Raw genomic sequence first — 56,363 nt, 5'->3', positions numbered from 1 at the left:
CCGACAACGCGCCGGCCCATGCCGGGCTGGTTCGGGCGCTGGTGCAGATGGACCAGATCGACGAAGCAGGTCGTGTGATGCAGGCAATCGAAACCGATCCGCGTCTTGCCGCCGATCCTGCCATCGCTGCCGCCCGCAGCGCGATCGAATTGGCGGGCACGCGCGTCGATGATGGCGAGCTTGCCGCTCTGCGCGCTGCAGCCGAGGCCGATCCAGCCGATATGGACGCGCAGTTCGCCTATGCCGAAGGCGCCTTCGCTGCCGGTCAGCGCGATGTGGCGGCCGATGCCCTGCTCGCCATGGTCGCCGCCGACCGCGAATGGAATGACGGCGCGGCGCGGGCCAAGCTGCTCAAGATTTTCGAAGCGATCGGGCTGGAGGATGAGTGGGTGGTCGCCGTCCGCCGCCGCCTGTCCAAGATCCTGTTCGGCTGAGGACGCAATGACCAAACGCCTGTCGATCTTTCCGCTGACCGGAGCCGTGCTGTTCCCCGGACTGCAATTGCCGCTGCACATGTTCGAGCCGCGTTACCGTGCGCTGGTGGGTGATGCGCTGATCCGCGACCGGCAAATCGCGATGATCCAACCGCAGCGTTCGGTGGAAGGCGCGCCGCTCTACAGTGTCGGCTGTGTCGGGCGCATCGGCGAATTTCAGGCGATGGAGGACGGGCGCTACAATCTGGTTCTCGAAGGCATTGCCCGCTTCCGGCTGGTGCGCGAACTCGATGTCACCACCGCGTTCCGCCAGATCGAGGCGGATATCTATGACGAGGACGAGGACGAAACCCTGTCCCATGCCCAGCGCGGCGGGTTTGAGCGTGAGGCGCGGCTGTTTGCCGAAAATCAGGGCTACAGCGTCGACTGGGATTCGGTCGAGCGGCTCGACGATCGCACGCTGATCAACGGCGTTTCGCAGATCGCGCCGTTCGATCCGGCCAGCAAACAGGCGCTGCTCGAGGCCGAAACGCTGACCGACCGCTGCGAATTGCTGGTGCAGCTGATGCAGTTCTATGGCCGTCACGACGGCGGCGAGGAAATCGTTACGCTGCAATAGAGCGTTTCGAGCGCATCAGTTTTCGATCAGCACGAATGGTGCCCAGATCGCAGGATGGCTTGCGCCTTCCATCCCGCTATCGCCGATCAGCGCCAGCTGCGCCTGCCGCAGCGCCCCCGCCCGGCTCTCGCCCCCATTCACCGCCTCCAGCGTCCGCACGCTGAGCCACGCTGCCGCATCGTCGCGCACCCGCCAGTGCGACAGCAGCAATGCGCGCGCGCCGCTCTGCGCGAAGGCGGTCGCCAGCCCAGAATAGGACGGCGCCCCGTCGCTGGCCCCGCTGGCGGTGTTGCAGGCCGATAGAATCACCCAGTCGGCATCGATCGTCAGCCGCGCGATCTCGCTTGCGCCCAGCAGCCCGTCCTCGCCCGCCGACGGATCGCTGGTGCCGAGCAGCAGCGCAGGCTCCCAAAGGCCCGTCATTTCGCCCGCAACCATCCCGTGCGTGGCGAAGGCCAGCACGTCGAGCCGGGTCAGATCGGCGCCCTTGAAGCGTTCTTCGGCAGCATCCGGCCCGATCAGCAGCATACGCCCTTCGGTCGGAAACGCCTCCGCCAGCCCGCGCAGCTCCTGCGCCGCAGCGGGCAGCGCGGGCAAATTAACGATCACGCCGCGATCCGGGCGTCCGCTGCGGAACAGTCCGGCAAGGCGCGGTGCGTTGTCGGCAGAGGCGGCGGGCAGTTCGACCCCGCCGACACCGACGAAGCGGCGGCTGCGCTGCGGCGCGCGCACCGGCTGCTCCGGTTTGAACAGCGCAAGATTGCTCAGCACCTGCACGCTCGCTGTACGGACCAGCCAGGGCGCATCGGCCAGCGGCCCATCATGCGCGCGCGTGGTCAGCAGGGCGACAGGCAGGCTGGCGAGCCGCTCCCCGCCGTGCACCAGCACACGGCGCGCATTGCCTAGCCCGTGCGGAAGGAGATCGCGGAACAGGGCGTGCGCGGTGCCGAGCGGGAAGCTGGCCAGCGCAGGATCGGGCAGATCGACCGCTTCGCGCAAGGCCGCCACCTGCTTGCCCAGCTGCGCGGTGTCGAGTGTCGTCCAGCGCAAGCTGTCCTTGTCGATCGCCAGCACCCATGTGCGTGCCTCGCCTTCGATCGGGGCGAGCAGCAGGTCACCGTCCTGCATCCGGGCGCGTAACCGGGCGAGGGTCAGCGGTTGAGGGCGGCAGCGGGCGACGAACTCCGGATGCTCGCGCAGAAGCCTGGCTTCGATGGCATCGGCGGCGCTGTCGGCGGCGGTCAGCTGCCGCGCCAGCGCGTCACGATCGGCGCTTTCATCCAGCTGCGCCGCCTCCAGCCGCGCGCGCAGTTCCGCGGTGGTGCGGGCGAGATCGAGCAGCCGAGCCCTGAGTGCCAGCGCCCCATCCTCGCCGCCGCCATCCGCAGGCTGAGCGAATTGCTGCCCGCGCGCCAGTTCGGAGATGTTGGCCAGCTGCATCGAGCGGACCATCCGCTCCTCATCGGCCAGATCGGCGGCCAGCGCGAGGTAGAGGATCGCCGCCTCGCGGTGGCGCTGTGCCTCGCGTACCAGCGCCCCGTCCGACACCGCGAGATCGGCGAGCTTGCTTTCCAGCTTGTCCATGGCCGCGTCGGCGAGCGTGGTAACGCTGGCTGCGTCCTCACCTGTCAACTGGCGCAGGCGGGCGAGCAGCATTTCCGCCCAGATGCGGTCTTCGTGGGCCGCGATCAGATCCGATTGCATCACCGGTACCCACCGTTCCGCTTCGGCGCGGGCAGCCGCAAGATCGCCTTTGCGCAGCAGCCATTCGGCGCGGTACAGGTGGATATGCGCCTGCTCCGCGCTGTCCTGTTCGAGCGCGGCATCGGCGCTTTCGAGCGATTTGTCCGACAGCGCGAAATACCGATCCCACTCGCCCCGTCGTGCGGCGAAATCGGCCAGTTCGGCATAGAGATAGGCGAGCGCGAACGGGGTTTCGACCTCGCCGGTCCCCTCGTAGATTTCAAGCGCACGGCGGTTTAGTTCTTCGGCGTCGGCCTGCTGTCCGCTCGCCTTCAGTGCGGTGGCGAGATTGCGCATGGTAATGGCGGTGCCGCTCGCCCGTTCGCCGACGGTGGCGATCCGCACCGCCATCGATTCGCGTAGCACCGGGATCGCCTCGCGGAAAATGCGGTTCTCGATCAGAGCATTGCCGAGGTTGTTGAGCGCGATGCCGAAGGTGGGGTGATCGGGCCCAAGGTATTCGCGCGCCAGCGCCTCGGCCTTGCGCGCAGCGGCAAGACCTTCGGCGGTGCGCCCGGATCGGCCCAGCACGCTCGCGAGCGAGGTCATGCGCACGATCGGTAGCGGATTGCCGGTCCGCACGAAATCAAGCTGCTGCTCCGCCGCCTCGCGCAGGAAGGGCAGCGATTCCTCGATCCGCCCCTGCCGGTAATAGACATAGCCCAGCCCGAACAGCGATGATGACACGGCCTCGCCGCGCTCCCCTTCGATGCCGCGGCGGATCGCGAGCGCGCGGCGGTGATCGGCCTCGGCCTCGGCATAGCGCCCGATCGCGGCGAGGATCGAAGCGCGGTTGTTATAGAACCCCGCCAGTTCATCGGGCGGTGCGCCGCCTGCTTCCAACAGCGGTCCGGCGCGGCCATAGGCTGCTGCGGCAGCGTCGAAATCGCGCAAGTAGAAATGCGCGGCGCCCTCAGCGGATTCGAGCAGTCCCAATTCGGTGGCAGGCAGTCCGCCATGCGCGGCGATACGGCGGCGCAGATCGGCGATCTTGACCAGATCAGCGGCCGGATCGGCTGACGCATCGCCTGTACCGAAGGCCTCGATCTCGGCGATAATAGCGGCCTGTTCGGTGCCGGTGGCGGCGGCAGGGATATCTTGTGCAAGCGCGGCAGGCGCAGCCAGAATCCCCAACCATAGCGCTGACGGCAAAGCCGCAGCCCAAAACGGAAACGGCATGGCGATTGTCCCCCCATTCACCTGCGAAGGGGACGATGCCAGAAATCTGCGGTAAGGCAACTGCGGTTGCACCCGCGTCGGCGATATCAGATGCCGAAGCTGCCTTTAAGTCCGTCTATCACATATTGCGCCGCCAGCGCGGCCAGCAGCACGCCCAGTAGCCGTGTGATGACCGCTTCGACCTTGTCGCCCAGCAGCCGGATCAGCGGACCCGCCGCCACCAGCGCCGCCGCAGTGATCACCAGCACCGCTGCCAGCGCCGCCAGCACTTCAACCATTCCGGGCAAGCCTTCGGCCTCGTTCATCAGCAGCATGATTGCCGCGATCGCCCCTGGTCCGGCCAGCATCGGCATTGCCATCGGGAACACCGAGACATCCTCGACTTCGGGCGTGGCTGCGATCTTCTCGGCGCGTTCCTCGCGGCGCTGGGTGCGCTTTTCGAACACCATTTCAAACGCGATGAAGAACAGCATCAGCCCGCCTGCGATGCGGAAGCTGTCGAGTTCGATATGCAGCGCGCCGAGCAATTGCTGGCCGAACAGCGCGAAGATCAGCAGGATGATCGCCGCGATGAATGTTGCGCGAAGCGCCATGTTGCGCGCCTGCGTCGGGCTCGCGCCCTTGGTCAGCCCGGCATAGATCGGCGCGCAGCCGGGCGGATCGATCACCACGAACAGCGTGATGAAGGCGGAGACGAAAAGTTCGGTGACAATCATCGGCGGCGCGTCACTGCCCGCCTGCCGGCGTCAGGCTTTGTTTGAAGGCGGTCAGCCAGCGGCCTTCGTAGTAATATTCGACTTCGGCATAGCGGGTGCCGTCGTCGCGGTGCTCCCAGCGCCAACGCAAAGTGCCGTCGCGGCTGAGGCGGGCATCGGCCTTGCCGTCCTCGCCGATCGGCATGGCGGGCGGCGGTGGCACTGCGCCGCCGCGCGGGCAGGAGGCGACCAGCCCCAGCACCGCGTCGATCGAGGTGACGACGATATCCCCGTCCTCGAACTGTTTCCTCGGCGGCGGTTGCGGCACGTCCGGTCCGCCCGCATCGAAGACATAACGATATTCGCCGTCCGATTGGCGTTCCCACACGGTCACGAAATTGCCGACCATGCCTTGCGGATCGCGGTAGCGCCCCTGACTGACTGCCATTGCCCCGTCGCAGCTGATTGCTACGGCGCGCGGTTCCCACTGCACGGCTTCGGCGGGGTCGGACTGGCCGGCGAGAAACGTGTCGAGCGGCACCGGCCCCGAGGGCGCGTGAATCAACGCTCCGGGCGCGGCGAATTGGCGGAAGGCGGTCCACTGGCCCTGTTCGCGCGCAGCGCGGGCAAAGGCGATCTCAGCGGCAACCACATTGCTCGGTTGCGCGGCGCCCGGTGCGCTTGCCAGTGCGCGGTTGATGACGGCGGTGGGCGGCCCCTGGCGCGGCGCGGCGCAGGCGGCGAGCGTTGCGGCGAGCGCGCCTGCCACAATCAGCGCGGCGGCGCGCTTCACAGACCCTCCGGCGCAGGAAGGCCCGCGTGGCGGTGCGCGGCGATCAGGGTGTTGCGCAGCAGCACAGCGATGGTCATCGGCCCGACCCCGCCCGGCACCGGGGTGATCGCACCCGCGACTTGCCGTGCCTCGTCGAAGGCAACATCGCCCACCAACCGGCCCTTTTCCTTGCCCGGCTCTGGCGGCAGGCGGTTGATGCCGACATCGATCACGGTCGCGCCCGGCTTGATCCAGTCGGCTTGCACCATTTCCGCCCGGCCCACTGCGGCAACCACGATATCGGCGCGGCGCACCAGTGCGGGCAGATCGCGGGTGCGGCTATGGGCGATGGTGACGGTGGCGTTGGCATCCACCAGCAGCTGCGCCATCGGCTTGCCGACGATGTTCGACCGCCCGATCACCACCGCATCGAGGCCCGACAGGTCATCGCCCAGCCGGTCCTTCAGCAGCATGATACAGCCCAGCGGGGTGCAGGGCACGAAGCCCGGCTGACCCACCGCCAGCCGCCCGGCGCTGATGACATGGAACCCGTCCACGTCCTTGTCCGGGTTGATCGCGGCGATGATCGCCTGTTCGTCGAGATGCGCGGGCAAGGGCAACTGTACCAGTATGCCGTCGACCGCCTCGTCCTGATTGAGCCGCTCGACCAGCGACAGCAGCGCCGCCTCGCTGGTTTCGGCGGGCAGGCGGTGTTCGATGCTCGCCATCCCTGCGGCGGCGCACGCCTTGCCCTTGGCACCGACATAGACCTGGCTGGCGGCATCCTCGCCCACCAGCACCACCGCCAGGCCGGGCCGCCGCCCGGTGTTCTGCGCAAACGCCGTGGCCGCCGTGCCGACGCGCGTGCGCAAGGCTTCGGCAAACGCCTTGCCGTCGATCAGGGCGGCTGTCGGCATCAGTAACCCGCCACAATGCGACCTAGTACGAGTATTATCGCCTGCAGACCAAAGATCAGCACCAGCGGCGAGAAGTCGATCGCGCCGGTATCGGGCATGATGTTGCGGATCGGGCGCAGCACCGGTTCCAGCAGGCGGTTGATCGAATCATACACCTGCCGCAGGAATTCGTTGCTGGGGCTCACGACGTTGAAGGCAAACAGCAATCCGATCACGAATTGCACGATGATGAGCATCACCAGCACTTGGGTTAGCATTCCGAGTAGATCGACGAGTACAGCCAGTCCTTGCATTACAATCCGTTCCGTTACCGGGGCGCCGCTCTCGCCGCGCCCTGTGAAGTCCCTTGAAGGCGTATTAGCCTCTTAATACGCCTCGCGCCATAGTGTTCCCGTGTTTCAGGACGCGCGTACCAGCGTACCTGCCCCGCGTGCGGTGAAGAATTCGAGCAGCATCGCGTGGCCCACCCGCCCGTCGAGCACCACCGCCGCTTCGCACCCGGCCTCGACCGCGGCGATGCAGGTTTCCAGCTTGGGCACCATGCCGCCGCGGATCACGCCGTCTTCGCGCAGTTTGGCGATGTCGGCGGGGGTCAGGTCGGTCAGCAGCTTGCCGTTACCATCGAGCACGCCGGGCACGTCGGTCAGCAGGAACAGCCGCGCCGCGCCCAGCGCCGCCGCGATTGCGCCCGCCATGGTATCGGCGTTGATATTGTAGGTCGCGCCGTCCGCACCCGGAGCGATCGGCGCGATCACCGGGATCATGCCTGCTGCCACCGCCGTGTCGATCACGCTGGTATCGACGTGGTCCGGTTCGCCGACGAAGCCGAGATCGACCACGCTTTCGATCAGGCTTTCGGGATCGCGAGTGGTGCGGGTGACCTTGCGCGCGGTCACCAGCCCGCCATCCTTGCCCGAGATGCCGATCGCCTTGCCCCCGGCCGCCGCGATCCAGCTCACCAGCTCCTTGTTGATCGCGCCCGACAGCACCATTTCGGCGATCTTGGCGGTCGCCTCGTCCGTTACCCTGAGCCCGTCGACGAAGGTGCTTTCCACCCCCAACCGCGCCAGCATCTGGCCGATCTGCGGCCCGCCGCCGTGGACCACCACCGGATTGATGCCGACCGCTTTCAGCAGCACGATGTCCTCGGCAAAGTCGCGCGCGGCCTCGGGGTCGCCCATCGCGTGGCCGCCGTATTTCACCACGAAGGTGCGCCCGGCATAGCGCTGGAAGTAGGGCAGCGCCTCGATCAGCACTTCGGCTTTCGAAAGGTCGAGCATCTGCGCTGCGGGTGCGCTGGGCTTGGTTTCGGTCACAGGCGTCACTTTCCCTCGCCCGTTGCGGGCACATCCAATGCCGCGCCCCTAGCGGCTTGGGCGCGCAGTGCAAGGCGGCTTGGTACGGGTGTGACCGCGATCTTTGGATTTCAGGGGTTTGGTGCTATGACAATCCTCTCGGAGGTGCTTTATGAGTGACGAACCGATTGCCCAGCCTGACGATACCCCCGCTGATGACGCTCGCCGCAAGGGTGACCGGCGCAAAGGCCAGCAGCCATTCGACGGCCCCGATCGCCGCAAGGACGACCGCCGCTCGGGCGATGACCGCCGGACGACCGAGCGCAGCTAGACCCGGCCTCAGGTAACCCTCCCCCCGCGCCGCCGCGTTCAGGCGCGGCGCGTGTAGGAGACACATGAGACACTGTCCAGGAACGGAAAAACCCGCTCGCCGGAAGCGGTGTCGTGCGCCCGTACAAGCAGTGCGCGATGGCCGGTTCGGCAGGCGAGGTGAGGGCGGAGCGGCGGCATGGCGGCGCGCAGGCTACCCCGGCACGGCGGCAGTAGGAAAGCGCGCTCCCACGGCCTCTGCGCTTTCAGGGCTGGCCGGGAACGCCCCAACTATCGTCGCCGGTGTCGTTGAAGGCGTTGGGATCGCCGCCCCATTCGCTGCCATCGACCACGTCCCCGTTCATGCCGTTTGTCACTTCGCGAAAACTGTCACCCTCGCGCGTGTTGAACGGATCGAGCGCACCGGGCGCCGCGTCGATATCGCACCCGGCCTTCTTCAACTCACGCTCGGCAGTGTTGAGCTTGGCGATGGCGCTCAGCGCATTGGTTTCGATTCCGGTCGGCATCCCGTTCGCATCGAAGCCGAGCAGCTTGTCGCGGAGGCCCGGGCAGTGCGGCCCCCAGGCGGCGTTCTTGTTATCCGCGATTTCGGCCTGCCGCACGGTTTCCACTGCATTGCGCACGCCCTGCTCGCCATCGAAAAAGCCGGTGAGATACAGCCCCCCGCACACCACCACCATGCACCCGCCGAGTGCCTTTGCGAAGAACATGACCTGCAACCTCCCGTAATCGTCCGGGGGCAATTGTCGGCTGAGAGCGGTGAAGAAACGGTTACGCGGGGTGCGGAAAAATCCCTGTTTTTGTGACGCTTGCATGACGAGAAGGGGCAGGCGTGCCTGCCACAAGAACACGATCAGGAACGCCGCCGCGTCCCTTGCGGATCGCCCTTAATGCGATTTTGACCACCGGCGTTACAGACTGGCGCGATGGGCAGGATCATACCATTTCGCAAGGCACCCGTATCGCGCCGCACGCCTCCGCCGACGTTTCGCCGGGGGCGCAGCGCGGCGGCGGACAAAGGCGTGCGCTGGTTTCCGATTGCCTTGGTGGCGCTGCCGCTGGCCGCGTTCAGCGCGGTGCTGCTGCTGCCCTATGGCGGCGGCGGGCCAGTGGCCGAGGGCGCGGTTGCGGGCGCGGTACCGGCGGCATCTGCGACCGACCGCGAACAGGCGCGCTTCGGCTTGTGTTCCGGCCCGGTGCGGGTGACCTGCGTGGTCGATGGCGACACCATCTGGTATCGCGGCACCAAGATCCGGATCGCCGATCTCGACACGCCCGAGGTATCGAAGCCGGGCTGCGCCAACGAGGCCGCGCTTGGCCGCAAGGCGACGCGGCGGCTGCAAGCGCTGCTCAACGCCGGGCCGTTCACGCTGGAGCCGAACACCTTCGGCCCGAGCGAGGACCGCTATGGCCGCAGCCTGCAACGGGTCACGCGCGGCGGGACAAGCCTCGGCGCGGTGCTGGTGGACGAAGGGCTGGCGGAGGAATGGGGTGGGCCGCGCAAGGCGTGGTGTTAGGGGCGGGGGAGCGGAGCTTAGTGTGATTCTGGTTTCAGGATCCGGCGCATGCAGACAATCTCAATCGGCTTAGATCCATCAATAAACATTTGATAGTGGACTACCGGAAATCGCGTCTCTGCCTCAACTATCCCATCACTTTTGACTTCTTGTAGCGAAAGGCCGCGCTTCGCCGCTTCCTTCCAGTCGCTCTCCATTAAGTCCCACAAGACAACGACGTCGATTTCACTGAACAACTTTCTCTCGTCAGTGAAGTCTCTAAACAGGCCCCGTAGCCCAAATTTAAACTCTACTGAGAAGGACTTCTTTCCGATGCGGCCAAACAGATCGTATTTGGCACGATAGCCGCTTATGTACGGCTCGAAGCCACCGAATTTGCCCTGCCCTAGTTGCTCGAAAAACATGGCAGCAACCGTCGCCTCTTGATCGTTCGGGCGTTTTACAAACGCGCTTGCCGGCGAGTCCAAATCCGGAAGCCCCTTGATTTCCTCAATTAATTCTTCGCGATCGTATGGAGAAGGGCCGTCGGCAGCGGAGCCTCCAATGTATTTGGATGCAATAGAGATGAATTCCCGGAATCGCTCATATGCAATGTCCCGGAGCATTCCTTGCTGTCGTCCATGGATCGACTTACGGCCGATGTCGAATCCTAGGGACGGGTCTTCTATTAGCACAAAGAAGTTTGGTACGTAGCCAGCAGAGCCCCTCGGCTTTAATTCAAGAGAAATGCCAGTTGGCATACCTTTTGTTGAGGTAACCAAGCCGCCGCCGAACGAGTAAGCCTCATCTCCTTCGACGCCATCGTCGTCAACTGCATCAATCAGACCGGCGCGATCTGATATACTTCTCCAGAACGCTCTGTTTGGGACGAAGCAAGCCCAATAGTTTATTGTTCGTCCAGCTTGATTTTTCTTACCAGATGTAAAAAGAATCTTATCTTTTAGCTTCCGGCGCTTCTCAGTGTCTCCTCGATCACCTTCATCGAGCCATGTCTCGAATTCCTCAAGTGAGATTCGACCATGGTCAGGCACACATTCGGTGGGCAGCATATATTCACATTCGCGTTCGGCTGACCAGTTATCTCCTGACTTGTCAGTATGAGAAAGCTTAAAATCGCAGTTTAGCGAACCCTCCCAAACACTGGCAGTGTTTCCTAGGGCGGTGCGTGTTCTGAGGACGAACTCAATCTGCTTATGCGTCAGATCCCACAGCGGATGTTCTTGATCGGCTAACTTGAGCCTAATACGAAGGCCATTCTCCGCCGGTTCGATCTCCTCTAGATCAATGAGCAGCGGCTGATCATTCTCTTGGTCAATCCAACTCCGCGCTCCATTTACCGTTGCGCGACAAGACCCATCGAGGTGATGAGATTCAATCTCCACCCAGCTAGTGCTAAATATCGCAAAAGTTAAACCAACGCCTTTTTGCCCGATCTGCGTCGGATCTCGCATTTTGTCGGAGCCAAATGGGCGCAATAGACGGGGGAGATTGTCAGGATCTATTCCCCCGCCGTTGTCCAAAAACGATATCGTGCGGTTAGGTGCATCAACATCTATAGTTATATGCCCTTTGACTGGCTTCTGTCTCGCAATCGCGTCAACAGCATTCTGGGCAAGTTCAGCTAGCAGATCCCAATCGTGGCTATAGCTATCCAGCACACCCCTAACTTGGTGGCGTATTTGCTCTGGATCCGGTTGGAGAAACGGTAGCTGTTTGCCCATGCCACTCACTCCGCAGCCTCAGCCCCGAACAGCCCGACCTCGGGCAGCTCGACGCTGTCCTCGTTCACGGCCCTGGCCTTCTGGCGCTTGTCGAAGCTGGACCACACGGTGTTCCAGTCGCCGGTGGTCGCGCCCTTCGAATATTCGGTCGCGCGGGTTTCGAAGAAGTTGGCGTGCTCGACGCCGTTCAGCAGCGGGGCAAGCCACGGCAGGGGGTGGTCTTCGATCATGTAGATTTCCTGCAGGCCCAGCTGCTTCAGCCGCCAATCGGCGATGTAGCGGATGTAGCGCTTGATCTCCTTGGCGCTCATGCCGTTGACCGGGCCCATTTCGAAGGCGAGGTCGATGAAGTTGTCCTCCAGCCGCACCGTCTTCTGGCAGATGTCGATCAGGTCTTCCTTCACCGCCTTGGTGAGGCACTGGCGTTCCTCGCAGAAGGTGTGGAACAGCTTGATGATGCCTTCGCAGTGCAGGCTTTCATCGCGCACCGACCAGCTGACGATCTGGCCCATGCCCTTCATCTTGTTGAAGCGCGGGAAGTTCATCAGCATGGCGAAGCTGGCGAACAGCTGCAGCCCTTCGGTAAACCCGCCGAACGCGGCGAGCGTGCGGGCGATATCCTCGTCGGTGTCGACGCCGAACTGGTTGAGGAAATCGTGCTTGTCCTTCATTTCCTCATATTCGAGGAAGGCGGAATATTCGCTTTCGGGCATCCCGATGGTGTCGAGCAGGTGCGAATAGGCCGCGATGTGCACCGTCTCCATGTTGGAGAACGCGGCGAGCATCATCTTGACCTCGGTCGGCTTGAACACCCGGCCGTAGTTTTCGTGATAGCAGTTCTGCACCTCGACATCGGCCTGGGTGAAGAAACGGAAGATCTGGGTGAGAAGGTTGCGCTCGTGCTCGGTGATCTTCTGCGCCCAGTCGCGGCAATCCTCGCCTAGGGGCACCTCTTCGGGCATCCAGTGGATCTGCTGCTGGCGCTTCCAGAAATCATAGGCCCAGGGGTACTGGAACGGCTTGTAGGTGGAGCGGGCTTCGAGCAGCGACATGAGGCGGATTCCTTCGATTAATGTCTTACAGGGCCAAGATAGGCGTTTTCAAATACGGTGCGAGCGGCGGCCCGGATTCACGCGCCCCCGCCCGCTAACTTGTCAGGGTGCCCAGGCGATCAGGACATAGAGGCAGAACGGCGCGAGCATCGATACCATCGCAATGTGGATCATCGCCGCGTTGCGCGCATGGCCGGGCTTGTCGCGCCGCAATTCGCGGACCGAATTGAACGCGAACACGGCGCACACCAAGAGGCCGAAAATCGCCATCCCGAACGGCAAATTCATCACTTCGTCTCCTCGTCGTCCCTGTGGCCGTGCGGGCCATGATCATATGAACCGCCGCACCGGAAGGCTGCTGTTGTCTTCTTCAAACGCGGCCTGCGCACCGTGCCAGTCGGCAGCGGCGAGCAGGGTGAACACCCGGCGCGGAAGCGGACGGGCGAATTCGATCCCGACCCGCGAACCCTGCCGCCATGCGACCTCGGCCATGTGCGGACCGGTGCCCGCAATGTAGAGGCGCACGAACTCGCCGAGCCGCAGCCGCCCGCGGGAATCCTCGATCCGGCACCCGCCCTCGGACAGGTCGGCCAGTTCGAGATCCCACTGCATCCCGCGCGACGTCCGGCACGAACCGGTGGCCGCAGTGGGAATGCGAACGGAGTTGCGGGCGCGCATCTCTATGGCCTCACTGGCAGCTCAGGCATTCCTCGTAATCGGTCTCGCCCGCCGACAGCTCGATCTTGGCGAGCGCGGAGGTGTTGTCCGCTTCCACCCCGCCGACGAAACCGGCGCGCTGCACCGACTTGGAACGGAGGTAATAGAGCGACTTGATACCCTTCTCCCACGCCTGGAAGTGCAGCATCATCAGGTCCCACTTGTCGACATCGGCCGGGATGAACAGGTTCAGCGACTGCGCCTGATCGATATAGGGCGTGCGGTCGGCCGCGAATTCGAGCAGCCAGCGCTGGTCGATCTCGAAGCTGGTCTTGAAGGTCGCCTTTTCCTCCACCGTGAGGAAATCGAGGTGCTGCACCGACCCGCCGCGTTCGAGGATCGAGTTCCAGACGTTGTTCGAATTCTTGGACTTCTTGTCGAGCACCTTTTCGAGATAGGGGTTCTTGACGATGAAGCTGCCCGACAGCGTCTTGTGGGTGTAGATATTGGCCGGGATCGGCTCGATACAGGCCGAGGTGCCGCCGCAGATGATGCTGATCGACGCGGTCGGCGCGATCGCCATCTTGCAGCTGAACCGCTCCATCGCGCCCATGTCGGCCGCGTCGGGGCAGGGGCCGCGTTCCTGCGCCAGCAGCATCGATGCTTCGCAAGCCTTGGCGTGGATCTGCTTGAACATCTTGAGGTTCAGCGCCTTGGCCATAGCGCTTTCGAAGCCCACGCCCTTCATCTGCAGATAGGAGTGGAAACCCATCACGCCGAGGCCGACCGAACGTTCACGGCTGGCCGAATACTTGGCCCGCGCCATTTCGTCCGGCGCGCGGTCGATATAGTCCTGCAGCACGTTGTCGAGGAAGCGCATCACGTCCTCTATGAACTGCTTGTCCCCGTTCCACTCGTCCCACTTTTCGAGGTTGAGCGAGGACAGGCAGCATACTGCGGTGCGATCATTGCCGAGGTGGTCGATCCCGGTCGGCAAGGTGATTTCGCTGCACAGGTTCGAGGTCGAAACCTTGAGGCCCAGATCGCGGTGATGCTTGGGCATCATGCGGTTCACCGTATCGGAGAACACGATATAGGGCTCGCCCGTCGCCAGCCGGGTTTCGACCAGCTTCTGGAACAGCGAGCGCGCATCCACCGTGGCGCGCACTTCACCGGTCTTGGGCGATTTGAGGTCGAACTTGTCGCCCGCACGCACCGCTTCCATGAATTCGTCGGTCAGCAGCACGCCGTGGTGCAGGTTCAACGCCTTGCGGTTGAAATCGCCGCTGGGCTTGCGGATTTCGAGGAATTCCTCGATTTCCGGGTGGCTGACATCGAGATAGCACGCCGCCGAACCGCGCCGCAGCGAACCCTGGCTGATCGCCAGCGTCAGGCTGTCCATCACGCGGACGAAGGGAATGATCCCGCTAGTCTTGCCGTTCAGGCCAACCGGTTCACCAATGCCGCGGACATTGCCCCAATAGGTCCCGATCCCGCCGCCCTTGCTGGCGAGCCAGACGTTTTCGTTCCAGGTGCCGACGATCCCTTCGAGGCTGTCGGACACCGAATTGAGATAGCAGCTGATCGGCAGGCCGCGGTGGGTGCCGCCATTCGACAGCACCGGGGTGGCGGGCATGAACCACAGCTTGGAGATGTAATCATAGAGGCGCTGGGCGTGGGCCTGATCATCGGCATAGGCATCCGCCACGCGGGCGAACAGATCCTGATAATTTTCGCCCGGCAACAGATAGCGATCGGTCAGGGTTTCCTTGCCGAATTCGGTCAGGTTGGCATCGCGTTCGGGCGTGGTGGTGACGACGAAGCGGCGATCATTGACCTTCTTGCTGTCGGTGCCCGCGGCTTCCTTGGCCGCTTCGACCATCGCGCCAGCCAGCGCTTCGCCCGCCTTGACGGCGATCAGTTCTTCCGATCCGCTATCGGCCTTGTTCATGGTCATGGCCTTTTCATCCTTCACCGGGGTCGCCGCCAGAGCGCCGCCCGCATCCATTTCGTTCAGCAAATCGGCCACCCCCGCATTGGCCCCAGAATTGGCCTCCGCATTGGCCTCCGCATTGGCCCCGCCGTCGTTCATCTTGAATTCCATCACTTGCCCCAATCGTGCCGCCGAATCATCCCACGGCGCAAGGCCTGTGTTCTAATTCTGTTCTATACATGACGATCCACAGATCCGCCAACAGGATGTCCCCGGAGGGCTCCACAGGCGGGCCTGACTTTCGCTTCCCGGCTTGCGGCGTCCCCCCGATTCTGCAGCGAATCCGCCCCCTGTCACCCTTACGGGCTATAACAGCGAGTCACCAATTCTTGGGGGTCCGTCTTCAGCCGAACCACTACATAGTGAATCAGGCGCGATTCCACGTCAACGGGCGATTAATGCTTAAGTTACCACGAACGGCCCGTTCGCGGCATCCGGAGACCCGCGACGCGTGGATCAAGCTTGAGTCGCGTACCCCGCAACCCCCAAATTGAATCTGTGAAGAAAAATTTGGTGATTGAATCATGTGAATCAATCGGTGAATCTTTTGCGCAGACGCACAATGCGAATGTTGCGTGGTAGGCCACGCAGTCGGCGGCGAATGATGGCTCGCTGATAGTCGAATGCTGGTAATGCATCGCGCGAAACTGCCATCCTGCGCGCGCCTGTCGTTGGCGCCGGGCGTTCGGCCCCACCGCACCTCCCCGTCGCACGGCCCCGCCACCGTAGTTCCCACAGGTTGCTGGCCGGCCTATGGTCCGTATCGGCTCGACGCTCCGGCGTGATTGCTATTCTTGCCGAGCGAGCAGCCGAGCAGCCGTACGCGAATCGGCAACCCTGTAGCGAGGCTGTGCCACAGCGAACCGGCCGACCCGAGCCGGTGCAACCGATCTTCATCCGAGCGCTCCACCCACCGAGACGGGTGCGTCGAAGATACCGAACCCCCGAAGGAAAGCGGACCTGCCAATGCCGATGATAGACAATCATACAGCGAATCCGGACGCGGCCACAGCCCAGACCGGCGCCAGCCGCAGAATATACGTGATCGACGACGACAGCGGCGTCCGTACCTCGCTGCATTTCATGCTGGCTGCATCGGGCATTCAGGCGTGGCCCTTCGCGTCGGCGGAGGATTTTCTCGACCAGCTTCCGTTTCTCACCCCCTCGCCCCTCCTGCTGGACGTCCGCATGGAGGGCATTGACGGCCTGCAACTGCTCGCGATCCTCAAGCAACAGGGCGTGTCGTGGCCGGTGGTTATCCTGACCGGGCATGGAGATGTCGCTCTTGCCGTGCGCGCAATGAAACTGGGTGCAATCGACTTTCTCGAAAAGCCGTTCACCCCCGAAGCGATCGATCAGGCGATTGCGCAAGCGTTCGAAATGCTCGACCAGATGCATCACCTGCTCTCCGCCCGTGAACAGGCGCGTTACAGCATCGAACGACTTACCGCGCGCGAGCGTGAGACGATGGCGATCCTGATGGAGGGCGTTCCCAACAAGGAAGTCGCGCACCGGCTGGGGTTGAGTGTGAGAACAGTGGAAATGCACCGCGGCAATGCGCTGGCCAAGTTGAATGTCAAAAGCGTGGCGGAAGTCGTGAAGCTGGCGAACAGGGCCGGTTTCACCGCCGAAATGCAGCTCGACAGCGAGAAGTTGCGGCAAGATTCGCCGGCCGGCAGCAAAAATTGATCCAGTATATCAACATCGAATCTGCCAGCCGGTAGTTATAATCCCCCGACGCTAAGGCCGGTTAAAGCGATCCGGACAATCGGACATTCGACGATGGCCAAACACGCCGCCCACAGTCAGCAGGACGATATCACGCACGCTCAAGCATGGTCGGGCGCACTGGCACAGGCCGCGAAGGGCTCTCCTTTAGCGACGGTCGGCACGAATAGTCTGGCCGAAGGTGATCCGATCGTGTTCGTCAATGATGCCTTTGCGGCGATGACGGGCGCGGCGTGCGACGCCGTGCTCAACCGTCCGGTGGTGGCGGTGCTTGCCGAGTACGCGGAGGCTGCGGGTTTGGCCGGGTTCCGGGATGCGCTGGCGGATGGACGCAGCGGATCGTGGCGGATGCGGATTGTGCGGGCCGACGGCGCGGCGACTCCGGGGATCGTCTTCCTGTCCCCCGTCCGCGACAAAGGCGATCGGGTCGTCGGCCATTGCATCAACATCGTCGATCCGGCGGCTGCGGACGCTTGGCCAGACGAGCGCGGCGGCATAAGTCCTGCGAACTACGACAAGGCTCCCGGCTTCATCGCGATTGCCAAGGGGGCGGATCATCGCTTCGAATACACCAACGCCGCATATCGGGCGTTCGTGAGGCGCGATCACCTGATCGGCAGGACAGTCGCTGAAGCGCTGCCCGAGATGGCGGAGCAGGGCGTTCTCGACCTGCTCGACGAGGTGTACCGCACCGGCGCCCCCTTTTGCGGGTCGGACTTGCCGATCAGCGTCCGCGATCCGGCGACGAATTGTCTTGAGCGGCGCTGGATCGACGTCCTGTACCAGCCGCTGCGTGACGGAAGCGGAGCAATCTGCGGCCTGTTCTGCGAAGGGCAGGACGTCACCGACCTGCACAAAGTTAACCGGACCCTTGCCGCGTTGGAAATGAAGATGATCCATGCCTCACGCGTGAATGCGATGGGGACGATGGCGGCGACACTGGCGCACGAACTCAACCAGCCGCTGACCGCGATCACCAACTACCTTGCGGGCGCCCGCACGGAAGGCGAGCGGGCGCCCGATGTCGAACGACTCAAGACGGCGCTCGACGGCATCGGCGAGGCGACCCGGCGGGCCTCCGGGATTCTCGATCACCTGCGCCAGCTGACCAGGCACCGCAAGCCTCTGCGCGAGCCCTTCAACCTGCGGGAAGCGGTTGCGGAATGTATGCGGCTGGTGGGGTCGTCGTGCCGCACCGCCATCGGGTTCGACAACCGGGTCCCGGGCGACACGATCATGATCGCCGACCGGATCAAGATCCAGCAGGTGCTGATCAACCTGCTCCAGAATGCCTGCGAGGCGATGGCGGAAGCCGATCCCGCGCTCGCCACCATCGCCGCGAGCGCGGATGATCGCGGCATCACCGTCTGCATCGCCGATACCGGCCCCGGCGTGACCCCGGAAGCGAAGGCGACGATGTTTTCATGGACCGAAAGCCTTAAGCGCGAAGGCATGGGGATCGGGCTGTCGATCTGCCGTACCATCGTGGAGCTCTATGGCGGCCGGATCTGGCTTGAACACAGCGGGCCGGAGGGATCGGAGTTCCGGTTCTGGCTGCCGTGGCCCGCCGCCGCGCCGCCGCGCTAGAGCGCGCCGCCGCCTCCTTCTCTGGCCCCGGCCAGTTCTACACCGCCTGCGCAACCGAAGCGCAGCCGAAGCGTGCGATCATGGCGGGAACGGACGCCCCCGGCTGCGCCTTGCCGAAGTGGAACCCCTGTCCGATGTCGCAGCCGTGCGCCGTTGCGAATTGGGCCTGCGCGGCTGTTTCGATCCCTTCGGCAACCGTGGTGATGCCGAGGCTTTTGCCCAGCCCGATCAGCGCCCGGACGATAGTGGTGTCGTCGAAATTGGTGCCGATCCCGCTGACGAAAGAACGGTCGATCTTCAGCACATCCACCCGAAACTGCTTGAGGTGGGTGAGCGATGCGTAGCCGGTCCCGAAATCGTCGAGCGCGATCCGCACCCCCGCCTTGCTCAGCACCGACAACGCCCGGCCGACATGCTGCGCACCGCGACCCAGAAACACGCCTTCGGTCACTTCGAGTTCGATCATGCCGGGCGAAAGCCCGCGCGCCGCAATTTCCATCAGCAGCATCTCGGCAAAGGCATTGCCGCGGAAATCGGCAGCGCCGGTGTTGATCGCAACATGGCCGAAGTCGAGCCCACGATCGACCCAGGCACGGATATCATCGAGCACGGACGAGATCATCTGGCGACTGATTGCGACGGCCAGTTCGCGGTCTTCGAACGCCTGTGCGAAACTGTCAGGCATAATCGTGCCGGCGTCGGTGGTCTGGCACCGCACCAGCGCCTCGAACCCGACCAGTACGCCGGTCCCGAGATCGATCTTCGGCTGGTAATGTGCCACCAGCCGCCCGGCTTCGAGGCCCTCGCGCGCGACTGACAGCATTGCGGCCCCGCGGTCGAATTCCTCCATCAGCCGCGGGCTGAAAGTCTCGGCCCGTCCGCGCGAAAGCTTCGCTTCTGCGAGCGCGAGATCGGCGCATTTCATCAGCGCGTCAGGATCGGCCGCATGGTCGGGATAGATCGCCACGCCGACGCTTGCCTTGCAACTGATCAGCCGCCCGCGATGCAGGATCGGTTCGTGCAGCCGGCGATTGAGCGAGGCGACGACATCGGCCACCTGTTCCTCGCGATCGATGCCGCCGAGGATCACGCCGAATTCGTCCCCGCCGAGCCGCGCCGCGATGTCTGTGTGACGCAGGAAGTTGCGCAGCCGTTGCGCAAACCCGCACAGCAGGGCGTCGCCTGCATCATGGCCAAGCGAATCGTTGATCTGCTTGAAGTGATCGACGTCCACGAACAGCAGTGCGGCCCGATGGCCGTCCCGGTGGGCGTCCTCCATTGTTCGGGACAGGAGCCGGTTGAACAGGTCGCGCCGGGGAAGCCCGGTCAGATCGTCATGCTCGGCAACATAACGCAGCCGCTCGCTGAGCCGCGATTGCGCCGCCGCCTGCGCTTCGCGTTCGAGCACCAGCCGCCGCAGTTCGAGCAGTGCCTCCACCTGTCCCGCCAGCGTGCGCAGGGTCAGGTCCTCCAGCGGGGTGAGCCCCTGCGGACGTGGCTCCGGATCGAACACGCACAAGGCGGCGATGGGCGTGCCGTCCGCCGCGAGTATCCGAACTCCGGCATAGAAGCGGATATGCGGCGAGCCGGTCACCAGCGGATTATCGGCGAACCGGACGTCCTCGGCCGCGTTTTTCACCACCAGCGGCGCTGCTATGTCGATCGTGTGAACGCAGAACGAGACCGAGAGCGGCGTCTCTCGCGGATCAAGGCCCCAGCGGGCCTTGAACCACTGCCGCGTGTCATCGATGAAGCTGATCGCCGCTGTCTGCGCGCCGGTTATCCGCGCGGCCAGCCTGACGATATCGTCGAAATGCGGCTCTGGCGCGCTGTCGAGAATGGCGTAGCGGGCAATCGCATCGCGCCGCCGCGATCGCCCGCTTTCGGGTTCGGACCGGCGGGCAGGCGCGCACGACGCCGAAAAGGTCTGGAGCGCCGCAGTCATTTCTGGGCCACTTGATCTGCCCCCTGCGGCTCCTGTCGTAAGCCCACCGGCGGCTCGGGCGTGCGCATCAGCCGCTGTATCGACCCCAGCGCCTCCAAGCTCAGCGGTTGCAGCAGCATCACGCCGGCTCGGTCGCCGCGCACCCACCGCACGCGGCCGAGGCGTTCGATCCCGGACGGCAGTGTCACCTTGAGATCAAGCCCCTCGGTCAGGCTCCCGTCATGCTCCAGCTTGAGCCCGCGCAACGATATGTCGATCACCTTGGCGCTGCGCAGGCCAATCTCGCTGCGGGTCAGCGCCGTGGCCATAAGCTGCAGTCTGACCGGGCGGTTGCTGCCCAATCGCGCGCCTTCCGCCAGAACCGCGAGCAGATGCGCGCAATCGATCGGCTGGTCGAACTGCAGGCCGAGATGTTCGTTCTCTTGCCAGACGACATGCCCGCGCACTTCCACGCCGTCTGCAAATTCGAGCGTGAGACTTTCCGACAGGTTCGCGGGCATCATCATGCGCAGGCCCGCGCCCCGATCGGACAGGTTGGTGATCCGGGCGAGGCCTTCGTCGGTGCCGGTGATGACGCGAGCGACGCGGAATACGGTCTGGACGCGGCCGTCGGTGCGACGATCGCCGTCCGGCAGGATAGCGCTTCCAGGCTGTGCAGTGATGGCGTGAGGCGATCCAATGGTCATACAGTGTCTCCCACTGCCTTCATGCATCGTTGCAAGGCACGGGAAAATCTGTTGAACTTACCGCAACGGCATTAACCGGTGCGCAACAACCTGGTTTAGGCTGCCGCTGCGGAAAGCGGCATTCGCCGGAATCCTGCGGATTTCCTCAGTTGCTACGCACGTGCCCGACGATTTCGTCGGCGATTCGCGCAATCAGTGGTTCGGGAATATCGTGGCCCCAGCCGGGAAAGGTCACCAACCGCGCCCCGGGGATCGCCCGGGCGGTGTCCTCTCCCGCCTCGAGCTTGACCAGCGGATCGTCCTCGCCGTGCAGGACCAGCGTCGGCACGCGCACATCGGCGAGCCGCGACCGCCGGCAGCCATCGTCGATAATCGCGGCCAGCTGGCGCGGCATGCCCGGCGGATAGACAGACCGGCGGACGCTGCGCAGCACCACCTCGCGCTGCCGCACGGGATCGGGGCGGTAGCCGGGGCTGCCGATATTCTTCGCGACATCAAGGCCGCGTTCGACCAGCGTTTCCTCCTCCATGTCCTTGAGCGGCGCGATCAGCGCGTCCATCGCGTGCTTTTCCGCCTGTGGCAGCTTGCCGTTACCGGTGGTCGACATGATCGAAGTGAGCGTGCGCAGGCGCGGGCCGTGATGCACCGCCATCAGCTGCGCGATCATCCCGCCCATCGATGCGCCGACCACGTGCGCCGATTCGATTCGCAGCACATCGAGCACGCCGATGCCGTCATCGGCCATGTCCTTGAGGGTGTAAGGCACCTTTGCGGGCCAGCCGATCTTCTTGCGCAATATCTGGACCGGGAGCGAGGGCGCGCGCGCGCCTTCCATCTTCTGGGACAGGCCGATATCGCGGTTGTCATAACGGATCACGCGGAAACCTTTGCCCACCAGCGCTTCGACGAATTCGTCGGGCCACAGGGTCAGCTGCGCGCCCAGACCCATCACCAGCAGGATCACCTCGCGTGCGGGGTCGCCGTGGTCTTCGTAGAAGATTTCGATACCGGTATTGGGGGTGGTGATGGTGGGCATTGGTGCTCTGGCCTCTCGCGCAAACTTCTGCGCGCCATCATTTCCACGCCGGGCCCGCGATGTCGAGGCCTTGGGCCGCCAACCGGTCGAGCACGCCGTCGCTCTCGGCCAGCACACGCAGTGGCACCACGGCAAGCGTGACGCCCGGCTGGGTTTGCGCTGCGTTGATGTTGTCGACCCAGATGGTGCGCAATTCGGTGCCGAGCGTCTCGTCCGCCCACGGCCAGCATTGGCCCAGCGCCTGTTCCAATGGATTGGCCATCACGGCGGGGATATCATAGCGCCGCCAGTCCGCGCCGCGCTGTTCGACCACATCTGGCCCGCTTTCCACCGCGTCCATCGCAGCGGTGAGGCAGGGGATGTGCGCGGCAGGCGGGGCATCGGCGAGGTTGTCGATAATATCCTCGCCCCTAAGGCTGGCGGCGCGGGTGATCGGGACATCGGCCCTGTCGGCGGCCTTCTTGACCACGTCGGCAGGCTCGTCGGCAGTGTCGCGGTTGAAGCGCAGCTCCTTGCGCAGCATCTGGAACGAGGTGAGCAGGAAGGACTGGCGGGCATAATCCTCGCCATGCGCCTCGCCCAGTGCGGCCAGCCGCGCCCATTGTTGGGGGGTGAGGTATTCGGGCGCCTCGGTCTTGTCGGGCAGTTTGGTGAACTTCGACCCGCTGAAGATCAGCCGCAGCACATCGCCCGGAGAAATCTTGGGCCGCGCGCCGAGGATCACGCGGCTGGCCTGCGCGGTCGCATCCTTGAGCCGGTCGGGCTGCCACGGGGTGGTTTCGGGGATCGCCCGGATTTCCCCGACGAGGATGATGGTGCCGGTGGGCGTATCGATCGTCCACATCGGCGCGCCGGAGCGCTGCGCGGTGACGACGATGGAGTTTTCGGTGGGGGCGGGGTCATCTTGCGCCGCGAGGGGAGGCGCGGTCAGCGCGGCAAGCGCCAGCAAGTAAGGCAATGTCTTCATCTCTCGCCTCTCGCATGATGGGTAAGCGGCGGGTTAGGCCGTGTGAGATGAACCCCTCCAGAACCTATCCGTTCCGGGCGGCAGGCAGCCTCACGGCACCAGCACCGTATCCTTCGGCTCATCCGCCATCTCGGGATAATCCAATGTGTAATGCAGCCCTCGGCTCTCCTTGCGGGCGAGGGCGCTTTTCACGATCAGGTCGGCGGCTTCGATCAGGTTTCTGAGTTCGATCAGGTCGGTGGTGACGCGGAAGGCGCCGTAATATTCCTCGACCTCGCGCTTCAGCAATTCGATCCGGTGCTTGGCGCGTTCCAGCCGCTTGGTGGTGCGCACGATGCCGACATAGTTCCACATGAAGCGGCGGATCTCGGTCCAGTTCTGCTTGATGACGACTTCCTCGTCCGAATCGGTCACGCGGCTTTCGTCCCACGGCAGAATCGCGGGCGGCGGCTCGAGGCTGTCCCAGCGTTCGAGGATGTCCTGCGCCGCCGCCTCGCCGAACACGAAGCATTCGAGCAAGCTGTTCGACGCCAGCCGGTTCGCGCCGTGCAGCCCGCTTTCGGTGCATTCGCCCGCCGCCCACAGGCCGGGAATGTCGGTGCGCGCCTTCAAATCCACCACCACCCCGCCGCAGGTATAATGCTGCGCGGGCACGACCGGGATCGGCTGTGTCGTCATGTCGATGCCCAGACCCAGCAGCTTGTCGTAGATCGTCGGGAAATGCCCCTTCACGAAGTCGGCGGGCTGATGACTGATATCGAGATGCACGTAATCGAGCCCGAAGCGCTTGATCTGGTCGTCGATCGCGCGGGCGACCACATCGCGCGGGGCCAGCTCCATGCGTTCAGGGTCGTAATCGACCATGAAGCGGCGGCCCGTTTCAGGATGCAGCAGGTGCCCGCCCTCGCCGCGCACGGCCTCGGTGATCAGGAAGTTTTTCACGTCGAGATTATACAGGCAGGTCGGGTGGAACTGCATCATCTCCATGTTGGAGACGCGCGCGCCCGCTCGCCATGCCATCGCGATCCCGTCTCCGGTCGCGCCGCGCGGGGCGGTGGAGAACTGGTAGACGCGCCCCGCGCCGCCGGTGGCGAGGATCGTGGCATGGGCCACATGGCGTTCGACCCGCCCGGTTTCCTCGTTGAGCGCATAGACCCCCCACACGCGGCCTGCGGCGGAGAACTGTTCACGGTGGCGGTCGGTGATGAAATCGATGCAGGTGCGGCCCGGCAGCAAGGTGATGTTGGGATTGGCCTCTGCCGCCTTGACCAGCGCGCTCTGCACCGCCCATCCGGTCGCATCGTCGACATGGACGATCCGGCGATGCGAATGCCCGCCCTCGCGCGTCAGGTGGAGCGCATCGGCATCGCGGTTGAACGGCACGCCCAGTTCGCACAACCGGTCGATTGATTGCGGCGCGCGCTCGATCACGAATTCGACCGTGGCAAGGTCGTTCAGGCCCGCGCCTGCCACCATCGTGTCGCGCACATGGTTGTCGAAGGTGTCGCCGGTGTCGAGCACCGCGGCGATCCCGCCCTGCGCCCAGGCGGTCGATCCGCCGGTCAGCGTGCCCTTGGCCAGCACCAACACGCGGCGCGTCTGCGCCAGCGCCAAGGCCGCCGTCAGCCCGGCCGCACCCGATCCGATGACCACCACGTCATGCGGTTGTCGCACTGCATCCTGCATCGCCATTCCCGCGCCATGGCGCGCAACGCCGAACGGAGCAAGCCCCCGCCTGAATTACGTATTTTCCCTTAATCGCGATGCAGCGAGAAGGTATTCCGCGCCCAGCCAGCGATTCGGATCACCGAGCGGGGATGGGGATCGCAACCACAAACGCCGGTTATCTCGTATCCTCGTTCAGGGCACCTCTCGCCATGTCGTTGTTTTCGTTCATCGGCTGTCTGGCCGACAAGCATCAGCCGGTTCGGCGCGATGTCGATTGGGATGGCCGCCACTATGTCGGAACCTGCCGCCACTGCGGCGCAGCGGTCAGGCGCCACGGCCGCCGTGACTGGCGCAGGCGCGAAATATGAGAATGCGTGCGACGCGCGTTTCAGCCTGCCATTTGGCTGGACCGCATCGCTACTTTGGGCTTGGCCCAGCGCAAACCTGCAACCTGCTGGTCAAGCGGTGTTCCGACGATAGAATTAGTGTAATTGCTCATCACCTTCACGGCTAGGCCCAACACCACCTCAAGCGCCTGTTCGGGCGCGAAGCCTGCGGACAGGAAGGCATCTAGCTGAGCCGGAGCTACGTTGCCGCGCTCTGAAATCAGCGATCGCGTGAACACTCTGAGCGCTTCGAGCCGAGCATCATCGATTGTTGCGCCGTTGCGCAAGGCGGCAATGGCTGCTTCGTTCATCCCTGCCTTCTTCGCCAATAGGGTGTGCCAAGGCACGCAATAGTCGCATGCATTTTCGTAATTGGCAGTCAGATACACAACCTGACGTTCAATTGGAGAAAGGCTGGTCGTATCGAACAAATCCCATAACGCGCTATAACCTTTGAGTAAGGCAGGCGCGCAAGCCATCACCCGCTCAAGGTTGGGGATCATGCCGAAGTTTTTTCGGGTGGCCGCCAAGGCATCCGCAGCTGCGCGCGGCGCGGTGGTTTCATCATGCAGCGGGAAGATTTCCATGGCGTGGCTCCTGAGTGAATGTAGACGAAGCTTCGTCGCTCCCAGAGCCGTGGTTACACAGCCTGGCTGTCAAGCCAGGCTAGCGGTCAGCTGGACGAACACGTCTTCCAGATCCGCCTCGCGGGTGGTGACGTCTTCGATGGTGAGGCCCTGTTGCTGCAGGATCGCCAGCACCTGGCCGGCACTGAGGCGATCCTTGTCGTAAGTGACCTCGACCCCGCGCACCCCGTCCCATTCCACCCGCACGAACGCGTCATGGGCCGGTGCGGCGGCCAGATCATCGGCGACGGTGACCGCGACCACTTTCTCGCGCGCCATGTCCACCAGTTCGCGGGTCGGCTTGTTGGCGATCAGCTGGCCGTGGTTGATGATCGCGATCCGGTCGCACAATTCCTCTGCCTCTTCGAGATAGTGGGTGGTGAGCACCACGGTCACGCCGTCGCGGTTCAATTCGCTCACCAGTTCCCACAGCTGGCGGCGCAGATCGACATCGACCCCGGCGGTGGGTTCGTCCAGCACCAGGATCGGCGGCGAATGCACCATCGCTTTCGCCACCAGCAACCGGCGCTTCATCCCGCCCGACAGGGTGCGGGCATAGGCGTCGCGCTTGTCCGCCAGTCGCACCGCTTCCAGCAGTTCCTCGCTGCGACGCAGCTTGGCCGCTATGCCATAGAACCCCGCCTGATTCTCCAGCACCTCGTATGGGGTGAAGAACGGATCGAATACGATTTCCTGCGGCACGATCCCGATCGAACGGCTGGCGTTGCGGCGGTGGCGATCAATGTCGAAACCCCAGATCTCCGCCGATCCGCCGGTCTTGTTGACCAGCCCTGCAAGGATATTGATCAGCGTCGATTTGCCTGCCCCATTGGGACCGAGCAGGCCGAAGATCGATCCTTCGGGCACATCGAAACTGACCCCGCCCAGCGCCAGCTTGCCTTCGGTCACCATACCTTTCGGTCCCTTGGTCGGGGCGTAACGCTTGACGAGGTCGGTGATGCGGATGGCGGGCTGGGATGACATGGACGCAGCCCTATGGGAGCCGCTGCCGCGCGGCAAGAGCGCGCAAAGGCAATTGCACTCGGACTGGCTCGGGGGTAACGGCAAAACCATGAGCATTCCCCCTCCCGAAGTCCTGCTGGTCGATACGCGGCGCGTTGCCTGCGACGGGGCCAGCGCGATCCGCGCCGGTGCGGGCTATACCCCGGCGGCGCTCGGCCACCCGCGCGTGTTTCTCGAGATCGACGAGCACGGCTATGTCGATTGCGGCTATTGCGACCGGCGCTTCGTGTTGCGCGGCGGCCCGGCCGACGGCGCCGAACAGGCCGTCCTACCCGACATTTCCTCCGGCGCCAGCGCTCCTCACAGCTGATCGGCGCTCAGCGACGGTTAAGGCGCGATGCGTTAGACCGGCACGGCATTTCTGATGGAGAATCGCCGTGACCCGACTTTCAGCCCCCGTTCGCCCGCTTGTCACCGGTCTTGCCGCCGCGCTGGTGCTGGCGGTGGGGATGCCCGCAATCGCGCAAGCTCAAGCCCAAACCGATGTCGAAACCAACGTCGCAGCCGAGCCAGCAACCAAGGGCGAAAAGCGGCTGGCCAAGCTGCTCGAAGGCCGTGAGGCCGGTGAGCCGGTGAGCTGCATCCGGACGCTGCCCAGCCAGCGCATGCAGACCATCGACAACACTGCCTATGTCTTCGGTTCGGGCAACACGATCTATGTCCAGCGCACCCGCAACCCCGAGGATATCGACAACTCCGACGCGCTCGTTACCCAGCGTTTCAACGGCAGCCAGTTGTGCAGGCTCGATGTCGCCAGCACTATCGACCCGTTGATGGGCTTCTTTACAGGGGCCGTCTTCTTCGAGGATTTCGTACCCTACACGCGCGTGAAGGACGATGCCGCCAACCGCGGCTGACGATCTGCCAGTCGCCTGCCAGCCATGTTCTGCCGGGCCTATACCTGGCGGGAATCGGTCGACCGCATTGCAGGGGTTGAAGCAGGATACGGTCCGTGCGTGGGGAATCGCGCCGACACGGGGCAGTCTCCTGCATCACCGCAGGCGCTGTTGACGGGGCCGCGACAGAAGGGCTGACCGCCGCGTGCCCGATGACGGCAGGTGTCTGCGGTGCTGCGGGCGAACAGCACCGCCAGATCCTGCGCGGCAGGGGTCTGATCGAAAATGCGCTCGTCCTGACGGATCGATCTGACCTGATCGTGAAGTTCGCACAGCGCGAACGGCACAGCAAAAATCGCACGGCGTTCCTCGATCGAACGCCGTCGGCAAGGTGGTGGGCTGGCGGCATGTGCAGCCTGTTCGGCATTGCTGCTGCACTGGACGGCGAGTTCCGGAGCGGCGGACCGGATGGGCGCAGCAGGCGTCACACCGCTGGCCTGAACTCCGCTGCCCGCCTGCATATGGCTTGCAACCTGCATCCGCCCAAAAGCCCACCCGCTCAAAGCGAGCAAACCGGCCAGTCCGCCCAAAGCCGCTGGATCAAGTGCCAGTTCCATCGCGTTCCCCGCGCGCGGCGCATTCCCGAATGCGAATCGCCGCGCCCTTGTTCTAGAGCGGTGCGACCCAGCGCGCGTTCATGCCGCACCAGCCGGGCGGTGAGAATGCGGGTGGATACCTATTGCGCCGCCGTGCGACTCGCGATCAGGCGCGCCCCATCGCATGCATCCGGGCGATGATTTCCTCGGCCTGAAGCATGATCCGGTCGATCAGTTCCTGACAGGTCGGGATATCGTGGATGAGCCCGGCGACCATGCCGCAGCTCCACGCGCCCTTGTCCATCTCGCCTTCCATCATAATCGACGGATAGACCCCGGCGACTTCGGCAACGATGTCCTGGAAGGTGAGCGCGTCGCCCAGCTCCTTTTCCTTGACGATCAGGCGCTCGACCGCAGCATTGTTGAGCACGCGCTCGGTGTTCCTGAGCGGCCGCATGACCAGCCGGGTGTCGAGCTCGCTCGCTGCAAGGATCGCCTGCTTGACGTTGTCGTGCACCGGCGCTTCCTTGGTGGCGATAAACCGCGTGCCCATGTTCATGCCCTGCGCGCCCATGGCAAGGCTGGCGACCAGGCTGCGTCCATCGGCCATGCCGCCGCTCGAAACGAACGGGATTTCCAGTTCATCCGCCGCACGCGGGAGCAGGATGAAATTGGGCACGTCGTCCTCGCCCGGATGGCCGCCGCATTCGAACCCGTCGACGCTCACCGCGTCGCAGCCGATGTCTTGCGCTTTCAGGGAGTGGCGCACGCTGGTGCATTTGTGGATTACCTTGATCCCGGCATCCTTCAGCGGCGGCAACAGTTCGACCGGGTTGCGCCCCGCCGTTTCGACCACTTTCACCCCGCCATCGATGATCGCCTTCACTAGGCCAGGATAATCGGGCGGGGTCAGCGTCGGCAGGATGGTGAGGTTCACGCCGAACGGCTTGTCGGTTATGTCCTTGCAGCGCGCGATCTCGTTTGCGAGCTTCTCGGGCGTGCCCTGCGTCAGGCCGGTGATGATCCCCAGGCCGCCTGCATTGGAGACGGCAGCAGCCATTTCGGCGAAGCCGACATAATGCATTCCGCCCTGAATAATGGGGTGTTGAATGCCGAACATTTCGGTGATGGCGGTCTTCATGGCTTGGATTCCTCCCGTGCAAGCTGTGTTTGCGCCGGACACAAGCCTGTTTGTGGAACGCTTTCAAGTCCGCTGTTGCAGAGAGAGTGCCCCGCCGATGCGCGCCGTAGCGTCAGCGCGCCTGCCGATCCTTGCGCCCGCCGGTCACTGCGGTGATCTGCCGCCCGACCCACCACGACACCGGGATGGAGACCACGAAGCCTGCCACTGCCGCCCACAGGATCGGCTGCCCGGTCGCCCAAATGTTCATTGTGAGCACCGCGACCACGCCGATCCCCATCAGGGTCGTCGCCACCATCGGGAAAAGAGCAAGGCCCAGCCGGTTCATCTATCCACCTTTCGCATGGAAACCGGGGGGGCTGGCAGCGGTGGGATCAAGACGCGCCCGGCCGCCCGGACAGGCGGAATGCCCGCGGCGGTGCGGGTCAACATTGATCCAGCGCAAACCGGCTGAAAAAGCGTGGCAATCCGCGTCAGGAGCGGGTGAAGGCGAGCATGAAGGTCACCGGCACCGCAGGCGTGATCGACGGCAGCTCTGCCAGCGCGCGCAATTCGCCCAACTCGTCGGTCAGTTCGAACATGTCGGTGGTGATGATTACCGGCGCGGTCGGCACCACGGTCACGCGGTCGTCGGCGGTGCGGGTGACAAGCACTTCGGTCTCGAACGCCTGCTCGACCCCCTTCAACGACAACGTCGCCTTGAGCGGGCGGGCGAGCGATTGGCCCACGGCAAGGCCAGCGAAGGCCGCCGGATCGAGCTTTGCCGTCACCACTGCGCTGGGGTTGTCGACCACCTGGAAGAAAATCTCGCGCATCCGTTCGTTGCGGATATCGACCCCGGTGCTGACCGAGGCGAGATCGATGTCGACCTGCGCCGTGCCATCGGCGGCGATTGTCCCCGACAGCGTCTCGAAAGCGTTGTTTTCAGCGATCTCGCCCGCCTTGATGCTGACATAGCCGAGCCGCGATGTCGCCGGATCGAGCGTCCATGCACCCTCGGTCACCGCAGCGTCCATTGTAGCAGCGGGCGCTTCACCGGCAGGCTCGGCGCAGGCGGCAAGGCCCAATGCGAGCGTGGCGGTCAGGGCAAAAATGCGGGCGATGGGCTTCACAGGGGCAAACCTCTCATGGGGCAATATCGTGGGTGAGCATTATTCTATTCTACGCACTGCCGAAAGGGGCAGATGCACGCAGGGTGCAGGGTGCAGGGCGCAGGGTGCAGGGTGCAGGGTGCAGGGTGCAGGGTGCAGGGTGCAGGGTGCAGGGTGCAGGGTGCAGGGTGCAGGGCGTAGGGCGTAGGGCGCAAGGCGTAGGGGGCTCACTCCCACTCGATCGTGCCGGGCGGCTTGCTGGTGTAGTCGTAGACCACCCGGTTGATGCCCTTGACCTCATTGACGATGCGGGTCGCCACGCGGGTCAGAAAGCCCGAATCGTAAGGGAAGACATCAGCGGTCATCCCATCGGTGGAGGTAACAGCGCGCAGGGCGCAGACGTTATCGTAGGTGCGACCGTCGCCCATCACGCCCACGGTTTTCACCGGCAGCAGCACCGCGAAAGCCTGCCAGATCGCATCATATAGGCCCGCATTGCGGATTTCCTCCAGATAGATCGCGTCGGCCTTGCGCAGCACGTCGCAGCGCTCCTTGGTGACTTCGCCGGGAATCCGGATCGCAAGACCGGGGCCGGGGAAGGGGTGGCGGCCGACGAAGGCATCGGGCAGGCCCAGCTCGCGTCCGAGATCGCGGACCTCGTCCTTGAACAATTCGCGCAAGGGTTCGACCAGCGCCATGTTCATCCGTTCGGGCAGGCCGCCGACATTGTGGTGGCTCTTGATGGTGACCGACGGCCCGCCGGTGAAGCTGACGGACTCGATTACATCGGGATAGAGCGTGCCTTGGGCGAGGAATTCCGCGCCGCCGACCTTGTTGGCCTCGGCCTCGAACACGTCGATGAAGGTCTTGCCGATGAACTTGCGCTTGGCCTCCGGGTCGGTCAGGCCTGCGAGCCCGCCGAGGAACAGCTCTTCCGCCTCCACATGCACCAGCGGAATGTTGTAGTGGTCACGGAACAGGGTGACGACCTGATCGGCCTCGTTCATCCGCATAAGACCATGGTCGACGAAGACGCAAGTCAGCTGATCGCCGATCGCTTCGTGGATCAGCACGGCGGCCACCGCAGAATCGACCCCGCCTGAAAGCCCGCAGATCACGCGCTTGTCGCCAACCTGCGCGCGGATTTCGGCGATCTTGGTCTTGCGGAATTCGGCCATGGTCCAGTCGCCCGCCAGCCCGCAGACATGGCGCACGAAATTGGCGATCAGCTTGCCGCCGTCGGGCGTGTGAACCACCTCGGGGTGGAACTGCGTGCCGTAGAACTTGCGCGCCTCGTCCGCGATCACGGCAAAAGGCGCACCGTCAGAGGTGGCGACGATTTCGAACCCTTCGGCGAAGCGGGTGACCTTGTCGCCATGGCTCATCCACACCTGATGGCGTTCGTCCACCTCCCACAACCCGTCGAACAGCGCGCATTCGGCGGTGACGGTCAGGAACGCACGACCGAATTCGCCGCCCTCGCCGGTTTCGTGACCGGGCCGCACTTCCCCGCCGAGTTGGTGCGTCATCACCTGCTGGCCGTAACAGATGCCGAGAATCGGCACCCCGGCATCGAACAGCATCTGCGGCGCGCGCGGGCTGCCTTCATCAGGCACGCCGGCGGGCGATCCGGACAGGATGATGCCCTTGGGCTGCATGCGCTGGAACGCGGCCTCGGCCTGGGTGAAGGGCGCAATTTCCGAATAGACCCCGGCCTCGCGCACCCGGCGGGCGATCAATTGCGTCACTTGCGATCCGAAATCGACGATAAGGATCGATTCCGACGCAATAGCTTCAGGGACAGCGGAATCGCCCGCGGTCGGGCTGGTGGGGTGCGCGCTCATGTCGGGCGATTACGAAGCGCATCCGTTTCTGTCCAGCGCGGGCGCATGCGGCGCGGTGCATTCTCGCGCACGAGCCGCGCCAAAGTTGCGTTTTGCGCAACAAAGCTTGGCGTTTTCTCATTTGAATTCGATCCCTTCGAACATCAAATGGGAAAGACGCGATGCGCGCCGGGGCTCCTCTCTCTCCACCCTCGGCATCCCCCATGCGGGGCCATCGTTTGGCGGAACCAGGCCGAATACGGCTGTTCTACCAGCCTGCGAAACCCGGTTCAGATGGCCCTTCCCCCATTGGCCCTCTGCCCCCGCCGGGCGCCCTGCCGCAAATGGTCGGGCCAGCAGTGCGCGAGACGCGGCCACCAGTCCTCCCCCCTTAAATTGGTGGCCGCGTCTCCAGCTGCGCTGCTCCGTTCCCGCGCCTGTGATTGCAATTTCCGCTTTCGGTGATGAAATATTTTCGTGCGCTATCGGGTTTGATTATTGCGCGGCTTCATCCATATAGTGCGCAAGCCCGCACGGTGATTCCTCTCCGCTTTGCCGCGCCGGGCCGAACCAACCACAACAGAACAGGGAAACAACCCATGCGTATGATCAGTGAGAAAGCCGTCGCCTTCGTCCTCGCGGTCGCTTTCAGCGGCGCGGCGTTCAACACGCTTATCGTCTAACAACGCGCCAGATACCCGGTAAAGCGCGAGAACCCTCTCCCTCGCGCTTGGCATCTTCGGCCCGGTTGCCCACTCCCGTCGCGGAACAGGGCAGCCGGGCCGTTTGCTATTCCACCCCGCCGAGCCGCGCGGCTTCTTCGCGCAGGTCGCTTTTCAGCAGCTTGCCGATGTGGCTGCGCGGCATTTCGGCAATGGGGTGCAGCGCGGCGAGTCGCTGAGTCTTTCCGAGGCGCACGTTGACGGCAGCCATGATCGCCGCCGGATCGCGATCACCCTTCAGCACCACGAAACCGACCGGGCTTTCTCCCCATTTGCGTGACGGCAGGCCGACCACCGCCGCCTCGACTACGCCGGACTCCTTGCACAATTCGGCTTCGAGATCGGACGGGTAGATGTTGAACCCGCCCGAGATGATCATGTCCTTGGCCCGGCCCACCAGCTCGACGAAGCCATCTGCGTCCACCCGGCCGACATCCCCCATCCGCATCCATGCCTCACCCGTGGCGGGGTCGATCCACTGCGCTTCGGCGGTAGTGTCGGGGCGGTTCTTGTAGCCGCTCATCATGGTGAAGCTGCGGCCCACAAGGTTGCCGGGGGTGCCGGGGGGCACTTCAAGGTCTTCGTCGTCCAACACCTTCAATTCGCTACCCGGCGCAGGGCGGCCGACGGTGTGCAGCTTGTCCCGGAATTCGTGGCATGGCAGCAGGCACACCACGCCGCCTTCGGTCATCGAGTAGATCTCTATCAGCCCGCCCGGCATCCGCGACAGCACTTGTCGCTTCAGATCGGCAGGGAAGGGCGCGGAGGTGCAATACTTGAGCTTGAGCGCCGACAGGTCGAAATCCTCGAGCCCATCGAAATCCATGAGCCGCTGATATTGCACCGGCACCAGCATAGTGATGGTGGTGCGGTCGGCAGCAGCATGGGCGAGCCATTGCTCGCAGTCGAACTTCCCCATCACCCGCACACAGCCGCCCGCCAGCAGCACCGGCAAGAACGCGACCATCGTGGTGTTGGAATAGAGCGGAGTCGAAGCGAGCGAGCGGATGTCCAGTCCGGCACCAAGGTATGACAACGCCGTCGACGCAAACTGCCGCCAGCGCATCCGGTGCGAATGGACGATCCCTTTCGGAATGCCGGTCGTGCCGCTGGAATAGATGATGTTGAACGGATCGCCGGGCTCGGGCGCGAAGGCGGGGGCGCGGCTGCCGGGAGGGGCCATCCATTGGTCGATGCTTTCCAGCGGCACGCGGATCAGATCGGCCATGAAGTCCGGCCCCAATTCCGCCGCCTTGACCGCATCGATGAACAGGTGCCGTGCGCCAGAGTCCTTGGCCATACCTACGAGCTGATCGGGCGATGCGCTGGTGGTCAGCGGCGCCGCCACACCCCCTGCACGCACCGCCGCCAGAAACACCAGCGCATAGTTGGCGCTCGACGTGCCGAGGATCGCCACCGACTGCCCCCGCTGGAGCCCCGTCTCCACCAAGCGCGCTGCCAGCCGTTCGACCAGCCCGACCAGTTCGGCCCAGTACACCTCGCACTTGTCGTCACGCAAAGCGAGATCGTCGCCCTTGATGCGCGACCATTCCATCAGGATATCGGGAAAGCTGCCGAAGGGTTCGGCGAGGCGGGCGGTCATCATCTCGGTGCTCATGGCGGCTATGCATAATCAGACGCGGGCAAGGCGCAAAGGGTTTGCGAAGTGGCCCGCAAAAGTGGCAGGAAGCGCGCCGAGGAGAGGCAGGCAGAATGATCCGCATTGCAAACATGATCGCGCTGGCCATGCTGGCTATGGCTCCGGCGGGGCAAGCGGAGGTGAAATCTGCCGTTCAGGAGAGCGTCGTGGTCGTGCTGGCTCATCCCGACGATGAATTACCGATGGCTCCGGCCATCGCGGCTCTTGCGCGCGAGGGTCGGTTTGTCAGCATCATCCACGCCACGCCGGGCGATGCCGGGCCGGGCGTTTCGGGGATGGCCAAGGGCGATGCGCTGGCCGCCACGCGCCGCAGCGAAGCGCAATGCGCCGGACGCGAACTGGGCGTGGCGGAGGTCGTCAATCTCGGCTTCGGCGACGGAAGGCTTGCCGACCATGTTCGCGACGCATCACTGGCAGCCGCGCTGATTGATCGCATCGGCGAGGCTGACGCCGTGCTGACATGGGGTCCGGATGGCGGCTATGGTCACCCCGATCATCGCTTGGTGAGCGCACTCACTTCGCAGATCGTGCAGGCCATGCCCGCCGAGACGCGGCCAAAATTGCTCTATGTCGGCATCCCTGCAGGCGCCCTGCCGCCGGTGCCCGAAATGGCCGTTTGGGCCACGACCGATCCCGCGCTGCTGACCGAGTCGATCCCCTACACCCGCGCCGATCTTGCCGCCGCCGCCGCAGCCGCGCAGTGCCATGTCACCCAGTTCGACGAGGCGACCCGGGCTGGAATGATACCTCTGTTCGATGCGACGATGTGGCAGGGCAAGGTGCATTTCCGCCCAGCCTTCTGATGGGACCGTCCGACGGGCATTGCGGGCCATCCGTCGGGCCAGCCCGCTGACTGGTGGAAAAGCCCCGCTTGCGGCCCTTGCGCAGTTGGGTTTCAGCGCCCGAGCGCCTATATGATGGTCATGAACGACACCACTTCGCAAACGACTGGGCAAACGCCCGAAAGCCTTCCCGAAAAAGTCCGCCAGATGGGCGACTACGGCGCGGATTCGATCAAGGTTCTCAAGGGCCTCGATGCCGTGCGCAAGCGCCCCGGCATGTATATCGGCGATACCGACGACGGATCGGGTCTGCACCACATGGTGTTCGAGGTCAGCGACAACGCCATCGATGAAGCTCTGGCGGGCCACTGCGACCTTGTGCTGATCGAACTGAACCCCGACGGTTCTGTTTCGGTGGAGGATAACGGGCGCGGTATCCCGACCGGAATGCACACCGAAGAAGGCGTGTCGGCGGCCGAAGTCATCATGACGCAGCTACACGCGGGCGGGAAATTCGAAAACACCAGCGACGACAACGCCTACAAGGTCTCCGGCGGCCTCCACGGCGTGGGCGTGTCGGTTGTCAACGCGCTGTCCGAATGGCTGGAACTGGTGATCTGGCGTGAAGGCAAGGCGCACTGGATGCGGTTCGAGCACGGCAACGCGGTCGAGCCGTTGGTGGTGACGGGCGATGCCCCGCCGGTCGACAGCAATGGTGACGACAATGGCCTGAAAAAGGGCACCCGCGTCACCTTCAAGGCCAGCCACGACACCTTCAAGAACGTCACCGAGTATGATTTCGACAAGCTCGAACACCGTTACCGCGAGCTGGCGTTCCTGAATTCGGGCGTGCGCATCAAGCTGCGCGACAAGCGCCACGAGGACGTGCTGGAGCACGATCTCTATTACGAGGGCGGGATCGCGGCCTTCGTGAAATATCTCGACCGCAACAAGCAGCCGCTGGTGGGCGAGCCGATTTCGGTCTCGGCGGAGAAGGACGGGATCGGTATCGACGTCGCGCTCGAATGGAACGATTCCTATTACGAGAACGTGCTGGCGTTCACCAACAACATCCCGCAGCGCGACGGCGGCACGCACCTGGCTGCCTTCCGCGCCGCGCTGACCCGCACGCTCAACAATTATGCCGAGCGTTCGGGGATGCTGAAGAAGGAAAAGGTCAGCCTGTCGGGCGAGGATATGCGCGAAGGCCTGACTGCGATCGTCAGCGTCAAGCTGCCCGATCCCAAGTTCTCCAGCCAGACCAAGGACAAGCTGGTGTCCTCCGAAGTCCGTTCGCCGCTCGAAGCGCTGATGGGCGAGAAGATGAACCAGTGGCTGGAAGAAAACCCGGCCGACGCCAAGCAGATCATCCAGAAGGTGATCGATGCCGCCGCCGCGCGCGAAGCGGCCCGCCGCGCGCGTGAAATGAGCCGCAAGGGCGCGATGAGCATCGCCAGCCTGCCCGGCAAGCTCGCCGATTGTCAGGAACGCGATCCGGCCAAGTCCGAACTGTTCCTGGTCGAAGGGGATTCCGCCGGCGGCTCGGCCAAGCAGGGACGTGACCGCAAGACGCAGGCGATTTTGCCGCTCAAGGGCAAGATCCTGAATGTGGAGCGTGCGCGGTTCGACCGGATCATCAGTTCCAAGGAAGTCGGCACGCTGATCCAGGCGATGGGCACCGGCATCCGCGATGAATTCAACCTTGAAAAGCTGCGCTACCACAAGATCGTGATCATGACCGACGCTGATGTCGACGGCGCGCATATCCGCACGCTGCTGCTCACCTTCTTCCACCGCCAGATGCCCGAGATCATCAAGGGCGGGCACCTGTTCATCGCCCAGCCGCCGCTGTTCAAGGTCGCAAAGGGGCGCAGCGAGGTTTACCTCAAGGATCAGCCCGCGCTGGATCGTTACCTGGTCGATGCGGGCCTGCAGGGGCGCGTGCTGGAAACGGCGGGCGGGGCGCGCGGGGGCGGGGATTTGCGGGCCATCGTCGACGCGGCGCTGCGGCTCAAGAACCTGCTGGGCTTCGTGCCGCGCCGTTATGATTCCGGGCTGGTCGAGCAGATGGCGCTGACCGGCGCGCTCGAACCCGGCCTTTCCGGTGATGGTCTTAGCGCGGCGCTGCAGCGCGCGGCCGGACGGCTCGGCGCGGGCGACCGCGAAGCGCGCTGGACCGCGTATCAGCGCGAGGACGGCACCGTGGTGTTCGAACGCCTGTGGCGCGGCGTGACCGACGTGCATGAAATCGATGCGCGGTTCCTGTCCAGCACCGAAGCGCACAAGCTCCATGGCCTCGCCGCGGCGCAGGCCGATACCTACAGCGTCCCGGTCAATCTGGTGCGCGCAGGCGAAGCGGAGGCCGAGGAGCCCGAAGTCGAGCCTGCTGCGGACGACCTTCTCGCGGGCGAGGTGGAGGAGCCTGTCGCCGCCCCGGCCGTGCCGGTCGATGGCGCGATCAGCCGTCCGACCCAATTGCTCGAAGCGATCTTCGCCGCCGGGCGCAAGGGCCTGTCGATCGCCCGCTACAAGGGTCTCGGCGAAATGAACGCCGAGCAGTTGTGGGAAACCACGCTCGATCCGGAAAACCGTGCGCTGCTGCAGGTCAAGGTCGAGGACGCCGACGTCACCGACGAGATTTTCACCCGCCTGATGGGCGACGTGGTGGAACCGCGGCGCGAATTCATTCAGGATAATGCCCTCAACGTGGCGAACCTCGATGTCTGATGCCATCAGCCGCGAAGAACCGCCGGGCGCGCTCCATGCGGCTCACCCCGGCGTCTAGGCGAACATAGGCGAGACCCCTCAGCATGTCACAGCAGCCGCACCGCACCGATGAATTGCAGCACGCCAGCTTTCTGATCATCCTTGCCGTCGTCACGCTGATGATGGTGGTGATCGTGTGGCCGTTCGCATCGGCGCTGCTGTGGGCGGCGCTGGCGGCGATCATGTTCCAGCCGCTGTACCGCTGGATGCTGAAAGGCGCGCGCGGTGGGCGCAATCAGGCGGCGATTGCCACGCTGCTGGTGATCTTTTTCGCGGTGCTGGTACCTGCCGGGTGGCTGGCGACACTGGTGGTGCAAGAGGCGCTTGAACTGATCACGGCGCTGCAGGCCCAGCCGATCGATCTCGCGGCGACCTTCGACAGTGTCTATGACGCGCTTCCCCGGATCGCGCAGGAATCCATCGATCGGGCCGGGTGGGCCGATGTCTCCTCGGCGCAGGCACGGCTGCAGGAAGTGCTCGCCGAAAGCGCGGGGGTGATCGCCAGTCAGGCGGTGTCGATCGGCAGCGGCGCGCTCGGTTTCCTGCTGTCGTTCGGCGTCGGGCTGTATGTCATGTTCTTCCTGCTGCGCGACGGCGAGCGGATCGGACGCACGCTGCTGCGGACCATCCCTGTCGAACGGACGGTGTCCGAACGCCTCGCCCAGCGCTTCCTCGGCATCGTGCGGGCGACGATCAAGGGATCGGGCGTGGTCGGGCTTGTGCAGGGGGTGCTGGCTGGGATCAGCTTTGTCATCGTCGGGCTGGAATCCGCGCTGCTGTTCGGGGTCATCACGACGATCTTTGCACTGGTGCCGGTGATTGGCGCGGGCGCGGTCTATGTGCCGATCGGGTTGTGGCTGCTGCTGACGGGCGCCGTGTGGCAAGGCGTGTTCGTGCTGGGGTTCGGCATTGTCATCGTGTCGTCGGCGGACAATGTGCTGCGGCCCATTCTGGTGGGTCGCGATACCGGGATTCCGGACTGGATCATCCTTGTCACCACGCTGGGCGGAATCAGCTTTCTGGGCTTTGCCGGGATCGTGCTGGGGCCGCTGGTGGCGGGACTGTTCCTCGCCAGCTGGTCAATCCTGCAGGAATATCGCGAAGAAGACGAACGCGCCGGCGAACACGACGAAATCAGAGTCGATGCCTCGGGCAAGACGCCCGAGGCGGAAGGCGTGGCCTAGGCCATGCGTTCGCTGACCCGCCCCGGCAGTCAGGCCGAACAGGCCGGGCGGCTGGTGCTGGCCGGGCTGGTGGTGGTGATGCTGCCCGCGCTCCCGCTGGGCAATTACCTGATCTATCCGTTCATGATCCTGACCACCTGGTTTCACGAGATGGGCCATGGGCTCACCGCACTGGCCATGGGGCAGGAATTCCGGCAGCTGATGATCTTCGCCAGCGGTTCAGGGGTAGCCGAAAGCCGCCTTGCCGCCGATGCCTCTGCCTTTACCTTCGCCGCGATTGCCGCCGGCGGCCCGCTGGCGCCGTGCATGGCCGGGGCACTGCTGATCCTCGCCAGCGCGCATCCGCGGCTGTGGCGACCGGCGCTGTGGCTTGTTGCAGGTGCGATCATCGTCAGCACCGTCATCTGGGTGCGATCACCGGTCGGCTATACGATGCTGCCGCTGGTCGCCGCGCTGCTGGGGGTGATCGCTTGGCGGGCAAAGCCAGGACTGGCGCGTTTCACGCTGCAGTTTCTCGGTGTGCTGGCGGCGATGAGCATGCTCCGCGATTTCCGCTATCTGTTCACCGAACAGGCCGTGATCGAGGGGCAGTTCGTCCTATCCGACACCGGCCAGATCGCCGCAGTGCTGGGTCTGCCGCACTGGTTCTGGGCAGCGGCCATTCTGCTGGTTTCGGCGGTGATGGTGGGGGCTGCGCTCAAATATGCGCTGGCGGAGCATCGGCTGCGCCCGCCGCCCCGCAATGTGCTGCAATTCCGGCGCGACTGACGTTGTTCAGGACGACGCGAGCTTGAGCTTGTTCACGCCCGAAGCATCCGCTCCGGCCTCGCCCGACAGGCCGATGAACATCGTGTCGACGATCCGCGCCAGCTTCTGCTCGGTCAACTTGTCGCCAAGATAGATCAGCGCATCGGGCAGGGTGTAGTTGGAGATCATCTGGTTGATCAGCGACAGCGCCTCATCGATCGATAGCCCGGCGAAGAACCCTTCGGCCTGCGCTTCGGCGATCAACTCGCACAGGTAGTGATCGGCCAGGTCGACATAGCTGCGCACCCGTTCGAAATTGGCGGCGCCCATCTCGCAGATGATGGTGAAATGCTCCGGGTCGGCGCGAAAGTGTTCCTGCGAGATGATGAAGCGGCGGCGAAAGAATTCGTACATCTTGCGCTGCGGGGGCAGCGCGCTCGCCAGCACATCTTCCATCACCGTCAAATGCGGGGCGAACCAGAGCTGGGCGATGGCATCGAACAGGTCGTCGTAATCGGCGAACAACGCCTCGAACCGGGCCCGCGTCAGCCCGCTTTCGGCCATCGCGATGGTCCAGGGAATCTCCGAGCCGCGATCCTTGACGAGGTCGAGCACATGGCGCGCGATGCGCTCACGCTCGGCCTCCCGCGCCGTTTCGGTCATTGGCATAGCGTGCGCGCCTCCTCGCTTGCGGGTGAGCATAGGCGAAGCTGGCGCAGGCTTAAAGTGCAACTCGTCGAATTTTGTGCGACGCAGCAAGGGGAAAACCATGGCTCGCGGTGCCTCAGCGCTACATCAGCTTCGCGGCGGCATCGGAAAGAAGGCCGAAGTGCGCCGCTTGTAATCGGCGTACTTGTCGCCCTTGGACTTGTTCAATCCCTTCTCCAGCAGCGCCGCGCCCGACCATTTGGTGAGCGTAAAACTGAGGAACAGTGGCCCGATGATGGTCGCGGCGGCATATTCCCAACCTGCCGCCGCGCAAGCCAGCCAGATGCCCCACCACGCAGCGAAATCGCCGAAATAGTTGGGATGGCGGGTGTAGCGCCACAATCCGGTGTCGAGCACCTTACCGTGATTGGCGGGATCGGACTTGAACCGGGCAAGCTGCCAATCGCCCACCCATTCGAAGAACACACCTACGCACCACAGCGCAAACCCCGCCCATGCCAGCGGAGGAAAGGGTGTGGGGTGAGGGCTGGCGAGGATACCGACCTGCGCCGGGCTCGACACCAAGAACAGCAGCACCGCCTGCAGCAGCCACACCTTGGTCAGCGCGGCACTGGCGAAGCGGCCCTCGGCGCGGGCCTTTTTCAGGATCAGGGTATAACGCTTGTCCTCGCCCTCGCGCCGCCAGCGGCGCAGCAGGTGGATGCCAAGCCGGAAGCCCCACGCCGCAGTCATCGCCATGATCAGCGTGGCCAGTTCGCTCGGACCGCCCGGGACATGCAGCCAGCTCGCCACCGCGAGGATACCCATTCCCGCGCCCCAGAACGCATCGATGAAGCTGACATCGCCGATTTTCACGCTGATCGCCCATAGGATCAACACCATCGCCAGCAGGATCGCGGCATTCAGCGCCAGCAATTCAAACATCGTTGCGCCCCGCGATGATGTCGCGCGCCTGTTGTTCCAGCACCTTGAAGCGTTCGTAATCGGGGAGTTTGGAGCGGAACCATTCGGCGATTATCAGCAGGTCCTCGCCGTAATTGCCGGTCGGGATCATCGGCGGGCCGAAGCTGATGATCATGTTGGTGTTGTCGGCAAAGGCGGGGATGATCGGCACGTTCGCCGCCCGGGCGATGTGGTAGAAGCCGGAGCGCCACTTGCCGTCGGACTTGCGCGTGCCCTCGCAGGCGATCACCAGCGCCAGTTCATCGCGGGCGGCGAATTCGGCAGCGACCTGCTCGGTGGCGTTGGCCTTGGCCGTGCGATCGACCGGGATGCCGCCCATGTCGAGCATGAAATTGCGCATGATCCCGGTGAACAAGGTGTGCTTGCCCATGAAGTTGGGTTTCACGCCTTCCTCGTGGGTCGCTCCGGTGAAGAACACAAAATCCCAGTTGGTCGTATGCGGTGCGCCCGCGATCACGTATTTCTTGAGGTTGCGGGGCAGTGGGGAATCGATCTTCCAGCCCTTGATCTTCCAGATGGCGAGGATGATCCGGCGCACGATGCGCGACAGCAGCGTGGGTGTGCGCGGCGGCGCGGCTACGATGTTTTCCTGAAGCAAAAGGCGCGCCCCTCCCAAAGGCCTGCGTCTTGTGGCCTATCTTGGGTTATTTACGCAAGTGGGGGCGTGGGGGTTTCAGACTTCTCTCGCCGGGTTGTGCGGCGCTTAGGCGTCTTCAGAGCATCAGCGGCAAAGCATTGCCCAGGTTGTGCGCCGTGATCGGCAGCAGCAGGCTGCCGGTGCGCTCGCGCAGCCACACGGCGAGCAAGGACGGGATCGCAGTGAGGGCAAGGTAGATCGGATCGAGCGCAAAGCCTTCGCCCGCAGAATACGAAAACGCATGGGCGAGGCCGAACACCATCGAGGACAGCAATGCTCCCCATCCCCAGCCGATGCCCAGCAGCCTGATCCGTCCGCGGAACGCCTCGTTCAAGGCCAGCAACAGGATGCCGCGGTAGAATATCTCCTCCTCAAGGCCGGGCATGGTGAGCTGGAATGCCACGGTTTCGGCGGTTGCATCGCCGGCATCGAAAGCGAGCGCGATGACGAGGAAGAACAGGACATAGGCTGCGAACGCGAAAGCTGCAGGACGAAGCGAGCCGGGATATTGCCGCAAGGTTAGCCCCGAACGGCGCCATCCGAACATGCCCAGCGCCGCGACGCCAAGCGACAGGGCGAGCGCCATCAGCTTGCCCTGCCAGTTCCAATCGCTGTCCGGCAGGAGATCGGGGATCAGGCCGTAAACGCGTGTGAGCATCGCATCATTGGCGAAGACCAGCGCCGTCGCCACCGCGAGCCAGCCGGGAGAGAAGTTCTTGCGGTCTGTCAACCCAAGCGCGGTTCCGACAAGAATGAGTATCGCGCAGATCGCGATAATCGCCACTATCTGATCGGTCATTCTCGCGCTCCCCCGTGTGTGGCTTGGTTACATCCGGAACACGCCGAAGCGGGGCGCTTTGGCGATAGGTGCCTCAAGACACGCCGAGAACGCAAGCCCCAGCACATCACGGGTCTGCACCGGGTCCACCACGCCGTCGTCCCACAGCCGGGCGGTGGCGTAGTAGGGGTTGCCTTCGTCTTCGTATTTCTGGCGGATCGGGGCCTTGAACGCCTCGGCCTCGCGTTCGTCCCACTTGTCGGCGTCGCGGTGGACGGTGGCGAGGACACTTGCCGCCTGCTCCCCGCCCATCACCGAAATGCGCGCGTTGGGCCAAGTGAACATGAAACGCGGCGAGTAGGCGCGCCCGCACATCCCGTAATTGCCCGCACCAAAGCTGCCGCCGATGACGACAGTCACCTTCGGGACGGTCGCGGTGGCAACGGCGGTGACCAGCTTTGCACCATGCTTGGCGATGCCTTCCGCCTCATACTTCCCGCCGACCATGAAGCCGCTGATATTCTGGAGGAACAGCAGCGGGATGCGGCGCTGGCAGGCCAGTTCGATGAAATGCGCGCCTTTCTGCGCGCTTTCGCTGAACAGCACGCCGTTATTGGCGAGGATCGCGACTGGCATCCCCCAGATATGCGCGAAACCGCACACCAGCGTGCTGCCGTACTGCGCCTTGAACTCGTGGAACTCGGATGTGTCGACCAGCCGCGCGATCACCTCTTTCACGTCATAGGGCGCGCGCACATCATCGGGGATGATGGCGTAGAGATCGTCTGCGTCGAACTTGGGCGGGCGCGGGTCTTTCAGCGCCACATCCGCCGCCACGCCGGTATTCGCGCCCAAGTGGCTTACGATATCGCGGACGATGGTGAGCGCGTGTTCATCATTCTCTGCGAGGTGATCGACCACGCCCGATTTCTTCGCGTGCAAATCGCCGCCGCCCAGATCTTCGGCGGTGATCTCCTCGCCCGTCGCGGCCTTCACCAGCGGCGGGCCGGCGAGGAAGATCGTGCCCTGATTGCGGACGATCACGCTCTCGTCCGACATGGCGGGGACGTAAGCGCCGCCCGCGGTGCAGCTTCCCATCACGCAGGCGATCTGCGGGATGCCGAGCGCGCTCATGTTCGCCTGATTGAAGAAAATCCGCCCGAAGTGGTCGCGATCGGGGAACACTTCCGCCTGATGCGGCAGGTTCGCGCCGCCGCTGTCGACAAGATAGATGCACGGCAGGCGGTTCTCCTGCGCGATTTCCTGTGCGCGCAGGTGCTTCTTGACCGTCATCGGGTAATAGGTGCCGCCCTTCACGGTCGCATCGTTGCACACGATCATGCACTGCCGCCCCGACACGCGCCCCACGCCGCAGATGATCGAGGCCGCGTTGACGTCGCCCTCATACATCCCGTTCGCGGCGAGTTGCCCGATTTCGAGGAAGGGTGAACCGGGATCGAGCAATCGCTCCACCCGCTCCCTCGGCAGCAGCTTCCCGCGCGACACGTGCCGCTCGCGGCTGCGCTCCGACCCACCGAGCGCGGCATCGGCCACGGCTGCACGCAGTTGCTGCGCCAGCGCGTGGTTATGCGCGAACCGCGCCTTGGCCTCGGGGCTTTCGCGGTCGAGTTTCGATGTCAGGACGGGTGCGGTCATGTTGCCTTTTCTTTGCCTTTCGTCTCGGGGTCATGCCCCGACAGGAGGTAGCGATAGACGCCGACGAGGTTGATCGCCAAGAGCCCGATGTTCTGCCAGCCGATTCCTTCCCCCTCGTCGTTCATAAACCCCCAGGCGATGAGTGCGATCGAGGAGGTGACGAAGATCACGAAGCCCCAGCCGGTGGGCCGCGTGCCGAGGTTGAGCGATACGATCAGCGCCGCCACCAGCCCCGCGCCCGCGCCGTAATACTGGAGAGCGTTCAAGAGGTTTTCGTTCATGTCCGGTCCTTGGCTGTGAAGCTGCTCCGGTAGAGGGTCGGATGCGCTTGCGCCCACCAACCAGGTGAGGATCACCGCTTGCGCACGAACTCGGCCCGCAGCACCAGGCCCTTGATGCCGGGATATTTGCAGTCGATCTCCTGCGCGTCGCCGGTCAGGCGGATCGATTTGATCAGCGTGCCTTGTTTGAGCGTCTGGCCTGCGCCCTTGACCTCCAAGTCCTTGATCAGCGTCACCGCATCGCCATCGGTGAGGATGTTGCCGACCGCGTCGCGCACCTCGACCGTGTCCTCCGCCGCCTGCTTGGCCGCGAGCTGCGACGCAGCCATCCATTCGCCGCTCGCCTCGTCAAAGACGTAGTCTTCGTCGGTGCTCATTGTAGGCTCCTGCGTTGCAAAGCTCTGTCCAGTATCGCACGCGTTGCCAGAAATGCGCGATATTTGGGGTCCTGCTCCGCGAAGATGCCTTCGCCAGCGCCCATATAGGCTCGCATAAGTTCGTCCGCCGCCCGGTCTTTCTCTCCAAGTTCGAGCAGCGTCTGGCCGAGGCGTAAGTGGATGAAGGGGTTGCCGAGGCCGCCGGGGCAGAGCATCGCGAATTCGAGCGTCTGCCGGGCGACGGCGTGATTGCCCTTGAGGAAATCGATGTCGCCGATCGCCGTCGCCAGCCAGGTCGTCGCCTCCCATTCGCTCTGCGGTTCGGGGAGCAGCGCCCAAGCCTGCATGAACAGCCCACGGGCCTCCTCCAGTCTGCCCTCGTCGAACAGCGCCTGCCCCTGATCGGTGAGGCGCGTGATTTCGGCGTAGGCGCGGGGGTCGAGTTCGGTGGGCATGGCAGTGCCTTCCTCAGGCGGGGGCGCGGGCGATTGGGCGTGGCCTTGCGCGGGCATGACGAGAAGGCAGGCCAGCGCGCCGGTAGCGGCGCGGCGCCACCGGGCTCTGGTGCAAGCGATCATCACCCCGCCGCCCCGATCAATTCGCGCCCGATCAGCATCCGGCGAATCTCGTTCGTCCCCGCCCCGATGTCGAGCAGCTTGGCGTCGCGCATGTAGCGCTCCACCGGCCAGTCGAGCGTGTAGCCCGCTCCGCCGAGCGCCTGCACGCTTTCAGCCGCGACCTTGAAGGCGTTCTCCGACGCCAGCAAAATCACGCCCGCCGCATCGAAGCGCGTCGTCTGCCCCGCGTCACACGCCTTGGCGACCGCATAGGTGTAGGCGCGGGCCGATTGCAGGGCGACATACATGTCGGCGACTTTGGCCTGCATCAGCTGGAAGCTGCCGATGGGTTTGCCGAACTGCTTCCTCTCGCGCAGATAAGGAATCACCGTGTCGAGGCACGCCTGCATGATCCCGAGCTGCAATCCGGCGAGCACCACGCGTTCATAATCCAGCCCGCTCATCAGCACGCCGACGCCGCCGTTCAATGGCCCCATGATGCGATCTTCGGGCACGAAGCAGTCGTTGAATACCAGCTCGGCGGTGGGGGAGCCCTTCATGCCAACCTTGCTGATCTTCTGACCGATCGCAAAACCCTCGTCGCCCTTCTCGATCAGGATGGCGGTGATGCCGCGCGATCCGGCGTGGCCATCGGTCTTGGCATAGACCACCAGCGTATCGGCCTCAGGCGCGTTGGTGATCCAGAACTTGGTGCCGTTGAGCACATAGCCGCCCTGAACAGCCTCAGCCTTCAATTTCATCGAGACCACGTCCGACCCCGCGCCCGCCTCGGACATGGCGAGGCTGCCAACGTGCTTGCCGGAGATAAGCCCCGGCAGATACTTGGCCTTCTGCTCGTCATTCCCCCAGCGGCGGATCTGGTTGAGGCAGAGGTTCGAATGCGCGCCGTAGCTGAGGCCCACGCTGGCGGAAGCGCGGCTGACTTCCTCGACCGCGATCACGTGCTCAAGGTAGCCGAGCCCCAGCCCGCCCCATTCTTCCTCAACGGTGATGCCGTGCAGGCCGAGCGCGCCCATCGGCTCCCACAATTCGCGCGGGAAGCGGTCTTCGCGGTCGGTGCGTTCGGCCAGCGGGGCGATCTGCTCGTCCGCAAAGCGCGCGGTGCTGTCACGGATCATCTCGGCTGCTTCGCCAAGGTGAAAGTCGAAATCGGGGGTAGCGCGCATTTTATGTTCCTGCCGGAGTAATGATCGTTCTGTGGACGCGCATAGCAAGCGCTCACGCAAAGGCCAATCGCCCGCGCTGGCTCTCTGCGTCTTTCGCCGTTAGGGAACAGCAGCATGACGGCCACCGACCCCTTGCTCGTATTCGACGCCGTGACCCGCGCTTACGGCGAAGTGCTGGCGGTGGCGGGCGTGAGCTGCGCGATTGAGTCCGGCAGCCTCGTTGCGCTGGTGGGTGCGTCAGGTTCGGGCAAGTCGACGCTGCTCAAGATGGTCAACACACTGGTCGAGCCGACCGGCGGGGTCGTGCTGTTCGGCGGCGAGGATGTGACCACCTTGCCGCCTGCCCGCCTGCGCCGCAGAGTAGGATACGTGTTTCAGGGCATCGGCCTGTTTCCGCACATGAGCGTGGCCGAAAACATCGCCATCGGCCCGCGCCTGACCGGCGAGAAGCTGGCGGGGGAACGCATCAATGCACTGCTCGAACTGGTGGAACTCGAACCGGCGATGGCGACCCGCATGCCCGACGAGCTTTCCGGCGGGCAGCGCCAGCGCGTTGGCGTGGCGCGCGCGCTGGCGGGTGGGCCGGAGCTGCTGCTGATGGACGAACCCTTCGGCGCGCTCGATCCGCTGACCCGCGATGCGCTGGGCACCAAGGTGCGCGAATTGCACGAAAGGCTTGGCCTGACCACGGTGATGGTGACGCATGACATGGCCGAGGCGCTGCTGCTGGCAGACCGAGTGCTGGTGATGGACGGCGGCCACCTGGTCGCCGACGAGACCCCGCGTGCGTTGCTGGCGGGGGCGGGCGGCGACATTGCGCAGGGCCTCTTCGCGGTGCCGCGCCAGCAGGCCGAGCGGCTGGCGGCGTTGGAGAGTCTTGGGGAAACCCCGCACTGATGGGCGATATCTGGGAAATCCTCCCCGGCCTCGGCGACAAGCTTGCCGCGCATGTCGTGTTGTCGGCCAGCGCGATCGGCCTTGCGATGCTGATCGCCTTGCCGATGGCGGTGTGGGCGAGTCGCTCGCCCACGGTGTCGCGCATCGCGCTGGGGCTGGCGAGCCTCGTGCAGACCATCCCCGCGCTCGCGCTGCTGGCGCTGTTCTTTCCGCTGCTGTTGAGCTTGCGCAGCGTATTCGGCGAGGGCTTGCCGACGCTGGGGTTCCTGCCCGCGCTGATGGCGCTGACGCTATATGCGTTACTGCCGATTTTGCGGAATGCGGTGACGGCGCAAGCCAACCTCGATCCCGAGATTCTCGAAGCCGCCGACGGCGTGGGCATGACCAAATGGCAGAAACTGACGCTGGTCGAAGCGCCGCTGTCCGCGCCCTTCATCATGGCGGGCATCCGCACGGCATCGGTGTGGACCATCGGCGCGGCGACGCTCGCCACCACTATCGGCCAGCCCAGTCTCGGCGATCCTATCTTTGCGGGTCTCCAGACCCAGAATTGGGCGCTGGTTCTGGCCGGGTGTCTGGCGAGCGCGGGGCTTGCGCTGGCGGCGGATAACCTGCTGTGGGTGATCGAAGTGGGGCTGGCCAAACGCTCGCGCTGGATGACCTTTGGCGGGATCGCGGTGGTGCTGGCAGGTATTTTTGCGGCGCTGTGGGCGCAAGGCGCGGGCAGCGATGAACGCCGCATCGTCATCGCCTCCAAACAGTTCTCCGAACAATATATCCTCGCCAAGCTGATCGGGTCGCGGCTGGAGGCGGCGGGATACGTGGTCGAGTATCGCGACGGGCTGGGCAGCGCTGTGGTGCATTCCGCGGTCGCCAGTTCCAGCATCGACATTTCGGTCGACTACACCGGTACGATCTGGACCAATTACCTGAACCGCGACGACAATCCCGGACGCGAGGCGATGTATGAAACCATCCGCGACTGGGAATGGCGCGAGAATGGGGTGCGGGTGCTGGGACGATTGGGGTTCGAAAACGCCTATGCCTTTGCCATGCGGCAGGACCGGGCGGCGGAACTGGGCGTTACCTCGCTGGACGATCTGGCGGTGGTCGCTCCGCAGCTGACGGTGGGAGGCGACCCCGAGTTCTTCGAGCGGCCCGAATGGGTTGCGGTGCGCGATGCCTATGGCTTGCGGTTCGCGGATAACCGCAATTTCGCGCCGACGTTCATGTACAACGCGCTGCAATCGGGCGAGGCCGACGTTATCAGTGCCTACACTTCAGATGGGCGGATCGCGGCGGACAAGCTGGTGGTGCTCGACGACCCGGAAGGCGCGCTGCCGAGTTATGATGCGATGCTGATGCTCTCCCCGCGGATCGCGGACGACGCGGGCGTGATCGCGGCGCTGCAACCGCTGATTGGCGCGATCAGCGTCGAAGCGATGCGCGAGGCGAACCTTGCGGTGGACCGCGAGGACGAGGCGAAACTCACCCCGAGGGCGGCGGCGGCTGAGTTGGCGGAAAAGGTAGGCCTTTAGAACGCGCCCACCGGGGTGGAAATACTACCTTACCCGCTTCCAAATCTGAGTCTGGCAGAACGGGCCGATACAGCCTTTCACCTCCAGCACGTTCGCACCCGTTCGGCGGATGACCGAGCGGTAGCTTTTACCGCTCTTGGGATCATAGATTCTGCCGCGCCATAGATCGCCATCGGCGGTAAAGCCCGACAGGATCGGCAGACCGAGCAGGCGGCGCTTGCGCAAGACCGGATCGGGGTTGTTGATGTCGCGCTGGTCGTGGCCATCGGGCGGCGGGACGAGGAACTTGTCGACCGTGCCGCACAGCGTCCTTTCGGGCGCCGCCCTTCCGCATGGCTTGATCGCGACCACTGCGTCCCTTTCCGCTGTCACCCAGCGCCCGGCCACCGGCTCCGCTGCCAAGGCGGGGCCCGTCGCCGCCGCAAGCGCCGCCGCAAAGGTCAGCGCGGCCAGCCACTTCATCATGCAAACCCCACGCCGAACGGCCAGCGCCGCCCGCAAATACCGAGCACCTTGAACAGCGTGCCCATCTGATTGTCCTCCACCAGCCTGTCACGCTGACGCTTGATCTTGTCGGCCTCGCCCGGATTGCGCAGCTGGAGCGCTTCGGTCCGGGTATCGATGCCCATCTGGCGCAGCCATTCACCCTGATATTGCAGACCCATCACGTCCGCGCCCTGTTCGCGCGCGACGTGGGCGAGCAGTTCGAAATCGACATGGGCGGTGATGTCGGCCTCGCCCGGATGCGCGAACACATCGACCTTCTTGTGTGCCTTCAGCGCCTGCAAAGTGGTGCCGGCGCTGAGTTCCATATGGCCGTAATCGATGATCAGCGCGCCGCCGCCCTGATTTTTGAGGCGTTGCGCGATCTCGGTCATCACCGCGACCGCTGCCGGACTGGTTTCGATCGTCGCGCCCTGCGCCGCGCTTAGCCAGCTGGGGGGGACGATGGAATCCATCCGCTCCTTGCCGGCGCCAAACACGAAGTTGTCGCCGTCCAGCCCAACCATCCGTTCGAACCATCCATCGGCGGACCGCACCAGCTGGTGGATCGGCAGCGCATCGAAAAATTCGTTGGCGATGATCAGCAGCGGGGCATCTTCGGGCAGGGTCGAAAGATCGTGGTGATGGTGGCAGCCGGGAAATGCCTCGCGCTGCAACTGGCGCAATGTCGGCGAGGTTTCGACGAAGTGCACCTCCGGCGCGAATTCGTAGCGGGCTGCGGTCGTCAGCGCGTCCTTCGCCAGCGTGCCGCGTCCGGGGCCGAGTTCGACATAGTGAATGCGTTTGCGGGCGCCCATCCGCACCCACAGATCGGCGAACCACAGCCCGATCAGCTCGCCGAACATCTGGGTGACTTCCGGTGCGGTGATGAAATCCCCCTGATCGCCCAGTGGATCGCGGCTGGCGTAATAGCGCGCGTTGCTCTCGGCCATGAACTGCGCGAGGCTGATCGGGCCAGTCTCGCGAATCAGGCGGCGGAAGCTTTTGCCCAGATCGATCTTGGCGCGGGCGGCGGCTTCGGCTTCTAGGCGCGCCCGTTCATCGGCTGCCGCTTTCGCTTCGGCTTCGGCTTTCGCCTTGGCTTCCGCTTCGACCCGTGCACGTTCGGCCGCTTCGGCGTCGGCCTTCGCCTTGGCTTCGGCTGCCAAGCGGGCCTTCTCCGCGGCTTCCGCCTTTGCGCGAGCGGCGGCTTCGGCCTTCGCTTTTGCCTCGGCCTTCGCCTTCGCTTCCGCCTCTGCTTTCGCCTTCGCCTCTGCTTCGGCCCTCGCTTTCGCCTCGGCTTCAGCCTTTGCCTTCGCTTCTGCCTCTGCTTTCGCCTTGGCTTCCGCCTCCCTGCGGGCGTGTTCGGCGGCGGCCTTGGCGGCGGCTTCCGCTTCGGCTTTTGCGCGCGCTTCCGCTTCGGCTTTCGCCTTGGCTTCGGCTTTGGCTTTCGCTTCGGCTTCGCGGCGGGCCTGCTCCTCTGCCCGCTCTTTTTCCTTGGCTTCCTTGCGCGCTTTGGCTTCGGCTTCGGCCTTCGCCTGCGCTTCGGCGGCGAGCCGGGCGCGTTCGGCTGCCTCGGCTTCGCGGCGGGCACGGGCTTCGGCTGCGGCTTTCTCGCGCGCTTCGCGTTCGGCGGCGGCGCGAGCTTCGGCTTCGGCCTGCGCGCGCGCACGTTCCTCGCGCATCAGCCGCGCGCGTTCTTCGGCCTCGGCCTTTAGGCGTGCGAGAGCTTCGGCCTTGGCCATCGCCTCGGCTTCGGCCTTGGCCTTGGCTTCGGCCTTGGCCAGCGCGCGGGCCTCGGCTTCCTGACGGGCTTTCTCTTCCGCTTCGGCGCGGGCGCGGGCTTCCGCCTCTGCCGTCGCCTGTGCCTCGGCTTTGGCCTTCGCTTCCGCTTCGGCTCTCGCGCGCTCTTGCGCTTCGGCAAGGGCGCGGGCTTCGGCGTCAGCTTTCGCCTTGGCTTCGGTCGCGGCCTGCTCGCGCGCAGCGGCCTCGGCCTCGGCCTTCGCCGCCGCCTTCGCTGCCGCATCGGTTTTCGCCGTAGCCCGCTCCGCAGGCCCGGTGTCCGGATTGATCAGCCGCAGCCCGCCGCGCCATGCGCGCGGGCCTTCGGCGTCAACGTCGGACGTCAGGCCGGCGCCACGCCCCCGCTCGCCAGCGGCTTCTTCCGCAGCGCGAAGAACACGACAATCAATCCAGTCAAGATCAGCGGTATGCTTAGCCATTGCCCCATCGATAGCCCGGTCCGGGCCGCAAAGTCAGCCAATTGTGCATCCGGCTGACGGAAAAATTCATTAACGAAACGCGCGATCCCCATGCCGAGCGTGAACACGCCAACAAGCAAGCCGGGGCGATAGCGCGCGCGGGTTTTCCAGAACAGCAGCAACATGACGATCAGCAGCGCCAGCCCTTCCAGTCCGGCCTGATACAGCTGGCTGGGATGGCGCGCGAGTTCGTCCGCGCCGGGGAACACCATTGCCCATGGCACATCGGCGGGCCGCCCCCACAATTCACCGTTGATGAAATTGGCGAGTCGCCCCAGCAGCATCCCCATCGGCACGCTGACAGCGACATAATCGGCCACCCGCAGGAAGTTGAGCTTGTCGCGCCATGCGACGTAAGCCATCGCCGCCGCCACGCCTGCCAGCCCTCCATGAAACGCCATCCCGCCGTCCCACAGCCGCAGCAATTTCCAGCTGACGAATCCGTCGCCCGAAAAATCGGTGAAAGCGCTGGGAATGCCGGTCTCGCCGCCGGTGTAGAACAGCGCATAACCCAGTCTCCCGCCCAGAATCACCCCCAGCGTGCAGTAAAAGAACAGGTCGTCGGCATGGCGCTGCGCCATCGGTGCACCGGGCGCCCGCAGCATCCGCGATGTATGCCACCACGCGAAGATCACGCCGACAAGATAGGCAAGCGAATAATATCGCAGGGTGAAAAACCCCAGTTCGATACCCGGGCGCAGCCCGAGGTCCGACCAGTAGATCGGATCGGTAGCGCCGCTTGCAGCAAGTAGTGACAGCACGGAGCGAACCCCTTAATGGTGATGATATGCCGTATCGGCGGGCCTGATGTGGCCTCGTTTGCGCTGGCGCTTCTGGCACAGCGCGCGGGGCAGGGGAAGGGGCGCAGGCGCGCGGGCAGATAATGGGATCGGAAGACCGGACAGGCGAACGCCGCAGCGGTCTTCTTGTACACGAGAGAGGAAAGGACACCGCATGCCCACCCAGCTGGACAATGCGCTTGAAGCGATCATCACCGGCCTGACTGCACCCGGCCAGCCCTTCGCCCTCGCGCCTTATGTGCGCGACGGGGTGGAAATGCCCGCTTTCGCCGCCGCCCCGCCGAGCCTTGCGCATTATTTCGCGCATTTCTGCAACGAACACCGCGATCTGCCCTTCCTCGTCGATGGCGATGTGCGGCTGACCTTCGCCGAAACCTACAGCGCCGCGACCTGCGTTGCGGAAAGTCTGGTGCGCGACCACGGCATCCAGAAGGGTGACCGCATCGCCATCGCCGCGCGCAACTCGGCCAACTGGATGATCGCCTATATGGGCATCCTGATGGCGGGCGGCTGCGCAACGCTGCTCAACGGCTTTTCTTCCGGGGATGAACTGGCCTACGGAATCGATCTGGCCGAATGCAAGCTGGTGCTGGCCGATGAAGGCCGCGCCGCCCGGCTAGAAGGGCATGCACACAGTGCGAAGCTGGTTTTGTTCAGCCACGGCAATCCGCCGTCCGAAGGGCTCGCCGATCTCTGGGCGCTGCCGCAGGGCACAAGCGCGGCGATGGCGCTGCTGGGCCAGATCGGCCCTGACGATATCGCCACTATCCTCTACACCTCCGGTTCGACCGGGAGGTCCAAGGGCGCGTGGTCGGATCACCGCGGGGTCGTCCACGGTGTAATGAACTATGTCGCCCAGAGCGCGATGGCGAAGGTGCATATCGAGAGCCAGGAAGGCCCGATGACGGTTCAGCCCTGCGCGCTGGTGGCGGTGCCGCTGTTCCACGTTACCGGCGAAGTGCCGCTGTTCCTGCAAAGCTTCGCGATTGCGCGCAAGCTGGTGCTGATGCCGAAGTGGGACGCAGGCCTCGCGATCCGGCTGATGGCGGAAGAAAAGGTCACCTATTTCGTCGGCGTGCCGCTGATGAGCTATGAAATTGCAAGCCATCCCGACCGTGCCAAGTACGACCTTTCGGCGTGCAAGAGCTTTGCCGCTGGCGGCGCGCCGCGTCCGGTCGAGCACGTTACCCGGATCAAGGAAGCCTTCCCCGGCGGGTTCCCGCTGCTCGGCTATGGCCTTACGGAAACCAACGCGGTCGGCTGCGGCAATTTCAACGAGAATTACCTCGCCAAGCCGGGTTCCACCGGGCGGGCGAGCAAGCCGATGGTCGAACTCGCCATTCTCGACGATCTCGGCAATGCGCTGCCGCAGGGGCAGGTGGGCGAGGTGTGCATTCGCAGCGTCGCCAATTTCCGCGGCTACTGGAAGAACGACGAGGCGACCAAGGCCGCCTTCACCGACGACGGGTTCTTCCGCACCGGTGATCTGGGTTATCTCGATGCCGACGAATACCTGTTCATCGTCGACCGCAAGAAGGACATCATCATCCGCGGCGGCGAGAATATCTCCTGCATCGAGGTGGAAGATGCGATCTACGCGCATGACGACATTGGCGAATGTTCGGTGTTCGGCCTGCCCGACGAACGCTTCGGCGAAGTTCCGGCGGCGGTGTACCGCATGAAGGAAGGTCACGCCGCGATCACGCCCGCCGAACTGCGCGCCTTCCTGCTCGAACGGATCGCCCCGTTCAAGGTGCCGCTGGAACACCAGATCTGGTTCACCGAGGACGCGTTGCCGCGGCTCGGCACCCAGAAGATCGACAAGCGCAGCGTCAAGGCGCGGTACGGCGATGACAAGGTGGCGGCCTGATCCCCTGACCTGCCTGCGTCCCATCCTCGATGCCCTGGCCGGGGGCCTGATGCGGAAGCCCTTCCCGTGAGCCCCCGGGGTTTGCCCGGACAGCGGGCGATCATCGATCGGCGCGTGCTCGCCGACGAAATCGCTGCGCTGTTCGCGGCTGGCGGCGAAGGTGCGCGGGCGGATATCGTCAAGGCCCTGCGCCATGCGCTCGATACGGGCCGCGGCGAATTGGAACGCAGGTTGGCCGAACGACCATCGGCCGGACACGACGTGACAGGCGGCTATTCCTTCCTGACCGATCAACTGCTGCGGGTGATCCACGATCACGTAACCACGCACCTTTACCCGGTGCCGAACCGCACGCAGGCCGAACGGCTCGCGGTGCTGGCCGTGGGCGGTTACGGGCGGGCCGAGATGGCGCCGCATTCGGATATCGACATCGCCTTCATCACCCCGATGCGCCGCTCGCCGTGGTGCGAGCAGGTGATCGAGGCGATGCTGTATCTGTTGTGGGATCTGGGCCTGAAGGTCGGCCATTCGAGCCGCACTGTGGCCGACACCATGCGCTTGGCGAAGGAAGACCTGACGATCCGCACCGCGCTGCTCGAAGGGCGGCTGGTGTGGGGCGATCAGGCGCTTTACGAAGAATTGCGAAGCCGGTTCTGGAACGACGTGGTCAAGGGCAGCGAGCGGCAGTTCCTGACGCAGAAGCTGGCCGAACGCGATGCCCGGCACAAGCGGATGGGCGATAGCCGCTATGTCGTGGAGCCCAATATCAAGGACGGCAAGGGCGCGCTTCGCGACCTGCAGACGCTCTACTGGATCGGCAAATATGTCCACCGGGTGCAGAACGCCGCCGAACTGGTCGATGTCGGGCTGCTGACTCGCAGCGAATACCGCAGCTTCCGCCGGGCCGAAGGGTTCCTGCTGGCGGTGCGCAGTCACATGCACATCCTGACCGACCGCGCCGAGGATCGCCTGACCTTCGATCTGCAGCGGCAGGTTGCCGAACGGATGCATTTCGCCGACCGTCCCGGCAAGAGCGCGGTCGAGCGGTTCATGCAATATTACTTCCTGCAGGTGAAGCGGGTGGGCAGCCTGACGGGCGTGTTCCTGGCCCACATGGACGAGGAGTTCGCCAAGAAACGCACCCGCAGCGGGTTTTTTGCCGGCTGGACCCAGCGGCCTCGCGCGTTCAAGGGTTACGTGGTCGAAGGCGGGCGGCTGCGCGCACCGGGCGACGACTGGTTCCGCGCCGATCCGGTGCGGCTGATCGAAGTGTTCCAGCTGGCCGAGGCCGAAGGGCTGGAAGTCCACCCTGAAACCATGCGGCTCGCCGATCGCGATGCCAAGCTGATCGACGCCAAGCTGCGGCGGGACAAGCGCGCCAATGCGCTGTTTCTCGATCTGCTGGCAGGGCGCAAGGATCCCGAAACGGCCTTGCGCTGGATGAACGAGGCGGGCGTCTTCGGCCGGTTTGTCCCCGATTTCGGT

54 protein-coding genes (2 of these 54 cut by a window edge) are annotated in these 56,363 nt (G+C 64.4%); 17 read left to right on the top strand and 37 right to left on the bottom strand.

All coding sequences use genetic code 11. From position 1 onward, the window contains the following. Positions 1–434 carry the final stretch of a tetratricopeptide repeat protein gene (locus J3454_RS08270; RefSeq protein WP_349513295.1) on the top strand. The gene continues 502 nt to the left of window position 1, outside the view, so 434 of the gene's 936 nt are visible here — the last part of the coding sequence; its start codon lies beyond the left edge, outside the window; it ends in the stop codon at positions 432–434. 7 nt (positions 435–441) lie between these two features. Beyond that, complete coding sequence (locus tag J3454_RS08265) at positions 442–1,053, top strand: LON peptidase substrate-binding domain-containing protein (RefSeq protein WP_349513294.1); 612 nt, start codon at positions 442–444, stop codon at positions 1,051–1,053. A 15-nt stretch (positions 1,054–1,068) separates the two neighbouring features. On the opposite strand, the gene J3454_RS08260 is transcribed toward J3454_RS08265, so the two are convergent. The 6 genes from J3454_RS08260 to argB all read right to left on the bottom strand — a co-directional run bounded on the left by J3454_RS08260 (position 1,069) and on the right by argB (position 7,639). Beyond that, positions 1,069–3,975 carry a CHAT domain-containing tetratricopeptide repeat protein gene (locus J3454_RS08260; RefSeq protein ID WP_349513293.1) on the bottom strand — a complete coding sequence of 969 codons (2,907 nt, stop codon included), beginning with the start codon at positions 3,973–3,975 and terminating at the stop codon, positions 1,069–1,071. Between the two features lie 86 nt (positions 3,976–4,061). Then, positions 4,062–4,691, bottom strand: a complete 630-nt coding sequence (locus tag J3454_RS08255) for a MarC family protein (RefSeq protein ID WP_349513292.1) — start codon at positions 4,689–4,691, stop codon at positions 4,062–4,064. 10 nt (positions 4,692–4,701) lie between these two features. Continuing rightward, positions 4,702–5,463 carry a Cif family virulence factor gene (locus J3454_RS08250; protein ID WP_349513291.1) on the bottom strand — a complete coding sequence of 254 codons (762 nt, stop codon included), beginning with the start codon at positions 5,461–5,463 and terminating at the stop codon, positions 4,702–4,704. Next, entirely contained in the window at positions 5,460–6,359 is a 900-nt protein-coding gene (gene folD, locus J3454_RS08245) for a bifunctional methylenetetrahydrofolate dehydrogenase/methenyltetrahydrofolate cyclohydrolase FolD (RefSeq protein WP_349513290.1), read from the bottom strand. The genes J3454_RS08250 and folD overlap by 4 nt, the downstream gene beginning before the upstream one ends. Then, the gene (locus tag J3454_RS08240; RefSeq protein ID WP_349513289.1) at positions 6,359–6,652 is read right to left on the bottom strand and encodes a YggT family protein; all 294 of its coding nucleotides are present in this window, start codon (positions 6,650–6,652) and stop codon (positions 6,359–6,361) included. The genes folD and J3454_RS08240 overlap by 1 nt, the downstream gene beginning before the upstream one ends. 105 nt (positions 6,653–6,757) lie before the next feature. Then, on the bottom strand, positions 6,758–7,639 hold the full coding sequence (gene argB, locus J3454_RS08235; RefSeq protein ID WP_349513916.1) for an acetylglutamate kinase: 882 nt from the start codon (positions 7,637–7,639) through the stop codon (positions 6,758–6,760). 187 nt (positions 7,640–7,826) lie between these two features. Here argB and J3454_RS08230 point away from each other — a divergent pair, with 187 nt between their 5' ends. Beyond that, positions 7,827–7,985 carry a hypothetical protein gene (locus tag J3454_RS08230; RefSeq protein WP_296719252.1) on the top strand — a complete coding sequence of 53 codons (159 nt, stop codon included), beginning with the start codon at positions 7,827–7,829 and terminating at the stop codon, positions 7,983–7,985. A 244-nt stretch (positions 7,986–8,229) separates the two neighbouring features. Here J3454_RS08230 and J3454_RS08225 read toward each other — a convergent pair whose 3' ends face one another. Continuing rightward, on the bottom strand, positions 8,230–8,694 hold the full coding sequence (locus J3454_RS08225) for a hypothetical protein (RefSeq protein WP_349513288.1): 465 nt from the start codon (positions 8,692–8,694) through the stop codon (positions 8,230–8,232). A gap of 216 nt (positions 8,695–8,910) precedes the next feature. On the opposite strand from J3454_RS08225, the gene J3454_RS08220 reads away from it, so the two are divergent. Next, positions 8,911–9,501: a thermonuclease family protein gene (locus tag J3454_RS08220; RefSeq protein ID WP_349513287.1), complete on the top strand. Its 591-nt coding sequence runs from the start codon at positions 8,911–8,913 to the stop codon at positions 9,499–9,501. A 17-nt stretch (positions 9,502–9,518) separates the two neighbouring features. Here the strand turns inward: J3454_RS08220 and J3454_RS08215 are convergent, their stop codons facing one another. The 5 genes from J3454_RS08215 to J3454_RS08195 form a co-directional block, all read right to left on the bottom strand. Beyond that, complete coding sequence (locus J3454_RS08215; RefSeq protein WP_349513286.1) at positions 9,519–11,222, bottom strand: ATP-binding protein; 1,704 nt, start codon at positions 11,220–11,222, stop codon at positions 9,519–9,521. Between the two features lie 5 nt (positions 11,223–11,227). Then, positions 11,228–12,274, bottom strand: coding sequence for a ribonucleotide-diphosphate reductase subunit beta (locus J3454_RS08210; protein WP_349513285.1), 1,047 nt, complete (start codon positions 12,272–12,274; stop codon positions 11,228–11,230). Positions 12,275–12,376: 102 nt separating this feature from the next. After that, positions 12,377–12,562 (bottom strand): hypothetical protein, encoded by a 186-nt coding sequence (locus J3454_RS08205; RefSeq protein WP_349513284.1) that lies wholly within the window; start codon positions 12,560–12,562, stop codon positions 12,377–12,379. A 42-nt stretch (positions 12,563–12,604) separates the two neighbouring features. Beyond that, positions 12,605–12,952, bottom strand: coding sequence for a PilZ domain-containing protein (locus J3454_RS08200; protein ID WP_349513283.1), 348 nt, complete (start codon positions 12,950–12,952; stop codon positions 12,605–12,607). Positions 12,953–12,962: 10 nt separating this feature from the next. Further along, the gene (locus tag J3454_RS08195; protein WP_349513915.1) at positions 12,963–14,939 is read right to left on the bottom strand and encodes a ribonucleoside-diphosphate reductase subunit alpha; all 1,977 of its coding nucleotides are present in this window, start codon (positions 14,937–14,939) and stop codon (positions 12,963–12,965) included. 1,026 nt (positions 14,940–15,965) lie between these two features. Here J3454_RS08195 and J3454_RS08190 point away from each other — a divergent pair. Together J3454_RS08190 and J3454_RS08185 are read left to right on the top strand one after the other, a co-directional pair. Then, a complete protein-coding gene (locus J3454_RS08190; protein ID WP_349513282.1) occupies positions 15,966–16,613 on the top strand; it encodes a response regulator transcription factor in 648 nt (215 codons plus the stop codon). Positions 16,614–16,706: 93 nt separating this feature from the next. Continuing rightward, positions 16,707–18,239, top strand: coding sequence for a PAS domain-containing sensor histidine kinase (locus J3454_RS08185; RefSeq protein ID WP_349513281.1), 1,533 nt, complete (start codon positions 16,707–16,709; stop codon positions 18,237–18,239). Between the two features lie 37 nt (positions 18,240–18,276). Here the strand turns inward: J3454_RS08185 and J3454_RS08180 are convergent, their stop codons facing one another. The 5 genes from J3454_RS08180 to nadB all read right to left on the bottom strand — a co-directional run bounded on the left by J3454_RS08180 (position 18,277) and on the right by nadB (position 24,565). After that, positions 18,277–20,184 carry a putative bifunctional diguanylate cyclase/phosphodiesterase gene (locus J3454_RS08180; RefSeq protein WP_349513280.1) on the bottom strand — a complete coding sequence of 636 codons (1,908 nt, stop codon included), beginning with the start codon at positions 20,182–20,184 and terminating at the stop codon, positions 18,277–18,279. Beyond that, positions 20,181–20,870 (bottom strand): PilZ domain-containing protein, encoded by a 690-nt coding sequence (locus J3454_RS08175; protein ID WP_349513279.1) that lies wholly within the window; start codon positions 20,868–20,870, stop codon positions 20,181–20,183. Before J3454_RS08175 ends, J3454_RS08180 begins: the two co-directional genes overlap by 4 nt. A gap of 145 nt (positions 20,871–21,015) precedes the next feature. Next, the gene (locus tag J3454_RS08170) at positions 21,016–21,906 is read right to left on the bottom strand and encodes an alpha/beta fold hydrolase (protein ID WP_349513278.1); all 891 of its coding nucleotides are present in this window, start codon (positions 21,904–21,906) and stop codon (positions 21,016–21,018) included. 37 nt (positions 21,907–21,943) lie between these two features. After that, positions 21,944–22,873: a TraB/GumN family protein gene (locus tag J3454_RS08165; protein ID WP_349513277.1), complete on the bottom strand. Its 930-nt coding sequence runs from the start codon at positions 22,871–22,873 to the stop codon at positions 21,944–21,946. Positions 22,874–22,963: 90 nt separating this feature from the next. Further along, positions 22,964–24,565, bottom strand: coding sequence for an L-aspartate oxidase (gene nadB / locus J3454_RS08160; protein ID WP_349513276.1), 1,602 nt, complete (start codon positions 24,563–24,565; stop codon positions 22,964–22,966). 185 nt (positions 24,566–24,750) lie between these two features. Between nadB and J3454_RS08155 the strand changes: the two genes are divergently transcribed. Next, positions 24,751–24,909, top strand: a complete 159-nt coding sequence (locus tag J3454_RS08155; protein ID WP_349513275.1) for a hypothetical protein — start codon at positions 24,751–24,753, stop codon at positions 24,907–24,909. Positions 24,910–24,929: 20 nt separating this feature from the next. On the opposite strand, the gene J3454_RS08150 is transcribed toward J3454_RS08155, so the two are convergent. Together J3454_RS08150 and J3454_RS08145 are read right to left on the bottom strand one after the other, a co-directional pair. Then, positions 24,930–25,514: a carboxymuconolactone decarboxylase family protein gene (locus tag J3454_RS08150; RefSeq protein ID WP_349513274.1), complete on the bottom strand. Its 585-nt coding sequence runs from the start codon at positions 25,512–25,514 to the stop codon at positions 24,930–24,932. A gap of 69 nt (positions 25,515–25,583) precedes the next feature. Next, positions 25,584–26,537 (bottom strand): ABC transporter ATP-binding protein, encoded by a 954-nt coding sequence (locus J3454_RS08145; RefSeq protein ID WP_349513273.1) that lies wholly within the window; start codon positions 26,535–26,537, stop codon positions 25,584–25,586. Positions 26,538–26,625: 88 nt separating this feature from the next. On the opposite strand from J3454_RS08145, the gene J3454_RS08140 reads away from it, so the two are divergent. Both J3454_RS08140 and J3454_RS08135 read left to right on the top strand, forming a co-directional pair. Beyond that, complete coding sequence (locus J3454_RS08140; protein WP_349513272.1) at positions 26,626–26,886, top strand: zinc-finger domain-containing protein; 261 nt, start codon at positions 26,626–26,628, stop codon at positions 26,884–26,886. A 67-nt stretch (positions 26,887–26,953) separates the two neighbouring features. After that, a complete protein-coding gene (locus tag J3454_RS08135) occupies positions 26,954–27,433 on the top strand; it encodes a hypothetical protein (protein ID WP_349513271.1) in 480 nt (159 codons plus the stop codon). 38 nt (positions 27,434–27,471) lie between these two features. Here the strand turns inward: J3454_RS08135 and J3454_RS08130 are convergent, their stop codons facing one another. The 6 genes from J3454_RS08130 to J3454_RS08105 form a co-directional block, all read right to left on the bottom strand. After that, a complete protein-coding gene (locus tag J3454_RS08130; RefSeq protein ID WP_349513270.1) occupies positions 27,472–28,029 on the bottom strand; it encodes a hypothetical protein in 558 nt (185 codons plus the stop codon). 145 nt (positions 28,030–28,174) lie between these two features. After that, positions 28,175–29,149 (bottom strand): NAD(P)H-dependent flavin oxidoreductase, encoded by a 975-nt coding sequence (locus J3454_RS08125; RefSeq protein WP_349513269.1) that lies wholly within the window; start codon positions 29,147–29,149, stop codon positions 28,175–28,177. A gap of 112 nt (positions 29,150–29,261) precedes the next feature. After that, positions 29,262–29,477 carry a hypothetical protein gene (locus tag J3454_RS08120; RefSeq protein WP_349513268.1) on the bottom strand — a complete coding sequence of 72 codons (216 nt, stop codon included), beginning with the start codon at positions 29,475–29,477 and terminating at the stop codon, positions 29,262–29,264. A 145-nt stretch (positions 29,478–29,622) separates the two neighbouring features. Further along, positions 29,623–30,261, bottom strand: coding sequence for a YceI family protein (locus tag J3454_RS08115; RefSeq protein ID WP_349513267.1), 639 nt, complete (start codon positions 30,259–30,261; stop codon positions 29,623–29,625). Between the two features lie 206 nt (positions 30,262–30,467). Further along, complete coding sequence (gene guaA, locus J3454_RS08110; protein WP_349513266.1) at positions 30,468–32,084, bottom strand: glutamine-hydrolyzing GMP synthase; 1,617 nt, start codon at positions 32,082–32,084, stop codon at positions 30,468–30,470. Between the two features lie 768 nt (positions 32,085–32,852). Then, positions 32,853–34,403, bottom strand: coding sequence for a class I adenylate-forming enzyme family protein (locus tag J3454_RS08105; protein WP_349513265.1), 1,551 nt, complete (start codon positions 34,401–34,403; stop codon positions 32,853–32,855). Between the two features lie 95 nt (positions 34,404–34,498). Here J3454_RS08105 and J3454_RS08100 point away from each other — a divergent pair, with 95 nt between their 5' ends. From J3454_RS08100 to J3454_RS08085, 4 genes are all read left to right on the top strand, one after another. After that, on the top strand, positions 34,499–35,248 hold the full coding sequence (locus tag J3454_RS08100) for a PIG-L deacetylase family protein (RefSeq protein WP_349513264.1): 750 nt from the start codon (positions 34,499–34,501) through the stop codon (positions 35,246–35,248). 186 nt (positions 35,249–35,434) lie between these two features. Then, a complete protein-coding gene (gene gyrB, locus J3454_RS08095; protein ID WP_349513914.1) occupies positions 35,435–37,954 on the top strand; it encodes a DNA topoisomerase (ATP-hydrolyzing) subunit B in 2,520 nt (839 codons plus the stop codon). Between the two features lie 83 nt (positions 37,955–38,037). Next, positions 38,038–39,177, top strand: coding sequence for an AI-2E family transporter (locus J3454_RS08090; RefSeq protein ID WP_349513263.1), 1,140 nt, complete (start codon positions 38,038–38,040; stop codon positions 39,175–39,177). Positions 39,178–39,180: 3 nt separating this feature from the next. Next, positions 39,181–39,945, top strand: a complete 765-nt coding sequence (locus J3454_RS08085) for a M50 family metallopeptidase (protein WP_349513262.1) — start codon at positions 39,181–39,183, stop codon at positions 39,943–39,945. A gap of 6 nt (positions 39,946–39,951) precedes the next feature. On the opposite strand, the gene J3454_RS08080 is transcribed toward J3454_RS08085, so the two are convergent. The 9 genes from J3454_RS08080 to J3454_RS08040 all read right to left on the bottom strand — a co-directional run bounded on the left by J3454_RS08080 (position 39,952) and on the right by J3454_RS08040 (position 47,029). Next, positions 39,952–40,593, bottom strand: a complete 642-nt coding sequence (locus J3454_RS08080; RefSeq protein ID WP_349513261.1) for a hypothetical protein — start codon at positions 40,591–40,593, stop codon at positions 39,952–39,954. 126 nt (positions 40,594–40,719) lie between these two features. Next, the gene (locus J3454_RS08075; protein WP_349513260.1) at positions 40,720–41,517 is read right to left on the bottom strand and encodes a DUF1295 domain-containing protein; all 798 of its coding nucleotides are present in this window, start codon (positions 41,515–41,517) and stop codon (positions 40,720–40,722) included. Continuing rightward, entirely contained in the window at positions 41,510–42,154 is a 645-nt protein-coding gene (locus J3454_RS08070; protein WP_349513259.1) for a 1-acyl-sn-glycerol-3-phosphate acyltransferase, read from the bottom strand. The genes J3454_RS08075 and J3454_RS08070 overlap by 8 nt, the downstream gene beginning before the upstream one ends. Before the next feature lie 115 nt (positions 42,155–42,269). Continuing rightward, positions 42,270–42,992 carry a CPBP family intramembrane glutamic endopeptidase, BDIM_20840 family gene (locus J3454_RS08065; protein WP_349513258.1) on the bottom strand — a complete coding sequence of 241 codons (723 nt, stop codon included), beginning with the start codon at positions 42,990–42,992 and terminating at the stop codon, positions 42,270–42,272. 27 nt (positions 42,993–43,019) lie between these two features. Next, a complete protein-coding gene (locus J3454_RS08060; RefSeq protein ID WP_349513257.1) occupies positions 43,020–44,627 on the bottom strand; it encodes a carboxyl transferase domain-containing protein in 1,608 nt (535 codons plus the stop codon). After that, on the bottom strand, positions 44,624–44,908 hold the full coding sequence (locus J3454_RS08055; RefSeq protein WP_349513256.1) for a hypothetical protein: 285 nt from the start codon (positions 44,906–44,908) through the stop codon (positions 44,624–44,626). Before J3454_RS08055 ends, J3454_RS08060 begins: the two co-directional genes overlap by 4 nt. Before the next feature lie 71 nt (positions 44,909–44,979). Continuing rightward, positions 44,980–45,285 carry an alkylphosphonate utilization protein gene (locus tag J3454_RS08050; protein WP_349513255.1) on the bottom strand — a complete coding sequence of 102 codons (306 nt, stop codon included), beginning with the start codon at positions 45,283–45,285 and terminating at the stop codon, positions 44,980–44,982. Further along, positions 45,282–45,863, bottom strand: coding sequence for a tetratricopeptide repeat protein (locus tag J3454_RS08045; RefSeq protein WP_349513254.1), 582 nt, complete (start codon positions 45,861–45,863; stop codon positions 45,282–45,284). The genes J3454_RS08050 and J3454_RS08045 overlap by 4 nt, the downstream gene beginning before the upstream one ends. After that, positions 45,863–47,029 carry an acyl-CoA dehydrogenase family protein gene (locus J3454_RS08040; RefSeq protein ID WP_349513253.1) on the bottom strand — a complete coding sequence of 389 codons (1,167 nt, stop codon included), beginning with the start codon at positions 47,027–47,029 and terminating at the stop codon, positions 45,863–45,865. The genes J3454_RS08045 and J3454_RS08040 overlap by 1 nt, the downstream gene beginning before the upstream one ends. A gap of 114 nt (positions 47,030–47,143) precedes the next feature. Between J3454_RS08040 and J3454_RS08035 the strand changes: the two genes are divergently transcribed. Next, positions 47,144–47,926 (top strand): ATP-binding cassette domain-containing protein, encoded by a 783-nt coding sequence (locus J3454_RS08035; RefSeq protein ID WP_349513252.1) that lies wholly within the window; start codon positions 47,144–47,146, stop codon positions 47,924–47,926. Further along, the gene (locus J3454_RS08030; RefSeq protein ID WP_349513251.1) at positions 47,926–49,464 is read left to right on the top strand and encodes an ABC transporter permease/substrate-binding protein; all 1,539 of its coding nucleotides are present in this window, start codon (positions 47,926–47,928) and stop codon (positions 49,462–49,464) included. Before J3454_RS08035 ends, J3454_RS08030 begins: the two co-directional genes overlap by 1 nt. A 24-nt stretch (positions 49,465–49,488) precedes the next feature. On the opposite strand, the gene J3454_RS08025 is transcribed toward J3454_RS08030, so the two are convergent. From J3454_RS08025 to lgt, 3 genes are read right to left on the bottom strand one after another with little or no spacing between them, the layout of a single operon-like run. Beyond that, positions 49,489–49,926, bottom strand: coding sequence for a DUF2147 domain-containing protein (locus tag J3454_RS08025; protein WP_349513913.1), 438 nt, complete (start codon positions 49,924–49,926; stop codon positions 49,489–49,491). Further along, positions 49,926–52,169: a class I SAM-dependent methyltransferase gene (locus tag J3454_RS08020; RefSeq protein ID WP_349513250.1), complete on the bottom strand. Its 2,244-nt coding sequence runs from the start codon at positions 52,167–52,169 to the stop codon at positions 49,926–49,928. Before J3454_RS08020 ends, J3454_RS08025 begins: the two co-directional genes overlap by 1 nt. Next, the gene (gene lgt, locus J3454_RS08015; protein WP_349513249.1) at positions 52,073–52,969 is read right to left on the bottom strand and encodes a prolipoprotein diacylglyceryl transferase; all 897 of its coding nucleotides are present in this window, start codon (positions 52,967–52,969) and stop codon (positions 52,073–52,075) included. The genes J3454_RS08020 and lgt overlap by 97 nt, the downstream gene beginning before the upstream one ends. Before the next feature lie 193 nt (positions 52,970–53,162). Between lgt and J3454_RS08010 the strand changes: the two genes are divergently transcribed. Next, complete coding sequence (locus J3454_RS08010) at positions 53,163–54,878, top strand: class I adenylate-forming enzyme family protein (protein WP_349513248.1); 1,716 nt, start codon at positions 53,163–53,165, stop codon at positions 54,876–54,878. Positions 54,879–54,944: 66 nt separating this feature from the next. Further along, on the top strand, positions 54,945–56,363 hold the 5' portion of the coding sequence (locus J3454_RS08005) for a [protein-PII] uridylyltransferase (protein WP_349513247.1). 1,341 nt of this gene lie beyond the right edge of the window; 1,419 of the gene's 2,760 nt are visible here — the first part of the coding sequence; the start codon lies at positions 54,945–54,947; the stop codon falls past the right edge of the window.

The sequence above is a fragment of the Erythrobacter sp. NFXS35 genome, assembly GCF_040148725.1.
Lineage (GTDB): Bacteria > Pseudomonadota > Alphaproteobacteria > Sphingomonadales > Sphingomonadaceae > Erythrobacter.
This window is presented reverse-complemented; position numbering and strand designations above follow the sequence as displayed.

Coding starts and splice junctions, on each gene's coding strand:
- J3454_RS08120 (WP_349513268.1), bottom strand. CDS start 29,477: ATGAACCGGCTGGGCCTTGCTCTTTTCCCGATGGTGGCGACGACCCTG.
- J3454_RS08175 (WP_349513279.1), bottom strand. CDS start 20,870: ATGACCATTGGATCGCCTCACGCCATCACTGCACAGCCTGGAAGCGCT.
- folD (WP_349513290.1), bottom strand. CDS start 6,359: ATGCCGACAGCCGCCCTGATCGACGGCAAGGCGTTTGCCGAAGCCTTG.
- J3454_RS08155 (WP_349513275.1), top strand. CDS start 24,751: ATGTCGTTGTTTTCGTTCATCGGCTGTCTGGCCGACAAGCATCAGCCG.
- J3454_RS08260 (WP_349513293.1), bottom strand. CDS start 3,975: ATGCCGTTTCCGTTTTGGGCTGCGGCTTTGCCGTCAGCGCTATGGTTG.
- argB (WP_349513916.1), bottom strand. CDS start 7,639: ATGCTCGACCTTTCGAAAGCCGAAGTGCTGATCGAGGCGCTGCCCTAC.
- J3454_RS08170 (WP_349513278.1), bottom strand. CDS start 21,906: ATGCCCACCATCACCACCCCCAATACCGGTATCGAAATCTTCTACGAA.
- J3454_RS08055 (WP_349513256.1), bottom strand. CDS start 44,908: ATGAACGAAAACCTCTTGAACGCTCTCCAGTATTACGGCGCGGGCGCG.
- J3454_RS08145 (WP_349513273.1), bottom strand. CDS start 26,537: ATGTCATCCCAGCCCGCCATCCGCATCACCGACCTCGTCAAGCGTTAC.
- J3454_RS08100 (WP_349513264.1), top strand. CDS start 34,499: ATGATCCGCATTGCAAACATGATCGCGCTGGCCATGCTGGCTATGGCT.
- J3454_RS08210 (WP_349513285.1), bottom strand. CDS start 12,274: ATGTCGCTGCTCGAAGCCCGCTCCACCTACAAGCCGTTCCAGTACCCC.
- J3454_RS08265 (WP_349513294.1), top strand. CDS start 442: ATGACCAAACGCCTGTCGATCTTTCCGCTGACCGGAGCCGTGCTGTTC.
- J3454_RS08130 (WP_349513270.1), bottom strand. CDS start 28,029: ATGGAACTGGCACTTGATCCAGCGGCTTTGGGCGGACTGGCCGGTTTG.
- J3454_RS08050 (WP_349513255.1), bottom strand. CDS start 45,285: ATGAGCACCGACGAAGACTACGTCTTTGACGAGGCGAGCGGCGAATGG.
- J3454_RS08200 (WP_349513283.1), bottom strand. CDS start 12,952: ATGCGCGCCCGCAACTCCGTTCGCATTCCCACTGCGGCCACCGGTTCG.
- J3454_RS08020 (WP_349513250.1), bottom strand. CDS start 52,169: ATGGCTAAGCATACCGCTGATCTTGACTGGATTGATTGTCGTGTTCTT.
- J3454_RS08090 (WP_349513263.1), top strand. CDS start 38,038: ATGTCACAGCAGCCGCACCGCACCGATGAATTGCAGCACGCCAGCTTT.
- J3454_RS08080 (WP_349513261.1), bottom strand. CDS start 40,593: ATGCCAATGACCGAAACGGCGCGGGAGGCCGAGCGTGAGCGCATCGCG.
- J3454_RS08085 (WP_349513262.1), top strand. CDS start 39,181: ATGCGTTCGCTGACCCGCCCCGGCAGTCAGGCCGAACAGGCCGGGCGG.
- J3454_RS08075 (WP_349513260.1), bottom strand. CDS start 41,517: ATGTTTGAATTGCTGGCGCTGAATGCCGCGATCCTGCTGGCGATGGTG.
- J3454_RS08025 (WP_349513913.1), bottom strand. CDS start 49,926: ATGAAGTGGCTGGCCGCGCTGACCTTTGCGGCGGCGCTTGCGGCGGCG.
- J3454_RS08035 (WP_349513252.1), top strand. CDS start 47,144: ATGACGGCCACCGACCCCTTGCTCGTATTCGACGCCGTGACCCGCGCT.
- J3454_RS08065 (WP_349513258.1), bottom strand. CDS start 42,992: ATGACCGATCAGATAGTGGCGATTATCGCGATCTGCGCGATACTCATT.
- J3454_RS08060 (WP_349513257.1), bottom strand. CDS start 44,627: ATGACCGCACCCGTCCTGACATCGAAACTCGACCGCGAAAGCCCCGAG.
- nadB (WP_349513276.1), bottom strand. CDS start 24,565: ATGGCGATGCAGGATGCAGTGCGACAACCGCATGACGTGGTGGTCATC.
- J3454_RS08240 (WP_349513289.1), bottom strand. CDS start 6,652: ATGCAAGGACTGGCTGTACTCGTCGATCTACTCGGAATGCTAACCCAA.
- J3454_RS08215 (WP_349513286.1), bottom strand. CDS start 11,222: ATGGGCAAACAGCTACCGTTTCTCCAACCGGATCCAGAGCAAATACGC.
- J3454_RS08230 (WP_296719252.1), top strand. CDS start 7,827: ATGAGTGACGAACCGATTGCCCAGCCTGACGATACCCCCGCTGATGAC.
- J3454_RS08205 (WP_349513284.1), bottom strand. CDS start 12,562: ATGAATTTGCCGTTCGGGATGGCGATTTTCGGCCTCTTGGTGTGCGCC.
- J3454_RS08125 (WP_349513269.1), bottom strand. CDS start 29,149: ATGAAGACCGCCATCACCGAAATGTTCGGCATTCAACACCCCATTATT.
- J3454_RS08150 (WP_349513274.1), bottom strand. CDS start 25,514: ATGGAAATCTTCCCGCTGCATGATGAAACCACCGCGCCGCGCGCAGCT.
- J3454_RS08165 (WP_349513277.1), bottom strand. CDS start 22,873: ATGAAGACATTGCCTTACTTGCTGGCGCTTGCCGCGCTGACCGCGCCT.
- J3454_RS08045 (WP_349513254.1), bottom strand. CDS start 45,863: ATGATCGCTTGCACCAGAGCCCGGTGGCGCCGCGCCGCTACCGGCGCG.
- J3454_RS08185 (WP_349513281.1), top strand. CDS start 16,707: ATGGCCAAACACGCCGCCCACAGTCAGCAGGACGATATCACGCACGCT.
- guaA (WP_349513266.1), bottom strand. CDS start 32,084: ATGAGCGCGCACCCCACCAGCCCGACCGCGGGCGATTCCGCTGTCCCT.
- J3454_RS08220 (WP_349513287.1), top strand. CDS start 8,911: ATGGGCAGGATCATACCATTTCGCAAGGCACCCGTATCGCGCCGCACG.
- J3454_RS08105 (WP_349513265.1), bottom strand. CDS start 34,403: ATGAGCACCGAGATGATGACCGCCCGCCTCGCCGAACCCTTCGGCAGC.
- J3454_RS08140 (WP_349513272.1), top strand. CDS start 26,626: ATGAGCATTCCCCCTCCCGAAGTCCTGCTGGTCGATACGCGGCGCGTT.
- J3454_RS08010 (WP_349513248.1), top strand. CDS start 53,163: ATGCCCACCCAGCTGGACAATGCGCTTGAAGCGATCATCACCGGCCTG.
- J3454_RS08040 (WP_349513253.1), bottom strand. CDS start 47,029: ATGCGCGCTACCCCCGATTTCGACTTTCACCTTGGCGAAGCAGCCGAG.
- J3454_RS08030 (WP_349513251.1), top strand. CDS start 47,926: ATGGGCGATATCTGGGAAATCCTCCCCGGCCTCGGCGACAAGCTTGCC.
- J3454_RS08195 (WP_349513915.1), bottom strand. CDS start 14,939: ATGGATGCGGGCGGCGCTCTGGCGGCGACCCCGGTGAAGGATGAAAAG.
- J3454_RS08225 (WP_349513288.1), bottom strand. CDS start 8,694: ATGTTCTTCGCAAAGGCACTCGGCGGGTGCATGGTGGTGGTGTGCGGG.
- gyrB (WP_349513914.1), top strand. CDS start 35,435: ATGGGCGACTACGGCGCGGATTCGATCAAGGTTCTCAAGGGCCTCGAT.
- J3454_RS08255 (WP_349513292.1), bottom strand. CDS start 4,691: ATGATTGTCACCGAACTTTTCGTCTCCGCCTTCATCACGCTGTTCGTG.
- J3454_RS08180 (WP_349513280.1), bottom strand. CDS start 20,184: ATGACTGCGGCGCTCCAGACCTTTTCGGCGTCGTGCGCGCCTGCCCGC.